Source organism: Martelella alba, from assembly GCF_006516955.1.
Taxonomy (GTDB): domain Bacteria; phylum Pseudomonadota; class Alphaproteobacteria; order Rhizobiales; family Rhizobiaceae; genus Martelella; species Martelella alba.
Genome location: NZ_VHLG01000016.1, coordinates 57,672 through 102,765, shown reverse-complemented (window position 1 = coordinate 102,765; position 45,094 = coordinate 57,672). Strand labels below are relative to the sequence as shown.

The 45,094-nt window shown below is 60.0% G+C and carries 32 protein-coding genes (1 of these 32 running past the window's edge); 19 read left to right on the top strand and 13 right to left on the bottom strand.

Features of this window, described 5'->3' with window-relative positions; all coding sequences use genetic code 11:
- The coding region (locus FJU08_RS19780) for a S8 family serine peptidase (protein WP_181409947.1) at nt 1-1,294 on the bottom strand (1,294 nt) is incomplete at its 3' end.
- A gap of 618 nt (nt 1,295-1,912) precedes the next feature.
- Complete coding sequence (locus tag FJU08_RS19775; RefSeq protein ID WP_181409946.1) at nt 1,913-3,652, bottom strand: ShlB/FhaC/HecB family hemolysin secretion/activation protein; 1,740 nt, start codon at nt 3,650-3,652, stop codon at nt 1,913-1,915.
- 412 nt (nt 3,653-4,064) lie between these two features.
- Here FJU08_RS19775 and FJU08_RS19770 point away from each other — a divergent pair, with 412 nt between their 5' ends.
- Complete coding sequence (locus tag FJU08_RS19770; RefSeq protein WP_181409945.1) at nt 4,065-7,586, top strand: two-partner secretion domain-containing protein; 3,522 nt, start codon at nt 4,065-4,067, stop codon at nt 7,584-7,586.
- Nucleotides 7,587-7,703: 117 nt separating this feature from the next.
- Here FJU08_RS19770 and FJU08_RS19765 read toward each other — a convergent pair whose 3' ends face one another.
- Together FJU08_RS19765 and FJU08_RS19760 are read right to left on the bottom strand one after the other, a co-directional pair.
- Nucleotides 7,704-10,397, bottom strand: coding sequence for a cation-transporting P-type ATPase (locus tag FJU08_RS19765; RefSeq protein ID WP_328592426.1), 2,694 nt, complete (start codon nt 10,395-10,397; stop codon nt 7,704-7,706).
- Between the two features lie 372 nt (nt 10,398-10,769).
- A complete protein-coding gene (locus tag FJU08_RS19760) occupies nt 10,770-11,483 on the bottom strand; it encodes a TetR/AcrR family transcriptional regulator (RefSeq protein WP_141150773.1) in 714 nt (237 codons plus the stop codon).
- 114 nt (nt 11,484-11,597) lie between these two features.
- On the opposite strand from FJU08_RS19760, the gene FJU08_RS19755 reads away from it, so the two are divergent.
- From FJU08_RS19755 to FJU08_RS19705, 11 genes are all read left to right on the top strand, one after another.
- The gene (locus tag FJU08_RS19755) at nt 11,598-12,800 is read left to right on the top strand and encodes an efflux RND transporter periplasmic adaptor subunit (protein WP_141150772.1); all 1,203 of its coding nucleotides are present in this window, start codon (nt 11,598-11,600) and stop codon (nt 12,798-12,800) included.
- Nucleotides 12,797-15,925 (top strand): efflux RND transporter permease subunit, encoded by a 3,129-nt coding sequence (locus FJU08_RS19750; RefSeq protein WP_328592425.1) that lies wholly within the window; start codon nt 12,797-12,799, stop codon nt 15,923-15,925. The genes FJU08_RS19755 and FJU08_RS19750 overlap by 4 nt, the downstream gene beginning before the upstream one ends.
- A gap of 376 nt (nt 15,926-16,301) precedes the next feature.
- Nucleotides 16,302-17,762, top strand: coding sequence for a glycosyltransferase (locus FJU08_RS19745; protein ID WP_181409944.1), 1,461 nt, complete (start codon nt 16,302-16,304; stop codon nt 17,760-17,762).
- A gap of 19 nt (nt 17,763-17,781) precedes the next feature.
- Nucleotides 17,782-18,939: a hypothetical protein gene (locus FJU08_RS19740; RefSeq protein WP_141150771.1), complete on the top strand. Its 1,158-nt coding sequence runs from the start codon at nt 17,782-17,784 to the stop codon at nt 18,937-18,939.
- Nucleotides 18,936-20,504, top strand: a complete 1,569-nt coding sequence (locus FJU08_RS19735; protein WP_141150770.1) for a right-handed parallel beta-helix repeat-containing protein — start codon at nt 18,936-18,938, stop codon at nt 20,502-20,504. The genes FJU08_RS19740 and FJU08_RS19735 overlap by 4 nt, the downstream gene beginning before the upstream one ends.
- 17 nt (nt 20,505-20,521) lie before the next feature.
- Entirely contained in the window at nt 20,522-21,232 is a 711-nt protein-coding gene (locus FJU08_RS19730; RefSeq protein WP_141150769.1) for a hypothetical protein, read from the top strand.
- Nucleotides 21,233-21,246: 14 nt separating this feature from the next.
- Nucleotides 21,247-22,572, top strand: a complete 1,326-nt coding sequence (locus FJU08_RS19725) for an alginate O-acetyltransferase AlgX-related protein (protein WP_141150768.1) — start codon at nt 21,247-21,249, stop codon at nt 22,570-22,572.
- A 16-nt stretch (nt 22,573-22,588) separates the two neighbouring features.
- Nucleotides 22,589-25,318 carry a tetratricopeptide repeat protein gene (locus FJU08_RS19720; RefSeq protein WP_181409943.1) on the top strand — a complete coding sequence of 910 codons (2,730 nt, stop codon included), beginning with the start codon at nt 22,589-22,591 and terminating at the stop codon, nt 25,316-25,318.
- 12 nt (nt 25,319-25,330) lie between these two features.
- Nucleotides 25,331-26,539, top strand: a complete 1,209-nt coding sequence (locus tag FJU08_RS19715) for an alginate lyase family protein (RefSeq protein ID WP_141150766.1) — start codon at nt 25,331-25,333, stop codon at nt 26,537-26,539.
- 112 nt (nt 26,540-26,651) lie between these two features.
- Nucleotides 26,652-26,960: a type II toxin-antitoxin system TacA family antitoxin gene (locus FJU08_RS19710; RefSeq protein ID WP_141150765.1), complete on the top strand. Its 309-nt coding sequence runs from the start codon at nt 26,652-26,654 to the stop codon at nt 26,958-26,960.
- Complete coding sequence (locus FJU08_RS19705) at nt 26,960-27,505, top strand: GNAT family N-acetyltransferase (protein WP_141150764.1); 546 nt, start codon at nt 26,960-26,962, stop codon at nt 27,503-27,505. The genes FJU08_RS19710 and FJU08_RS19705 overlap by 1 nt, the downstream gene beginning before the upstream one ends.
- A gap of 26 nt (nt 27,506-27,531) precedes the next feature.
- On the opposite strand, the gene FJU08_RS19700 is transcribed toward FJU08_RS19705, so the two are convergent.
- The 9 genes from FJU08_RS19700 to FJU08_RS19660 all read right to left on the bottom strand — a co-directional run bounded on the left by FJU08_RS19700 (nt 27,532) and on the right by FJU08_RS19660 (nt 37,946).
- On the bottom strand, nt 27,532-28,140 hold the full coding sequence (locus FJU08_RS19700; protein WP_141150763.1) for a TetR/AcrR family transcriptional regulator: 609 nt from the start codon (nt 28,138-28,140) through the stop codon (nt 27,532-27,534).
- A gap of 167 nt (nt 28,141-28,307) precedes the next feature.
- Nucleotides 28,308-29,039 (bottom strand): sulfite exporter TauE/SafE family protein, encoded by a 732-nt coding sequence (locus tag FJU08_RS19695; RefSeq protein WP_141150762.1) that lies wholly within the window; start codon nt 29,037-29,039, stop codon nt 28,308-28,310.
- A gap of 13 nt (nt 29,040-29,052) precedes the next feature.
- On the bottom strand, nt 29,053-30,330 hold the full coding sequence (locus FJU08_RS19690; protein WP_141150761.1) for an MFS transporter: 1,278 nt from the start codon (nt 30,328-30,330) through the stop codon (nt 29,053-29,055).
- 23 nt (nt 30,331-30,353) lie between these two features.
- Complete coding sequence (locus tag FJU08_RS19685) at nt 30,354-32,567, bottom strand: glycoside hydrolase family 3 protein (protein WP_210245279.1); 2,214 nt, start codon at nt 32,565-32,567, stop codon at nt 30,354-30,356.
- Nucleotides 32,568-33,207: 640 nt separating this feature from the next.
- The gene (locus FJU08_RS19680; protein WP_181409942.1) at nt 33,208-33,978 is read right to left on the bottom strand and encodes a DUF1868 domain-containing protein; all 771 of its coding nucleotides are present in this window, start codon (nt 33,976-33,978) and stop codon (nt 33,208-33,210) included.
- 91 nt (nt 33,979-34,069) lie between these two features.
- Nucleotides 34,070-35,176: an extracellular solute-binding protein gene (locus FJU08_RS19675; RefSeq protein ID WP_141150759.1), complete on the bottom strand. Its 1,107-nt coding sequence runs from the start codon at nt 35,174-35,176 to the stop codon at nt 34,070-34,072.
- Nucleotides 35,177-35,218: 42 nt separating this feature from the next.
- On the bottom strand, nt 35,219-36,046 hold the full coding sequence (locus tag FJU08_RS19670) for an ABC transporter permease (RefSeq protein WP_141150758.1): 828 nt from the start codon (nt 36,044-36,046) through the stop codon (nt 35,219-35,221).
- Nucleotides 36,043-36,897 carry an ABC transporter permease gene (locus FJU08_RS19665; protein WP_141150757.1) on the bottom strand — a complete coding sequence of 285 codons (855 nt, stop codon included), beginning with the start codon at nt 36,895-36,897 and terminating at the stop codon, nt 36,043-36,045. The genes FJU08_RS19670 and FJU08_RS19665 overlap by 4 nt, the downstream gene beginning before the upstream one ends.
- On the bottom strand, nt 36,894-37,946 hold the full coding sequence (locus tag FJU08_RS19660) for an ABC transporter ATP-binding protein (protein ID WP_141150756.1): 1,053 nt from the start codon (nt 37,944-37,946) through the stop codon (nt 36,894-36,896). The genes FJU08_RS19665 and FJU08_RS19660 overlap by 4 nt, the downstream gene beginning before the upstream one ends.
- Nucleotides 37,947-38,072: 126 nt before the next feature.
- On the opposite strand from FJU08_RS19660, the gene FJU08_RS19655 reads away from it, so the two are divergent.
- From FJU08_RS19655 to FJU08_RS19625, 7 genes are all read left to right on the top strand, one after another.
- Complete coding sequence (locus FJU08_RS19655; RefSeq protein ID WP_141150755.1) at nt 38,073-39,218, top strand: ROK family protein; 1,146 nt, start codon at nt 38,073-38,075, stop codon at nt 39,216-39,218.
- A gap of 194 nt (nt 39,219-39,412) precedes the next feature.
- The gene (locus FJU08_RS19650) at nt 39,413-40,501 is read left to right on the top strand and encodes an ABC transporter ATP-binding protein (protein WP_141150754.1); all 1,089 of its coding nucleotides are present in this window, start codon (nt 39,413-39,415) and stop codon (nt 40,499-40,501) included.
- A gap of 24 nt (nt 40,502-40,525) precedes the next feature.
- On the top strand, nt 40,526-41,500 hold the full coding sequence (locus FJU08_RS19645) for an ABC transporter substrate-binding protein (protein WP_141150753.1): 975 nt from the start codon (nt 40,526-40,528) through the stop codon (nt 41,498-41,500).
- Nucleotides 41,501-41,506: 6 nt separating this feature from the next.
- Entirely contained in the window at nt 41,507-43,249 is a 1,743-nt protein-coding gene (locus FJU08_RS19640; protein ID WP_235890853.1) for an ABC transporter permease, read from the top strand.
- Nucleotides 43,237-44,262 (top strand): MBL fold metallo-hydrolase, encoded by a 1,026-nt coding sequence (locus FJU08_RS19635; RefSeq protein WP_141150752.1) that lies wholly within the window; start codon nt 43,237-43,239, stop codon nt 44,260-44,262. Before FJU08_RS19640 ends, FJU08_RS19635 begins: the two co-directional genes overlap by 13 nt.
- 3 nt (nt 44,263-44,265) lie before the next feature.
- Nucleotides 44,266-44,883: a dual specificity protein phosphatase family protein gene (locus FJU08_RS19630; RefSeq protein WP_141150751.1), complete on the top strand. Its 618-nt coding sequence runs from the start codon at nt 44,266-44,268 to the stop codon at nt 44,881-44,883.
- Nucleotides 44,873-45,094 carry the 5' end (the start) of a LacI family DNA-binding transcriptional regulator gene (locus tag FJU08_RS19625; protein ID WP_141150750.1) on the top strand. 774 nt of this gene lie beyond the right edge of the window, so 222 of the gene's 996 nt are visible here — the first part of the coding sequence; it begins with the start codon at nt 44,873-44,875; its stop codon lies off the right edge, out of view. The genes FJU08_RS19630 and FJU08_RS19625 overlap by 11 nt, the downstream gene beginning before the upstream one ends.

The following is a 45,094-nucleotide window of genomic DNA, read 5'->3' as shown; positions in this document are numbered from 1 at the left end:
CGACGATCCGTCCGCGGGCAATGCCATCGGCCGCTTCTGCCTCCGCCAGGGCATCAGCGGAGAGAAAGCTGAAATCGAGCCCGGTGCCATAGTCGTTATAGATCAGGTTCCCGCTTGAATTGGTCGCATCTTCATTGGCCGGGCTGATGAAGGGATAAAGTCCGATACCCGTGGGGTTTTCGGCCGCAACTGGCGCCCATTTACCGTCATTTCCAGCCGAGACGACGAGAACCTGACCGGCATCCAGATTGGCCCGCAGCGCTTTTGCTTCCTCCTGATAATAAGGCTGCACCGTCGGTGCGATATCCCAGCTTTTGGCAAGGAGCCTGACGGAGGGGCCAAAACTCATATTGACCACGCTGACATCGGAAAACTGGGCGAGATAGCGCTCGGCGCTGATCGTCGGTTCAAAATATTGCGCCAGCGTACATCCCGCACCGGCCAGCGCATATAGTCCGCATGTTTGCAAATCCGAGAGCCGGACAGATGTTCTGCTGGTACTATCGAGCGTAACCCGGCCTGATGCACTGGCAATCGCCTGGACAGACAGGATCGTCGCATCCGGCGCCACGCCTTCCATACCGAAACCATTGTCTCCGGCGGCAATAATGCCGGTGACATGGGTTCCATGTTCGTCGACAGCCTGCGTGTCCGTCGGCCCCTGCTGGAGACCTTCTTCAATCTCCGCCGCACTGAGGGTCTGGTAACTCATGTTGATATCGACCCAGTTGAGGAAACTGGTCGAGCGGGAGTCGATCCGCCCGGTGAATTCGGGATGGACGGTCCCATCGGGGCTCATATCGAAGCCGCTGTCAATGACACCAACCACCACGCCTTTGCCGGTAAAGCCCAGTTCACGCGCGGTTGCAGCACCCATGGCTGACAGTGAATAGTTGCGCTCAAACTCGCTGAGCGTGCTCTCGTCAACGCCTTTGACACCGCCAGGATAGGGCAGTTGCGTATTGCTGGAAACCAACGGTGCGGACAGAACCGGCGCGATGGATGCAGCAGGATAAAGCGAGGACAGGAGCTGGGCGGAACGAATGGCATGCGTGATCTTGTCCGCCATTTCGGGACGGAGTGCTATCGCCTCGCTTTCAATCAGCTTTGTGCGCTTTGGTGTCAGACGGGTATTTTCAACCACGCTGGCGAGAAAGGACGTATCGCCGTAGGAAAGGGCCTTGCGCAGGGCCTGGCCAATGGCATCCGTTGCAGGATGAGATCCTGTCTTGACGGCGCCCGTCCCGTTCGCCGCCTCGCTCTGCGCCAAAGCCTGAACCGGAAGAGCCAGCAAAAGGGAGGTCAACAGTATTGATAAAGGCCAGTTGCCGCGACGTGCTTCTTTCCATCTTGACGAACGGGAAAAAGATCGGTGCATGGACAGGTCCAATCAGAGCCAAAGAGATGCCAATCGTGCAATTGCCTTCACCCGCCTGTGCAGATGAGACCGTCTCTTTGAACCTTTGGGGAGGACAATCGCGATCACGAGATATGAAATCGGCACCACCATGCCACACGATTATTTGATAAATATTTGGTTCCGCTAATTCTCGGAAATTACCTGAATAGTCATCGCTCTCAATCACGCGAGAGCAGAAATCACAGCATGGAAGGAGGGCTATAGCTGCAACGGACCACACTCAACACCGGGCAATATCACGCCCAACGAATTTTCCATGAAAATGGTTCGGGAAAATAGGCCGCATAAGGCGATGAAACAACCTTCGGATTCTCCTCGAGCGCCGTGCACCCATTCGGATGGACAAAGCACGATGCTGTAATGACTGGAGGGAAGACCGGTTTCAGGTCACAAGCTGGTCGGGATGTGAGTTGGAACGGGCTGTCTGCTTTCAGATCGGCGGTAGAACAGGGGCGTCGGAGCTCTTCCTTGGGGAAGGTCCGGGGCGCCGGCCTAAAACCGGGACAAGAAGGAGACGTTAATCCGGTTCTCGGGATTGCCGCTGCTCTTGCCGCCATGGGCATATTCGATCGTCAGATTGCCGGAATAAGGACTGTCATTTTCGGCGGCAACAAGTTTCAGTCCAATCCCGAATGCGCCGGCGCGGATAACCGGTTCCTCCAGGAGCGTCGCGTTTTCCAGCTGGCTTACGCTTCCAGCGACAAAAAGATATGGCGAGGCCGCAAAAGCAACGCCTGAAGTGCTGACAAAAGGCCGAAATGTTGTGGGTGATGCGACCTCGGCACGCAATCCGGCGCCGGTGTCGGCTTCCAGCTCTCCCGCGGCAAAAGCGGATACCCAACGCGCGCCGCCAAGGCTCAGTTGTTCGGAGGCGGGCAAAGGATCTCCGAAAGAGGTCTGTCCGATCAGCGAAAGCGAGAACACGAACAGATCATTGAAGGTCTGCGCATAATTGCCCTCAGCAACCAGTTTGCGAAAATCCGGCTGTGCGCCATCGCGCGACATCGGCAGGTCGTCACTGCTTTCGCGCGCGCCGAAGGCATTCAGCCCTGCGGACAGAGTCGCATTGCCGGAAAAACGCGCACCGTGTTCGGTCTGCGCATCAATTGTCTGGGTCAGACGCAGCACGCGCAAACGGTCGGAGCTGAGCGCGACATCGAAATCGGGCAGCTGAAAGCGTTGTGCCTCGTCGATGAGATCATAGCTGACGATGGTGGTGGCGTTGACGGAACGGCTGCGCAACCAGTCATAACCGTAATTGATCGAAAGCCGCTGAAAATGGTCGGGCGTATCGTAAGGCTGGTCATTGTCGGAAAGCGATTTGCTGTCGACACCCTCCACGTTCAGCCAGTTGCCTTCAATGCCGATCGGCAAGGTAAAGCCGGCGACGAACTGGCGGTTTTTCGGGTAATCGTCGAGGATGTTGTTGTCGGCAAAGCCGGGCCAGCCGCCCAAACGCAGATAGCCGACCTCACCGAGACCGAGGAGGTCATTGAAGTTGACACCGGCGCTGATGCTGTAGTCACCGAGCGCCTCAGTCATGTCATTGTTGACGCCAAAATAGCCCGTCACCGGATTGTAGCGCCCGGAAAGCGTCAGTGTTGTCGCGGCCGGCAACTTGCCCGGCGAAAGCGCGGATTTCATATCGAGGCCCGGCGTGTCGCCTGCCAGCAGAAGCCGGCGTTCAAGTTCTGCTTTCGTAAGGCTTTTCCGGCCGACAAGCGGCGCTGTGACCCGGCCTACCCGTTTTTGAACATTCGGTGGAAGCGACGCGTATGTCACCTGATCGACATAGCCATCGGTCACGACGAGCCGCAATTCCTGGCCATCCTCAATGGTCTGTGGGGGAAGGGATACGCGCACGAGAATGTAACCGGCGCGCGCATAGGCCGCCTCGAGCGCGTTGGCGGCGGCAAACAGGTCGGCTGCGCTTACTCTCTTGTCGGTGAATTGTGCTTCGATTTCCGCCGTTTCGGCGGCAAGAGCGGGCAGTCCACCCTCAATGTCGAGACCGGAAGGGGTAACGTAAAGATCCTCTGCACCCGCAGGCGCCTCAATACCGTTGGAGGCCGGAAGGTTCAGTCCGCCGCCCGGCGCCGGCGTGACGGATGGCGCATAGGTCGGGGCGACGAGCTGGCCGGCGGTCTGGGCCAGACCGGGGGCAGCGAAGGCGCCGGCGCAGAAGCTTGCCAGGGGAAGTGCGAGAAGCGTCCTCAAAGGATTCTTGGGCATCATTACTGTCATGATCGGCGTGAAACAGATGCAAGCCGTCCCTCGTTGGCGGCGATCCAGCCATGTGGGCGCCATCATTTGCTTTTTGCCAATTAAGCCAAATTTTACCAATGCAACAAGACCGAATATTGCGTTCAATGCCGTTTTTGCCCGTATGATTTCGTTCCGCCGCAGCAAGTTCTAGAATGAAAACCAAAAGTTCCCCTGAATAGTGAAGCCTAAAGGCGGCATCGTGCCCTTGCAGTCATTCCGTATACTGTAAGTTAAACTTGACGATTTTTAACTGGCAACGGCGCGTTGCACGGCCTAAATTGCCAAATATCAATCCGGTGGCAGAATGTAACCGAAATGGTGCCGCGACTGTCATGATATTCGACCGGCTGGACGCGGGGACGGCATGAGGGGAGTTTCAATGATGCGATCTTTTGGCTATTCGCCGGCTCACCGCCGTCCTTTGGCAGCGAAGGATACGCTCAGATCGCGATTGCCCTGGTTGCTTGTCTCCACCGCCCTGTTTTCCGTTCCGGCACTTGCCACAGACGATTTGCCCTCCGGCGCCGGGGTCGCTGCTGGCCAGGTCGGCATCGCTTCAAGCGGCAACAGCATGACAATCACGCAGACCTCTGACCGGGCGATCGTTAACTGGGGCAGTTTCAATATCGGCGCGGGCAACAGCGTCAACATTCATCAGCCCGGTTCCGGTTCAGCCATATTGAACCGAGTGACGGGCAGCACGCCGTCGAGCATAGCCGGGACCCTTTCGGCCAATGGACAGGTCTTTCTGGTCAACCCCAATGGCATTGCGATCACGCCGACAGGAACGGTGAGCACCGGCGGCGGGTTCGTTGCCTCCACGCTCGGCATCGCTGACAGCGATTTCATGAGCGGCAGTCTGAACTTTTCCGGCAGTGGTGCATCATCGACTGTTTCCAACAGCGGGGTGATTACGGTCGGCCACGGCGGTTATGCCGCGCTTCTCGGCGGCAAGGTCCGCAATGATGGACTGATCGCCGTTCCCTTTGGCAAGGCAGGCCTCGGCGCGGGCGAAGTGATCACGCTTGATCTGTCGGGAGACGGCTTCATGCAGGTCTCCGTGCCATCCTCGCTCGTCGACGACGGCGAAGCCCTGATCGAAAATTCCGGCACGGTCTCGACCGAAGGCGGCACGATCGTCATGCGGGCGGCGACCGCGCGGAACGCGGCGCGAAAGGCGATCAACATGTCCGGCGTTGCCGAGGCGCGTTCAGTATCCGGCCGCAATGGCAAGATCACGCTCGGAGGCGGAGAGGGCGGCAGCGTCCAAGTCAGCGGCAAGGTATCGGCGCGGGCGAAAAAGGCGACCTCGTCACCCTCCACGCAGGAAGGCGGTGTGATTGAAATCACCGGCGCGACGGTTGTCGCCGACCATGCTGTTCTTGATGCCTCCGGATTTGGCAATGGCGGAACCATTCGCCTTGGCGGTCACGAAAGCGATGCGAATGCCCTGCAGCGCGCAACCACACTGACGGTCTCCGATGGCACAATGATAGTGGCTGACGCGCTTGACGGCGGCAATGGCGGCACGGTGGTGTTCTGGTCAGACGATTATGCCGGGCTTTCCGGCACGGTCTCTGCCCGCGGTGCGGGCGATGGAAACGGCGGCCGTTTTTATGCCGCAGGCGCGCGCGGTCCGGTCTTTGCAAGCGAGGTTGATCTTGGTTCTTCCCAAGCTTCTTCGCTGATAAGTTTCACAATCGCACAGTCCGTTCTGCTCGACACCGTGCCCGAAGGCGCCTCCCGCCTGCTGACGACGGCAGTCGTCAACAGATATCTGAACCAGCTCGATAATCCCGGCAGCCTTGTTACGATCAGTAACTGGACCAAATCGCTAACCATTGCCGGAAATCTGAGCTGGGATACCGATGCCTCCCTTCAAATCTCCTCCGTGAATGCCGTGAATATCGCAGGCACGATCACGGCCACGGGGGAGTATGCGGGATTATTCCTGGATAATATGACGATGTCGCCCGGTGCAATGATCACCATGACGGGGACCGGCGCTACCGTCAACAAGCTCACTTCGAACAATCTGATCCGCACGGCTGCAGATCTGCAGGCCATCGATGCCGAACCCGCAGAGGACTATTATCTGGTCCAGGATATCGACCTGTCCGGAACCACCTATACAGCGCCGCTGATCGCGCAGTTGACCGGCAAGCTGAACGGTTTCGGTCATACGATTTCCAACTTTACACTGGCGGTTCCGTCCGGCGCGGACAGCAATTTCGGCCTCGTCGGGCAGAATTCCGGCACAATCTCCTATCTTTCCCTCGTCAATGCCAGCGTGTCGGCGCGATCAGACAGCAATACCGGATCTTACGCCGGACTGCTTGTCGGCACCAATGAAGATAGAGGCGATATAACAGGCGTCACGGTTTCCGGAACGGCATCCATCCATGGCGATGCCGTCTATTCCAATCTCGGCGGCCTGGCCGGAATGAACAATGGCACGATCAGCAATTCGATTGCCAATGTTGCGCTTGAGGCGAAAAGCAATTACGGCGCTTCACGCGTTGGCGGTCTTGTCGGGCTGAACACAGGAAATATCAGAACGTCCTCCGCCAGCGGAAACATAACGGGGCAGGCCGACCTGATCTATGCGGGCGGGCTGGTTGGCGCCCAGATCGACGGTACGCTCTCGGCATCCTATGCAACCGGTGACGTCGTGGTTATTGCCGGTGCGCAGACAATGGCAGGCGGTCTGATTGGATATACGAGCGGCGGTTCGGTTGCGGACGTCTATGCAACAGGCGATGTGACTGGAACAAACGGGACAGCAAGTGTTGCGCTCGGTGGGCTGATCGGCGCGAACAGTGTTTCCGTCAGCAGGGCGTTTTCAACCGGGAATGTGTCCTGGAGCGGCGACGCAACGCCGTCTGACGGGCTTGATCTTGGTGGCTTTGCCGGCACCAACACCAGCACCGGCACCATAACAGCCTCATTCTACAACACGGACACAAGCGGTCAGCCCAATTCAGGCACCGGCGTCAGCGGTGTTACGGGCATGACCAGCGCACAGTTTGCCGATCCTTATTATTTCACCGGGACTGCAATCAATGCCGGCTGGGATTTTACCGGCAGCGCAAGTCAGGGGCAGTCGGACCAGACAATGCCGGTCTGGGCTCAGCCGATCAACGGCGAGACCGCCACGCTCTACCGCCCTTATCAGAGGGCATGGATATTCGGTGAGAATGTGGTTACCACCTATGGCGACAGTTCCGTAACCCTCTCGCAGCCGCTGGTCTTTGCTGCAGCCGCAAATGTCACGAGCCCGGTCACGACCTTGTCGTTGAGCACGGCGCAGACGACTGTCCTTGGAAGCGCCAATTTCGGTCGCGTCGATATCGGTGGCCTGACCTATTTCGTGATGACGGATCAGATCGATTCCGGCGCAAGCTTTACGGTCAACCCCTATCCGCTCGGGCTCTATGGTTCCTTGTACCAGAAACCCTATGGCGTTGATTTGCCGCTTTCACAGCTTCCCTATTATTTTAAGTCGGGTTCGCTTTTCCCCGGTGATGTGCTTACAGGCACTCTGGCTTCCAACGGTGCGCCCGCATCGGCCCTGCTCGGACAATACGACATTACGCTCGGTACGCTTTCGAACCCGAATTACGACATTAGTTTCGATCCGGGCGAAATGACCGTTTACTGGGGGCGGCCAGGTTTTCCACCGCACTCGGCCGAATCCCAGGCTGTGCAGAGCGATCCTCGCGTGGCATCGGCTGTATCAACCGGTGAAAAGACGGAGACAAATGCGCTTTACAGCATTCAGCCCGGCGCTGTCGGTCCCGTCGTTTGCCAGGTGATCGAAGGCTGCTCGGATGGGGATATCGCGGAGCAGACCTTCATGGCGGCCGAGCCAAGCGGCGCTGCCGGACGCTCGCCGATTTGAAATGATCCCTTCTGGCGAATAGTCCGGTCTGACTGCGACTGACAAAAGCTTTGCGATGTCAGCCTGTCGTCCGTTTAGGCCGGGCCTTATATCACCGGCACTTTGGAGCCCGTGGCTTTATCCCGGACGAAGATCACGCAAACGCAGACGAAGCTGTTTTTCCGTTTCGACAATCGCGAAGAACACAACGCCGACACCGATGATAATCATACCGTCCCGCAAGGGTATTGCAGCGGTGGAAAACAGCGTCTGAAACGGCGGCAGATAGGTTATGGCGAGCTGGGCGAGCGTGACGGACACGACCGTCAGCCACACGACCCGGGTCCCGCGCACCGCTTTCCATGTCAGTGAGGTGCCATAGATGTTGCGGATGAAAAACAGATGGAACATTTCCATCACCACGAGCGTGTTCAGGGCGATGGTGCGGGCCAGTTCAATGGAATATCCCTGATCAATAGAATAGCTGTAGATCCCGAAGACGCCGCCGAGAAACAGGGTTGAGACGAGAAGGATATGCCAGCCCAGCTGGCCGGTCAGCAACGGTTCATTCCTGGGTCGCGGCGGCCGGCGCATGGTATCATCTTCGGTCGGCTCGAATGCCAGCGCCATGCCGAGCGTGATGGCTGTGATCAGATTGACCCAGAGAATCTGAACCGGGGTTATCGGCAGCGTCATGCCGAACAGGAGCGCCACGATAATGGTTGCGGCCTCGCCGGCATTGGTTGGCAAGGTCCAGCTGATGACTTTCTTGATATTGTCATAGACCGTCCGCCCTTTCCTGACGGCCGCCGCGATGGAGGCGAAATTGTCGTCCGCCAGTACGAATTCCGCGGCTTCCTTGGCGGCCTCGCTGCCTTTTTTGCCCATGGCGATCCCCGCGTCAGCGCGTTTGAGGGCCGGGGCATCATTCACGCCATCGCCCGTCATCGCAACCGTCATGCCATGGGACTGAAGGGCCATGACGAGGCGCAGCTTGTGCTCCGGGCTGGTGCGGGCGAATATATCGGTATCAAGAACCGCAGCGGTCAGGGCGGGGTCGTCCATCTGGTCGAGATCGGCGCCTGTCAGGACGTTTTCCGGGTTTTGCAGGCCGATCTGCCGGCCGATTGCAGCAGCCGTTCCGCTGTGGTCTCCCGTTATCATCTTGACCCGTATGCCGGCCGCATGGCATTCGGCGATGGCCGCAATGGCTTCGGGGCGGGGCGGATCGCTGAGACCGACAAGGCCGATCAGGATCAAGCCGTTTTTCACATCTGAATGTTCTAGAACCGTATGTTCCGGTGATACGGACCTGATCGCAAAGGCCAGTACGCGTTGCCCGCGCCCGGCAATGGTTTCGGCTTTCCCGTGCCAGTCATTCCGGTTGATGGGGGCCGTTCCGCCGGAAACCGTTCTCTGTTCGGCGCACATTGACAGGATATGCTCCGGCGCGCCCTTCACGAAAATGCAGGCATGGTTATCGTGATCATGGTTCAGCGTTGCCATGAAGCGATGCCGGGCATCGAATGGGATCATATCGGTCCGCCGCCAGCCGGAAAGTTCCTGGCGCGCATCGATGCCGACCTTGCCGGACAGAACCAGCAGCGCCCCTTCCATCGGGTCGCCTTCCACCGTCCAGACACCATCGCGTTCGCGCAGGCGGGCATCATTGCAAAGCGCCGCAGCACGCGCGATTTCATCCAGTATGGCATGTTCGCGCGCGCGCACGGCGACGTTGTTGAGTCTGATCTCTCCCCGCGGCTCATAGCCTGCGCCTTCGAGTGAGAAAGCATGTCCCTCTGTGACGATGGAGGCGACCATCATTTCATTCCGGGTCAGCGTGCCTGTCTTGTCGGTGCAGATCACCGATACCGAGCCCAGCGTTTCGATGGCAGGCAGGCGCCGGACAATGACATTGCGCCGCGCCATCGCCTGAACCCCGACGGCAAGCGTGATGGTCAGCACGGCCGGCAGGCCTTCGGGGAGGGCGGCTACCGAAAGGCCGACCACAGCCATGAACAGTTCGGCAAATGCGAAATGCCCGACGAAATAGCCGAAGACGAGCAGAACGGCAGCCATCAGCAGAATGAAGAAGGTAAGCCAGCGGGCAAATGCGTTCATCTGATGAAGCAGCGGCGTCGTCAGCGTTTCGACCGTGGACAGCATGCCGCTGATGCGGCCGATCTGAGTATCGGGTCCCGTCGCCACGATGACGCCGCGTCCGAGTCCGCTTGTCACGAGCGTGCCGCTATAGGCCATGCAGCCCCTGTCACCCAGCGCAGCGGCTGTGGCGACAGCGCGCCAATGCTTCTCGGCGGGGACGGATTCGCCGGTGAGAATGGCTTCCTGAATCTGCAGTCCGTTGGCCTGAAACAGCCGTATATCGGCGGGTACCTTGTCGCCGGGCTCCAGCAGCACGATGTCTCCGGGCACCAGCATCGCACCATCGACAGAACATCGCGTGCCATCACGCAGGACCGATGCTTTCAGCGCAAGCATCCCGCGGATGGCCTCCATCGCCCTTTCCGCCTTGCCTTCCTGAATAAAGCCGATGATTGCATTCACGACGACCACGGCCAGGATCACGAGCGTATCGGCGAGATGCCCGAGCGCTGCGGTGATGGCGGCGGAGCCGATGAGCACATAGATGAGGATGTTGTGGAAATGAAGCAGGAAGCGGATCAGCGGTCTGCGTCCGGCCGGCTGCGGCAGACGGTTTTCTCCATATTGTTCAAGGCGTCTTGCGGCTTCGTCGGAAGACAGGCCCTGTCTGTCGCTACGCAGGGCCCCGATGGCATGCTCGGCAGCCATAGAGTGCCAGACATTTTCCACCGCATCCTCCTCTCATTCCCGCATCGCCGTCAATCCGTTCCGGTCCGGGCCAGCCGGTTTGACAGAACATGCGCGTCATATGCGCCTCAAACCTCGCCCGCTTTCATGCTGCATATTGAATGCTGTACAACCCGTCGTAAAGGATACACCACCGGGCAGTGCCGGTCTTGAGGGCATATCGCCGCTTGCAATGGATGTATCGGACCGCAATTGCAGGCCGCAACACCCGGCGGCAAATGCCCTGAGCCCGTCCGGTAAAAGGTTCAGGGCTGCATATTGCAGCAGCATGAGGGGTTTCCCGTCGCGGATTTCACCTGTTTCAAGCCGCCGGAATGACCATAGAACAGGTTTGATTGCCGGCATGGGCCTGCATCAGTGGCGTCCATCCGGATCATTCGGAACCATTCCGTAAGCGACGACCGATAGGCATGTCCTGAGATAGGCGGCGCGGTCCTCCCCGCCCGGCCAGCCTGGTTCATGGCCTGATTTCAGGCTTGCCGCGCCAAAGACGATATCCATCAACATCTGCGCAAGGACGCTCACCGAAACAGGCCGGATCCGCCCCATTTTCTGCTGCCTTTCAAGCCAGTCGCATAAAAGCGCACGTGAATGTGTCGGGCCATGCCGGTCGAGCATGGCGCCAAGATCCGGGGATTGCTGGCTTTCCAGATGAAGCCGGGCCATCAGTCTCATGCTGTCTCGTTCTTCGCTTCGGCTGGCGTTGACGCGGAAGATTTCCTGCAGGGCCTGGTCTACCGGCAGGCCATCATAATCGCCCGGCAGCGCGATGATGGTTTCGCGATGACGGCCGACTATGGCGCCGAAGAGTTCGGATTTGCTAGGGAAAAGCCGATAGATTGTCGCAAGCGAAACATGGGCAGCGGCGGCGACACCTTTCATCGTCGTTTTCTGGTAGCCGGATTCAAGCATGAATTTTGCAGCCACATCAGCAATGGCCACGCGCTGCACCTCATCGGATGCGGGCTTCGGTCTGCCGCGCCCGCGCGCATCCGCTTTGCCCTGCCCATCCGGGCGCTGGCTTTTCTTTTCCGCTTCCTGATCCATGTAACACCATAAAAAGGCCATTAATGGCTTGCCTAAAGTGAGAGTAACGCTAATTACTGTAAATATAGCATAGCAACGATACCCGGCCAGAGCCTATGGGCGAAACCTGCCGAAACCAAGGAGCTTCTCGATCTCATGAAAACGGGATTTGGTTTGACACTGATCGCATGCCTCGTATTTCTGACGGCATGTAACCAGAAGGAAGAGCAGGCTGCAGCGCCTTCAGGCAACGGCACAGAGGTTGGCTATGTCTCGCTCCAGTCGACGTCCGTCCCCCTGACAGTCAGCCTTCACGGCCGTGTTGTTGCCTCGGCCGAGGCTGAGGTGCGTCCGCAAGTGGATGGCATCGTCCGCCAGATCCTGTTCACCGAGGGCGGGACGGTTGCCGAGGGCGATGCGCTTTACCAGATCGATGACCGCAAGTTCAAGGCCGCCTATGCCTCGGCCGAGGCCGCTCTGAAGAAGGCGCAGGCGGCGACGGCAAGCGCCCAGTCCACCTATGACCGCAATGAAAAGCTGTCGAAAACAGAAGCGGTCAGCACCCAGACGCTTGATGATGCCCGTGCCGATCTTTTGCAGGCCCAGGCCTCGGAAGCCGCCGCCCAGGCAGATCTGGATACCGCCCAGATTGACCTCGACAATACAACAATCCTGGCACCGCTTGGCGGTTCGATCGGGGCTTCGGAAGTCAGCGTCGGCGCCTTGATTACAAGTGAACAGACCGATGCGATGGCAACGATCCGCAAGATTGACACCGTCTATGTCGATCTGGTCGACAGCAGCACCAATTTCCTCAGGATCCGCGACCGGGTCGAGGCAGGCAAGCTGGAACAGCGGCCGGAGGGGCCCCTACCGATTACGCTGACGCTTGATGACGGCAAGACCTATGAGAAGAAAGGCGAGATCTCCTTTGCCGACATGGTTGTCTCCAAGACGACCGGCACCTTCACCATGCGGGCAAAATTCGTGAACCCCGACAATGTCCTGATCCCGGGCATGTTTGTCACGGCAAATGTCGATATGGGACTGATCCCCGGTGCGTTTCTTGTGCCCCAGCGCGCGGTGACCCGTGACGGCAGCGGTAATGCGACGGTCTATGTCGTCTCCGATGATGGCAAGGCAGAGCAGCGCATCATTACGACCAATGGCACCGAGGGCAATAGCTGGATCGTGGTCGATGGCGTTGAAAACGGCGACAGGCTGATTGTCGACGGTTTCCAGAAATTCTCCGCAGGCGCCGAGGTCGCGCCTGTCGCGGTAACGATCAATGATGACGGCGTCGTCGAACAGGATGGCGGCAGCGACGCTGCCGGACCGTCCGGGGAGAATGATAAGTGAACCCGTTGTCCCGCCGCAATGCTCTTGCAAGCTTCTTCATCGCGCGCCCCGTCTTCGCCATCGTGCTGGCCATCGCCACCATGCTGGCGGGCGTTATCGCCATCTATTCACTGTCGATCTCGCAATATCCGGATATCGCACCTGTAACAGTGCGCGTCAGCGCCACCTATTCCGGCGCCACCGCCGATGCTGTCGAAAATTCGGTCACCAAGAAGATCGAAAGCGCCATGACGGGGCTCGACGGCCTTCTCTATATGGAATCAACCTCCAGCACCGGTTCGGCTTCGATCACGCTCACCTTTGAAAACGGTGTTGATCCGGATCTGGCGCAGGTTCAGGTTCAAAACAAGGTGTCAGGGGTCGAAAGCCAGTTGCCGGATGCGGTGATTGATGCCGGGGTTTCCGTCAATCGTTCACCCTCCGGCATTTTGATGATTGGCAACATTATCTCGCGTGACGGCCGTTATACCTCCGATCAGCTGGCCGATATCATGTCGAGCCAGATCGAGGACCGGATCGAGCGGCTGGATGGCGTCGGCTCGGTGCAATCTTTCGGTTCCGGCTATGCCATGCGGATCTGGCTGGATCCCACGGCGCTGCAGAAATACCAGCTGGTACCGGGCGATGTGACATCGGCGATCAGCGCCCAGAACATTCAGGTCGCCGCCGGTTCTATCGGTGCGACACCTGTGGTCAAGGGGCAGCAGCTGAAAGCAAGCCTGATCGTCCGCACGCAGATGACGTCCGCCGATCAGTTCGAGCGCATCATTTTGAAAACGGAATCCGATGGTTCCATTGTCCGGCTTGCCGATGTGGCGCGCGTGGAGGTGGGGCTGGAAAGCTATGGTCAGAGCTCGACCTATAACGGCATGCCGTCCGCAGGTTTCGGTGTACAGCTCGCCTCAGGCGCCAATGCAATTACCACGGCGGGTCTTGTCCATGCCGAACTCGATAGCCTCGCCGGCTCCCTGCCGGATGGGGTCGAGATCGCCTATTCCTATGAGACCACACCTTTCGTAGAACTTTCGATCGAGAAGGTGGTGCATACGCTGATCGAGGCGATCATTCTCGTCTTCCTGGTTCTGCTGCTCTTCCTGCAGAATTTCAGGGCAACACTGATCCCGATGATTGCTGTTCCCGTGGTGTTGATGGGCACATTTGGTGTGCTCTCCATGCTCGGCTATTCGATCAACATGCTCACCATGTTCGCCATGGTACTGGCGATCGGCCTTCTGGTCGATGATGCCATAGTCGTGGTGGAAAATGTCGAGCGCATCATGCGTGATGAGAAGCTTCCGGTGCGTGAGGCCACGGAAAAATCCATGGCCGAGATCACCGGTGCGCTGATCGGCATCGCCCTGGTACTGACCGCCGTCTTCATCCCGATGGCGTTTTTCTCCGGTTCCGTCGGCGTGATCTATCGCCAGTTCTCGGTGACGATCGCCAGCGCCATGCTGCTTTCGGTGCTTGTCGCGATCATTCTGACACCGGCTCTGTGTGTTCTGCTGTTGCGGCCCGCTCATGATGGCTTTTTCGCGCGCTGGCTGGGCTGGTTTGACCGCGGTTTCACCCGGCTGACAGGGCGCTATGCCGATACGGTTTCGGCGCTCGTGCTGCGCCCGCTGCGCATGCTCTTGGTCTTTGCCGTGCTGCTGGTGGCCGCTTTCGGGCTTTACCGGACGCTGCCGACCTCGTTTTTCCCGGAAGAAGACCAGGGCGTGTTGATGACGCAGATCACATTGCCGGACGGTGCCAATGCCGCCCGCACCGAGGCAGTGATCAAGACCGTCGAAGACTATTTCCTGAATGACGAAAGCGACGCTGTCGAAAGCGTGTTCATGTCGCTCGGCTTCGGCTTTGGCGGCTCGGGTGAAAATCAGGCGCAGGCTTTTGTCCGGCTGAAGGATTTCGATCAGCGCAAGGACGCCAGCCTGTCTGCATCTTCCGTCATGCAGCGCGCCTCGGCAGCGTTTGCCGGCATCCGCGATGCCAATGTCTTTGTCGTGGCGCCGCCGGCAATTCAGGGGCTCGGTCAGACCAACGGATTCTCGATGTATCTGGAAGACAGCGGCAATCAGGGACGCGATGCGCTGCGTGCCGCCGGCAACAGGCTGGCAGACAATGCCAGCGGCAATTCTGTCATCGAAAATATCCGCGGTAATACGCGCACGCTGGAATCACAGCTCAAAATCAATGTCGATGAGGACAAGGCAACAGCGCTTGGCGTTGACCTGTCCGACATTGACAGTCTGGTGACGACGGTGTTTTCGGGCTCTGACGTCAACGATTTCGTCTATAATGGCGAGATCAAACCCGTCTATGTGCAGGGCGATGCCGCCTATCGTATGCAGCCGGACGATATCAATCTGTGGTGGGCCAAAAACAGTGACGGTGAAATGGTGCCCTTCTCCGCCTTTACCGCAACCGAATGGGTTCAGGGCTCGCCTTCGCTTGCCCGCTTCAATGGCACGGCAGCCATTGCGATCAACGGGTCGGCAGTTTCCGGCAGCAGTTCGGGCGATGCCATGGATGAGGCCGAACGGCTCGTCAGCGCGCTTGATGGCGGTTACACGGCTTCCTGGTCCGGCCTGTCCTATCAGGAGCGGCTGGCCGGATCACAGGAAGTGCTGCTTTACGCCGTGTCGCTGGTGGTCGTTTTCCTGTGCCTTGCAGCGCTTTATGAAAGCTGGTCCATCCCCTTCGCCGTCATTCTTGCCGTGCCGGTCGGTATTTTCGGCGCACTTCTCTTTGCGAAAGGCTTCGGTCAGGAAAATGACGTCTACTTCAAGGTGGGTCTGCTGATGACAATGGGGCTGACGGCGAAAAATGCTATTCTGATCGTCGAGTTTGCCCGCGACCTGGCTCAGCAGGGGCTCGGCATCGTGGAGGCGGTGACGCAGGCCGCGCGTATGCGGCTGCGGCCGATCGTCATGACCTCGCTTGCCTTCATCCTCGGCGTGCTGCCGCTGGCCATGGCCACGGGCGCCGGATCTGCGGCGCAGAACGCCATTGGCATCGGCGTTGTCGGCGGCATGCTGGCAGCGACCATTCTCGGCATCTTCTTCGTGCCGCTGTTCTTCGTGACGATAAGCCGCCTTGAGCGCCGCCGCCTTCCGAAGGATTGAAGGATGCTATGATCGGGAGCGGGGTGATGCTGCGTGACGCTGCCCCGTTCTCCGGGGCCGTACTCTGGCTCCCGGGCTCTGGCAGCGATAATCCGGCCCCGATACTCCGGCCCCGATACTCCGATTGCCAGCACAGGCACGATCCGTGCTGCCGTGCCTGTGCTGGCCGTCCGGCATTTCTTAAGCATGACAGGATTACAATTATAGCGGATCTTCCTTTGGGCCTTTCAATTGATGGGCAATGACTTTATAACTGCCATTGTTTAGTTCCAGTGAGCCGTAAGCGAGATCGACATTTTCCCGGCGTTATTTTTGGTGGGGGCTGTTAGCGCTGTCATTATTTTACAACGCTAATGTCGTGAATAGGGAAGTATCGTTGTTTCACGTTTTATATCTGCTCATATGTCTGTTGTTGACGATCGCGGTTTCGCGTCAGGCCCATGATGCGCCTTCCGGTCTGGTTCTGGCGATCGGAGCGATCGGCATCTGGCGCTACACATGGATGATGACAATCCTCATCCGATCCGCCCTTTATCTGCGGGTTGATTTTCCCAGGCTGCGCCGGATTTCGGAACGCCTCTATGACAGGAGCAAACACCGGGCGCACGCCTTCTTTCTCATTACCTCCTACAAGATCGATCCTGAGGTTAGCCTGCGCGCCTACAGGGCCATTTTCGCGGCCGCATCCCGGTCCGAGGGCGGTGCGACGATTGTCGCCGTGATTGTCGATCCGAGCGATATCCGGCTGATCAAGGCGATTTTTTCCGCCGCCCATATCGACAGGACCCGCGTTCAGCTGATCTTCGAACATGCCCATGGCACGGGCAAGCGCGATGCCCTGGCGGCGGGATTGCGCACGATCCGGCGGCAGGCGCCGACGCGTCACGACATGGTTTTTCTGGTTGATGGCGATACCTGCGTGCCGGTTGATGTCGTCGGCAAATGCGCGCCCTTCTTCACGGATGCGCGGATCGGTGCGCTGACGACCGACGAACGCTCTGAAGCAACCGGCAGTATCTGGTTTCGCCATTGGTTCGACCTTCGCTTCACGCAGCGCCAGGTCATGATGTCATCGCTGGCGCTTGGTGGCCGTGTGCTGACGCTGACCGGGCGGCTTTCGGCTTTCCGCGCCAATCTGGCGACCGATCCCTCCTTCATCGAAATGGTTGAGCATGACAGTATCGACCACTGGCGTTTCGGACGGCTCGCCTTTCTCACCGGCGATGACAAGTCCACCTGGTTCTGGCTTTTGAAGAACGGTTATAAAATGACCTATCTGCCGGATGTGGCGCCGATCTCGATTGAAACACAGCCGCGCGACACGTTTTTCGATTCCGCCATTACCCTTATGCGCCGCTGGTTCGGCAATACGATGCGTACGAATGGCCGCGCTTTGAAACTGCCGCCCTGGCGGATTGGCTGGTTCACCTGGTTTTCGATCCTGGATCAGCGCATTTCGATGTGGACAACGGTCGCCGGCCCAACGGGCATGCTGATAGCGGCATTGCTCATCAATCCGCTATTCCTGAGCTTTTACATCGCCTGGATCATGGCGACGCGCTACGTCTACTGCCTCCTTCTCTCTTTCTACCGGCGCGGGCCGTTCCCGGTCACCTATCCGCTGCTGCTCTATTTCGGGCAGATCGTCGGCGCATCGGTGAAGATTTACGTTCTCTTCCGCCTGGACCGTCAGAAATGGACCCGGCAGCAGTCAGCCGGCGCGTCCAAAGCTGGCGCAAAGTCCATCTGGGCGGGAGAGACCCTATCCATGTTTTTGAACGCGCTTGCCGTTGGCTGGATGGTCATGGGCGTGTTCTGGCTCGTTAAATTCGTCTAGGGCCGAGAGGAACGATCAAATGCTCGACAATACTGCAATACAGGAAACAGCATCCGAGATCGCCCCGGCGCGGGTCAGCAATAAATACGAGACGGAGCATCCGCCGATCTGGATGCCGTTTACGGTGACAGTGAACGGCCATGAGCTCAAGGGCGTCGGGCTGTCGCTCGTCAACGCTATTGTCAGCGGGCACCTGCCGCCGGACGCGGTGGACCGCAACATGATCGCCACCTTCACCTTCCTGTTTCAGGGCTATAGTTTCAATCTGCCCGCCGATGTCCTGATCGCCCGTGAATTCGACCGGCCGGGCTCCTACAGGATCACCTTTCTCAATCCTACCGGGCCGCATCTTCCGCATCTGCGCTATCTCATGAATTCCTATCTGGCCGGTGATCTGGTGGTGATCGATGAATTGCTCCGGGTCCGGAGTGAGAAAAACGGTTCACCGAACGCGGCAAAGGCGGCGCCGTCGCGCAATGCCGCCATGCTCATGCGCCGCGCATCGGGCGTTTTCCTTGTCTCTCTGGCCACGCTCGGCCTTGTCGCACTGGTCGGTTACACGCTGCAAAAGCGCGTTTTCGTTCACGAGGTGCCATCGCTGGCAACCATCGAACCGGTCGGTCTGCCACTCAGGGCGCCGGAAGCAGGGCAGATTGTCTATGTCAATGATCAGGCGGCACAGGGTGACGTCGTTTTCTCGCTGCAATCCGTGCGCGGTGAAGCGCTGAACTTCACCAATCCCTGCGACTGCTCGGTCTTCGTCACCCCCTATGGTGAAACCGGCGCGACGGTTCTGCCGGGTGAGGTCATCGCCTATGTCGAAAAAGGTGGAGACGAGCCGGTGCTCAAGGCAACCATGCCTTCTGATCTGACCAAAAAGTTGATGTTTGGCGGCCGTGCCGTTGCAATTCTGCCCGATGGCAGCAAGGTCGCGCTGAACCTCACGTCGGCCATGCCGATCGAAGGGTCCTCACAGGCTGAAAGTGCTGCAAGCTTCACTGCAGCGAAAGGGGTTCTGCGCGCAGCCGGCATGGGCAGCACATTGCCGGTCGAGGTGATCGACAGGACCTATGCGCGGTTCCTCGCTGCGGTTTCAAAGCTGTTTGGCGGCCAGGCGGATGTCTCTGCCGCCGGAGACGGCGCTTTGCAAAAGGATGGGGAGGCGACAGGATCTTGAGCCGCGTTCGATCCGGCTGGATGATTGTGGCCGTGCTGCTTTGCCAGGCGGTTGCGGTCCGGCACGTCCTCGCCTTTGACATGGAGACTGGCGAAACGCTGCAGGCCAAAGCCAGCGAAATTGCCCGGTATCTGGATCTCGGTTCCCCCGGTGGCGCTGAAGGCGCGATCGCGCTTGCGGCGGGGCTTTTGCCCGAAAGTGCGGCTGTTCCGGCGGTTATCACCGCAAAGGCTGAGGAGCGGAAGCCGCAGCCAGCGGGTGCTCCGGCGGCAACAGTCGGGCCGCTGGCACCGATATTATCCGATATTGCGCTCCAGACCGGCTATGACGAGAAAGACGCGCTTGTTGCTGTCACCGCTGAAAGCGGGGGCATGGCGATCATGCTGAAAAGCGGGGCCTTTTCGCTTCCCACGCTTGCAGAACAGCTTGCCTCGGCTGGTTACACGGGCCTTTTCGAGCAACCGGCCGGCCATTTCCACGCCATGATGCCAATCGTGATCACCGCCGATGCAGCCCTTGCGATCGCGCCGGGCGAAACGCTCGAAATGTCGACGAAAAACGGTGTATTTCTCGTCAATACCGGAACGCTGACGGTCCATCAGGCGGTCATTTCGGTCTCTGATGATCACAATGCGGAGGCGGAATTTCATCCGTTCATTCTGACGGTCAAGGGCGGGCGGACCTTTGCGACAGGCACCCGATTTTCAGGTCTCGGCTTTGGTGAACGCCCGTCGCTGCGCGGTGTCAGCTTTGTCTCGAACCGCTTCTATCCGGTCCGCAGCGAGGCCTATCTCCGTGACAACCGCTTTGACGGCCTGATCTCGCTGGAACTCAGGGGGCTTTCCCGGTTCGATATCAGCGGCAATGTGATCGAGAATGCGCGCGGGACCGGTCTGTTTGCGATCGGTCTTTCCAGCGGCGTCATCAGCGGCAATGTCATTGACCGCTCCACAAGCCATGGCCTGCGGCTGATCGAAGCTGCGAATATTCGTCTCAGCGGCAATCTGATCGCCCGCAACGGGCGTTCCGGCCTTGTGGCTGGCGACGATTTCATGCTGAGCGCGCTTGAGAACAATGTCTTCCTGTCCAATGGCAGCGACGGGCTTGTTGTAGAAGGTGCCGCCTGTGTCGATATCAAAGGCAATGCCAGCATCGCCAACCGCGACGGCGGTGCTCAGGTTTCGAAGAGTCTTGACGTCGCCATCACCGGTAATCTTCTGGCGGGCAATGGCGGCGATGGGCTTGCGATCTCAGCTGCCCTGCCTTCGCAACAGCCGACCCGGATCGCGGCCAACCGGATCTTTGCCAACGCATCGGGCATCCGCGCCGACCGGTTCGGCACGCTGCAATTGACCGGGAATGACTTTACCCATCAGTCTCCCATTCTGTTTTCCGGCGCGCTTTCAGCGGAATTGCCGCGCTTTCTTGCCGGGCGAAAATCCGGCGGGCCGTTCACGGTCTCCGCTCTTGACGAGGGCAGCATCAGCGCGGCCAATAGCCCGCAGCTTGACGGTTTTTCTCTGGTCAATCTCAGCCATTGCCGGCAGCAGGGGGATGGTCTGTGAAAGGAAACGCATTGCCGATGCCGATGCCGATGCCGATGATAGTGCTGGTTCTGTCGCTTGCCTGTTGCACATTTGCGCACCCCCGTAGCGCGGAAGCGGCCTCGGCGCATCTCATCGAAGTTGCAAATCCCTACAGCAATCCGACCCTGCGGGACATCCGCAAACGGCTTGGGGCGCATCAATCTGTGTCGTCCGGCGAACTGCGCCTGCTCGCCGGTCATGGCGACAGCCTTGCCGCCTTTACGCTTGCCGAAAAGCTCGTATCGTCGGGAAAACCTTCGGTGAAGGGCGAGGCGGCCTATTACTACGCTGTCGCGGCCCTGAATGGCCGGGCCTACGCCATCAAACCGCTGGTGGTGATCCTGAGGGCACCTGCGGTGACCTATGGGCCGGGGCAGCTGGATTATATCGAGACAGCGCTTCTCAGGCAGGCGCATGCCGGATCGCCGGACGCGATCCTCGCGCTTGTGTCACTTTATCAGCTCGGAAGGCCGTTTGGCGCCAAGCCGGATGAGGCGGAAGACCTGCTCAGATCGAACCGACTTAACCGTTTCGATGGTGGGGAGGCATTGCAGCTTGCCGTCAACATCGCTTCCAGCGGAACGCCAGATGCGGTCGAGCTTGGTCTTCTGCGTTACTATCTTCTGGTCGCATCGCGAAGCCAGGAACCGGGCACCAGGGCCGCCGCGCAAAATCTTCTGCGCGCCTATTCCGACCTCAGGCCTTAAGGGGAGACACGCGAATGGAAAATCGAACCATGCGGAAGCTTGCTCTTGCCGTCCTGCTGTTCGTTGCCGGCAATGCCGCCGCCCGGGCTGAAACGACCGTCCCCGAAACGGGGTTTGGCTGCACCGGTCTTCAAACACTTGCCAGTCCGAAAACCATCGAAGGCAAGGATGGCTTTTTCTTTTCGGTTGATGACGATATTCGTATGCCGATGACCGGTGATCCGCAGATGGTCGCCAGCATCGCCGCACTGTCGAAACAGCTGGCGGCCAGGGGCACGACGCTGGTCTATGTTCCGGTTCCCACCAAGGGACAGGTCATGTCTGACCTTTTGCCCGATGCAGCATTTGCGCTCGGTTTCGAGGCTGATATATCCGACAAGCTCTATGAGACGTTCGTCGCCCGGCTCCAGACCGCAGGTGTCGCCGCTGTCGATCTGCTGCAGCCGTTGCGTGCGGCGGGCACCGCGGACCCGGCCTTTTATCGCAGTGCGGAATATTGGAGCGACCACGGCGCGCGCATCGCCGCCAAGGCCGCCGCAAATGTGGTGATGGCGCGCCCCGCTTATGGCGGCATTGCGCACACGGCTTATGAAACAATGATGTATGGGCCGGTGCTGCGGCCTTCAGCGATGCGAAACAACCTGCAGGCCTTCTGCCGCGAAAACCTGCCGCCCGTGATCGGCCATGTTTTCGAAACCAAACCGGCCAATATGCCGGCTGATGGCGATGATACGGCCTCTCCGGCTGTGCTGGTCGGCACGCAATATTCCCTGCCGGAATTTTCCCACTTTGCGGGGTTTATCGAAGAATTCAGTGCCTTGCGGGTTGAGAACCGCGCGATAGCGGGCGCTGACGCGCTGGCCGCGATGATCGATTACGTGACTTCGGATGCTTTCATTACCGCGCCGCCGCCCTTCCTCATCTGGGAAGCCCCGGTTGCCGGCGCGCGATCCGGTGCGGGGCCAATCGGCTGGAACATTCTTCTGGCCGCTGCAGGGCGCGAATGCAGACCGCTCGCCGCCGCAAACCAGCCTTCCGGCGCGCCGGGCCTCAGCGTGGACATGCGCAAGGTCGCAGATCCCGGCGCATCCGTGTTGATGATCCGGACCGGCCAGGCGGCATTTGACCATGTCGATATCAGGACAACGGATGGCAGGGGAACGGAAAGACATCTCAGCATCAGCGCGGACGGCCAGCTTGCCGCCAATGGCAATGTCTTCGTGCCGCTGAGGCCCGTGGCCTCTGATGGCCTTCTTGATCTTTCGGTCGTGGTTGCGGGCGGGCCCGACGCACCGCCCGCACTTTATCTGTGCAACCCGCCCGTTGCGCAAACCCAGTGACTGTCGGGAGATCTTGATGCTGAAAGCCAAGCGCCACACCGCCATCGTAACGATCCTCTGGATGATCGCCTTCCCCCTGGTCGCACTGGCGCAAGAAACCGAACCTGCCAAGGCGTCACCGCCTGCCATCACCTTCCTGCCGCCCGACACGCTGCCGGGCAAGGTCTGTGCACCATGGCGATCCGATGATCTCATCCAGCGCCAATGGTCGTCCTTTGATGGCAAGCGGCTGCCATCCGGCGTGCGTGTCGAGGATATGGACCGCGATCTCGCACGCTTGCGTGCAATCGATGCGGCCGGTTTCTTCGAGACCATTCGTCAGGGTTCCGATCTGAGACTGCGTATCGATCGCAGCTACAGCGATGCCAGCTATCTCATGGATATGGTCAATCTGTATGTCGCTGCTGGCCGGATCGCCGATCTAGAAGCGAGCGATTTGCTGACGCAATTGCAATCGCCCGATCTGGCGGGCTCGCCGGGTGTTCAAAATCTTCTGGCGGATCTTTATCTGCAAGGCATTGCCGTTGCGCCGGATCAGGAGAGAGGGCTACAATACAAGCTGCAGGCCGCATATGGCGGCAATGGCAATGCCGTGCTGGACCTTGCCGCGCGTTCGGCTGCCGGGCTTGAAACACCCGGCTGGGCGCTTGAGCCGAAGGCCGCCTTTCCTCTTGGTTTCGGGGCCATACTGGGCAAGGCGGATCCGCAGATCTGTGATCGCGCCAAGCGAATTGCCAGGGCCTATGAACAGGGCGAAATCGTTCAGCAGGACTATCCCTATGCCGAGGTCTGGTACCGGTTCGCTGCGGAAATGGGCGATGGCGATGCCGCATGGCGCGTCGCCCGCTATCACCTTGAGAGTACGGCCATCAAAAAGGATAACAGCCTGCTGCTCAGATATCTTCAGCAGGCTGCCGATAGCGGTGTGGTCCAGGCCCGTCTCGCTCTGGCAGACGCCTATGTGGCTGGCGCGCTGCTGCCGGCCGACCCGGCCAAGGCGCTCAAGATCTATGACGGCCTTGCCGCTGAGGGAAATGTCGATGCCGCAATCGCGTCCATCAGGCTCAGGGAAGCCCAGGGGCTGGCGACCAGCGCAAGCAGCGCGCTCTTGCAAAACCAGCTTGTCGCATTGACGCAGTCTGAGAATGCGCCCGGCTGGGCCTTCCTCAGGCTTGGCCGGCTGGTTCTTGAAGAGCAGGGGCCGTTTGCCGGGCGCAAACAGGCCGCCGCGCTGTTTTCAAAGGCCCGTGATCTTGGCGATGATGACGGAACGCTTGAACTGGCCCGGCTCGATCTCACCACGCCGGAAGACAGGGGCTCTTACACCAGGGCGCTGGATCTTCTTTACCCGCTTGCCATGGACAAGGGCAAAAAGGCCGCCTTTGATGCGCTGTGGCGGGCGCAATTATGCCTTGCGCCGGATGACCCCGACATCGACCTTGCCCGCTTCTGGAGAGCCGAGGGCAGCCGTTACGGCATGGCTGATCCTGATGCGGACCAGCTGGCCGCATTCGGCAAAGACGGCGGACCACTGGAACTGGCACAGCTGCAATCGGCCGCCCTTGCCGGTGATGATGACGCCATCAAGGCCGAGATTGCCAGACAGATACGGCTCAGGCCGCAGGATGCAAAGCTGATCCGGTCAGCGTGGCAGCAGCAGGGCGGATTTGAGGATGGTGCGGAGATTGCCGATCTGACCGGGGACAGCAATGGCGAAGCGTTGGCGGCACTGCGCAATCAAGCCGCTGGCGGCAATGTCCGCGCCGCGCAGCAGTTGGCCCATTTCTATCTGCTCAATCCCGATACAGCCAGCCTGAGCGAGACGGAAGCGCTGGTCACAAATCTTGGCGCGCAGATTTCCGGCGATGATCTCTGGCGGCTTGATGCAGCATTGAAGGCGCAGGGCGGGGCGGGGTTTTCGCCATCTGAAGATGTGCTGAAGGCCTTTGCCAATTCCGGTGATTCCGCGGCCATTCTGTTTGCTGCAAGCCGGACTAAAGACAGGGAAAGAGCCCGCGCCCTTTTCCTCAGGGCCATCGGTACGATGCCATGCACCTATGCCGCCGTGGATCGTCTCGCCCATTTTGCGCTTGATCGCGGCTATCGCGACGAGGCCGCGCGCTTTGCCAAGGTGGCGGTGGAACTCAGTGCGGGCGATCCCTGGCAGGATCTGCATAATGGCGATATCCTGCTGGCGCTTGGATCTGAACAGTCCCGCGCCCAGGCCTTTGCGCTTTACAAGCGCGCTTACGATGCGGGCTATCAGCCGGCCGCCTACCGGCTTCTGGACTGGTTGTCGCAGGGCGATGATTTCTATGATGCCGGACTGGAGCAGACGATCTATCTCGATCTTTTGAACGGGGCCTCCGCTGACCGGCTCTACAGTGTTTCCAGCCGGCTGAAAAAGGCGCCAGCATCCGTTCAGGCGGCCGTTCTTGCCCGTTTTGATCTCAAGCGTGCCTATCAGAATGCTGCAGATGCCGGGAACCCGGATGCGATGCGCGAATTGGGGCTGATGCTGAGAACACCGGCGGCAACGCCCTATGAATTGTTTCAGTCAACCGCCTGGCTGAAGCGCGCCGCCGAAGCAAATGACCTCAAGGCCATGTCGCTTCTGGCTGACGCCTATGCCTTTGGCATCGGCACGGATGTTTCCAGAGACGAAGCGACAAAGTGGTTGCAGGCCGCAGCAGAAGCAGGCGATAAGGAGGCGCGCCAGCGCCTTCAGCTGATGAAACGCCAATGAGACGAAGGACCAATGGGTTTTAGAGCATTTGCGGCCTTTCTCCTGAAGATCGCGGCGATGATGGCACTGGGTGTCGCATCGTTCGCGCCTGCCCATGCCCAATGGCAGTCCGTTCCAGCTTCGGGCCCAGTCGCGGCCCCAGTCTCGCAAACGTCGCGCGAACCGGCCGTTGAACCAGTCGTAGAACAGGGCATGTCCGGCAGCCCGGCCTGCCCGGCCTTTCCAGAGCCGACGGTCATACTCGATTACGGAAGCCGCTATGCGGCGGACAGCGAAGATCGATCCGATCTGGATGCCAAGGCCGATGAAGCGGTGACGAAGGCGCTTGCCGATGCGGATAATTTCGTGCGTCAGCTTGCCGATCTGAGCAATGCCGCGATGATCAACCCTGCAATTGCGGCGGAAAATGCCGGCTGTGTGATCGACGGAATTTATGACTGGGCGACGGCCGGCGCATTTAGCCAGCTGGACACGGAAAATGCCGAACTGACCTATCCGTCCCGGCTCGCAGGCGTGGCCGCCGCCTACAGGCAGGTGAGGCCGCTTGTCACCGACCGGGCGGCTGAAAAATCAACGATCGAGACCTGGCTTCAGACCAATGCCGAGGCCATGATCCGCTATTGGAATGACGATGCGCCGCCGCGCGCCCGGGTTTCAAACCTGCGGGCCTGGGCCGCATTTGCCGTGACGGAAGCCGGGCTTCTCCTGGACGAGCCTGATTTTCTCGACTGGGCGTCGGACAGCCAGAGCTTGATACTCGATACACAGCTGGAGGATGGCAGCCTGCCGGTGGAGATGCGGCGCGGCAAATATGCGCTTCATTACCAGCTGCATGCCCTGGCACCGCTGACGGTGTCGCGATTGCTTCTGTGCCAGGCAGGCCACTTTGCCAGCGCCGACGATATTGCTAGGCTTCGCAAAGGGGTTGAATTTGCTCTGGACGGGATCAGCGATCCTGAACGCATCGCCCAGATCGCCGGAAAGCAACAGTCGCTGCCGAGCGGCCTTGTGAACCAGCAGAAATTCGAAATCGCCTTCCTGGAAGCCTATCTGAGCCTCATCGATGATGTTCCGCTGGATCTCAAACTCCGGCCCTTGAGGCCATTGTCGAATTCAAAACTCGGTGGTGATCTGACGATGCTCTATCGGTTCAGCGGCGTTTCAGCATCCAGCTGCATTGCCGCCGATGGACCGCCGCCAGCGGCGGCTGTGGACGAGTGAGCAGGCGCTGAACGGGGCCGGATGCGGTGAAGGCTGCGTTGTCGAAGCGGTCCTTCTCTCTTGAATTGTACGTCAATCTGACATACATAGAGGCAGATGACAGGAGGCGGCCATGCGTGGTTTCCATGATACGACACATAATATTGACGAGCGCAACGAAGCCCGGATGAATTTCAGGACCAAGCCGCGCATCAAGAGTGCAATTCAGCAGGCTGCGGCGCTTTCCGGTGTTGATGATTCCGTTTTCACCATGAACGCCGCCTATCAGGCCGCGCTGGAAACGATTGCAGCGCATGAGCGCACGGCGCTGGCGCCGGCCGATCACGAGGCTTTTTTTGCAGCACTTGACGCGCCGAAGGCGCCGACGGATGCCTTGCGGGCGGCGTTTCGCCGGCACAGTGAAACCGTTACCTCGAAATAATGGCGGCAGAAAAGCCTGCGGGCGTTATCATCGAGCCGTTCGATGCCTCCCGGCATGATCGAACGGGCTTTTCCTGCGGTATTGAGCAGGTCGACAACTACTTTCGCAAAACGGCGAACAAGCTTGCGCGTGCCGATAATGTCCGGCTGTTTGTCATGTCCACCGCCGAGGGCCAGGTCATCGGCTTCTATGCGCTCAATGCCCATGGCGTGCATTATGCCGATCTACCCGCGAAATTCGCCCGCAGCAGACCGTCGCATGGTTATATTCCGGCAGCCTATATTTCGATGATCGGGCGGGATGTGAAATTCAGGGGCGGCGGCTATGGCGGTGACCTGCTTGTCGACGCGCTTTGCCGGATTGCCGCTGCCGCCGATGCCATCGGCGTGGCGATCGTCATGCTTGATGTCCTTGATTGCGGCAATGCTGAACGGGTTGCAAAGCGCAAGGCGCTTTATGAAAGTTACGGGTTTCAGCCGCTGCCATCCAGTCCCCTGCGCATGTTCCTGCCGGTCAGTGTCATCCGCAGCCTGATCATGGAATAGGCGGGTGCGGCCTGCGGCACCATCACTCACTCATGACCCAGAACAATACCAGCGGCTGCGTTCCACTCGGCGATCAGATCGATATTGTCGAGATCGCGCAGCCAGCGCAGCTGCACGCCATCCATCAGTGACAGAAGCAGGCGGCCACGGGCCAGCGGATCCATCTTCAAATGGCAGCGCGCGGCGGCAAAAGTGTCGATGACGCGCTGTTCGCGTGCGACGAAATAGGCGTGGACGGGATGGTTCGGCTGCAACGCCTCGGCACTGAGCAGCGTATAAAGGCGGACGATTTCCGGCTGTGAGGCATTGCGGTGCACAAGCGCCTGGCAAATGGTTTCCACCGCAAAGCTCGGGATCTGCTCATAAAGCGCATCGCGTTTGACGCCGAGATAGGCGGCAAAGGCCAGCCGGTCATCCTCGTCACGCTTTTCGATGATGGCCAGCAGAAGGTTTTCCTTATTGCCGAAATGATGGAGAATGGCGGTGTCGGTAATCCCGCAGCGCAGCGCGATATCGCGGATCGAGATCCCCCAATAGCCGCGTTCGGAAATCAGCACGGAGGCTTCATCGATAATCTGATTGCGCCGGTCCTCCGCTTTCAGCCGCCGACCGGTCCCCTTGCCCAATGCACCCATGACATTTTTTCCAGACAGGCCGCGCCGGGCCTCTTTTTCCGTGAATCACGTGACGACAGTAAAGCGGGTCAGCCAGAAACGGAAGCCACGCAGAAAGTGCTGGCCTGATGGATCAGGTTCGGCACGCGCATTCATTGTTTTGTCGCCGGAACTGGCCGTTCCACGCTTTAGAGTTTGCTGATACCATCTGCCAGGGCAGCCAATGCACCGATCAGCGACAGGGCCAGCGTCAGCTGTGCGGCATGGCGCGCCTTCATCCAGCGCGATAGCTGCGCGCCGAACAGCATGCCGACCACCATGACGGCGACGATCCCGCCCCAAACGGTGGCCGAAAGCGCTGGCCATGCATCCGGCGCGGCGGCAAGACGGGCAATCACGGTTCCGGTCGACAGCGTGATCAGATAGGGTTGCAGCGTGGCAACAAAGGAGCGCTGGTCCCACCGGGTTGCCTCTTTCAGCGAGGTCAGTGCGACACCCCCGACGCCAGCCAGAACCGTCATGGCCCCGGCCAGCCCGCCCGCTGCCGTCAGCGTGCCGGCATTGCGCGGATATTCCTTGAGATAGCCAGCGGTCACAGACGCTGCCAGCATCAGCAGCATGACAAGCGCGCTGATGATTTCTGCCTCGGCGCCCGGAAAGCGGGAGACGAACACCGTGCCAAGGATGATGCCGACGGCACTGGCGGGCAGGAGCACGAGATAGATCTTCCAGTTCACGTCGCGAACCACCTGGGTCAGCACGATGATGGCGGAGGCGACCCCGCACATCTGCACGAGAACGACCCCTTGAGCCGGGCCGATTGCAATGATCGTGAACGGCGCCACGACCATTGCAAAGCCAATGCCTGACACACGCTGCAGGATCGCGCCGATGAAAACGGATGTCAGGAGAAGCGGCATTTTGATACGTCCTTCAGTGAACCCGGCGGATGGCCAGGAAAAGCAGCGCTCCGATCACGGCGGTGATGGCCGAAACGATGAAGAGCGCGTGATAACCGACATTGGTGATGGCCGCTGCGGCAAGCAGCGGACCGGCGATCTGGCCACCGGTGCTGGCGAAGTTGAGAATGCCGAGATCCTTGGCCGATGTTTCCGGATCGGGCAGGACGGCAATGTTCAGCGCCTGGTCGACGGCATTGAAAATGCCAAGGCCGAGGCCGCCAAAGACCGAATAGAGAATGATCATATGCGGCGTGGGCGACAGATAGGGCAGGAAGACGCCAATCGCGATCAGCAGCGAGGCAACAACAACCGGCAGCTTGATGCGGCCGAGCTTGTCGGCAACAGGCCCGGCAACAAAGGCCATGGCAATGCCCGCAATCATGATGATCGTTGCCGTCAGCGAGATATAGCGGCCGGCATCGGCACGGTCGAGCAGCATGTAGTCGGTGAGGATGTAGAGGATATAGCCCTGCACCGAGAATTTGGCGACCATGATGAAGAACTTGCCGAACAGCGCCAGATAATAGTCGCGGGCGTCATGCCGGGCGAAAACGAAGTGATCCAGCACCATCTCGCGGCTGAAGCTCTTCTTCGGCATCGGCAGGCTTGAAAGCTCGCGGAAGCAGAAGGACGCGGCCGGTGCTGCGATTGCCGTCAGTACGCCGAGGATCAGGAAACCCTGTGCGATATCGCCGAGGAACTGGGCACCGATCACCTGGCCGAGGCCGGCGCCGACGCCGATGCCAAGTGCATAGGACGAGGCGGCACTGCCGCGGAACCGTGGCGCGATACGATCGGCAATCGTTGCGATCAGCGGCGCGATGATGGCATTCAGAAAGACCTGGTAGATCGCCCATGTGACGATCAGGCCGGTCGCCGTCTTCACGTGGCCGAGATAGAGCAGGCTGACGAGCGAGCCGATGGCGCCGATCCAGATCCACGGCGTGCGGCGTCCGAGCTTGCTGCGGGTGAGATCGGAAAAAGCGCCGATCAGCAGGTTGGCAAGCGTTGCAACCACCATGGCGATGGTCGAGTTGAGGGCGATGATGGTGGCCTTGTTGCCGGGATCGATCTCGGCGACTCGGGCCGGCAGCAGCACGGCAACGGCGCCGAGATAGGCAACGATCCAGCAAAAGGCACCGATGGCAAGGCCGATGGCGATGCGTTTCGGGAAATGCGGTTGCTGAAGATTGGTGGTCTTTCCGGTCCATCCCGATGATGTTCCGGCCTCCCCGATCGGTTCTGACATGGTTTTCCTCCCATTCGTCAGTATCAGATTGATGTTTCGGCAGCCTCCGGGTCACCCCAGAAACGGGCTGCTTCAATGCGGATTTCCCCCGCCGGCTGATGGAAGCAGCCTTTGGCTGCATCAAAGCGCATAAGCGGTTGAAGGGTTGTGGTGACTGTGGTCAGTGCTTTCTGACCGGCATCGAGATCAAGGACGGTAAAGCCGATCAGTTCGCGCTCACCCGCCCGTTCGCCGTCAAGCCGCGTGCCATAGATCTGGATATTGGCCTGCCCGGCGCGATCACCGGTATTTTCGACCTCCACGGAAACGGTCGCGCTCGTCTCATCGCGCGCCGTCACGCTGAGGCTATCGATGGCGAAGGATGTGTAGGAAAGGCCGAAACCCAGCGGATAGAGCGCAGTCTTGCCTTCATGGGCGATGCGGCGCTGGCCATACCAGCGGTCATAGGTGATCGTGGTCGCCGCAGCGTCGAAGAAGGGCAGGTCCGCCTCGCTCCTGGCAATCGCATAGGGCAGGCGTCCGGCAAAATTCTCCCGTCCGAGCAGAAGGTCGGCCATGGCGTGGCCGCCTTCCATGCCGGCATACCAGCCAAGCACCAGGGCGGGTGCATCCTCATGCCAGTCCGCCATCATCACGGCACCTGCTGTCTGAACGATGACGACTGTGCGGGGATTGGCGGCGGCTACCTTGCGGATCAGCGCGATGGCTTCGGGCAGAAGGCCGAGCCTCTTGCGGTCACCGCCGATTTCCGGCTTGCCCTCGGCCGCTTCCAGCCGTTCCATCATTGTGTCGAGCACTGCGTGATCGGCATCGCTTTCAGGCGCGGGATAAAGCTTCATCAGGTCATCACGGCCGTAAATGCGCCCGTTTACCCATTCGCCTTCTTCCGCTGCGGTGTAACCGACCACGACCACGGCAGCGGATGCCTTTGCGGTAAGTGCGGCCGCCTGATCGGCATCGGAACCGTCAGCGTGATAGATCTTGGCCCCGGGCAATGCTGCCCTGATACCCTCAAGCGGGGTCACGACATGGGCGGCGTGGACGTTGGAAGATCCCTTGTCGCCGGTATTTTGCAGATCCGAGAGCCGGCCAACCACGGCAATGCTTGAAAGTTCTTCGGCCGCAAATGGCAGGACCGGCTTTCCTTCAACGATGTCGTTGCGCAAAAGGACCATGGATTTGACGGCCGCCCGGCGCGACAGCGCACGGTGGGCGGGGCTGGCGATAATCTCTGCACCCGGCTCGTCTGCGTCACGCTCGGCGAAATGGCGCAATTGCGTTGCGATCAGGCGCAGGGCAGAAGCCTCGACCATATCCCAGCCGGCAGCCCCACTTTCAAGCGCTGCCGGCAGACGGTCGGCGCGAAGCTGGGCAAAGGGGGCTTCAAGATCCAGCCCGGCCTTCAATGATTTTGCCGCATCGCGGATCGCCCAGACAAAATCGCTGATGACGAAGCCATCGAAACCCCATTGATCACGCAGAATTTCGGTCAGCAGGTTTTCACTGTCGCTCGCCCAGTCGCCGTTGACCCGGTTATAGGCGCACATGACAGAGGCAGCACCTGCCTCCATCGCCCGCCTGAAATGGGGAAGATAATCTTCCTGCATGGTTTCCGGGTCGCATTTCACATCCACATCGAAACGCGCATTTTCCATTGAGTTCAGCGCATAATGCTTGATGCAGGGCATAGCGTTCGGCTTGGTGCCGCGCACCAGCGCCGCACCCATTTCGCCGATCAGAACCGACTGATCCGAATAGGTTTCCTGAATCCGGCCCCAGGCCGGATGACGTGGCAGATTGATGCAGACACCGCCAAAGAAATTGCCCCCCGAAGCGCGGACCTCAAGACCGATGGCGCGGCCGATTTCCGCTTCAAGCGCAATATTCCACGATGCGCCACGCGCCATCGAGACCGGGAACGCCGTTGCCTTGCCGACCACGACACCGCGCGGCCCGTCAATGAAGCGGATGCCGGGAATACCGAGACGCGCATTGGAACCCATCACATAGGGCCGGTGGTTATAGCCGTGCTCCATGATTTCACCGCGCCCCTGCCAGAAGGGTGTGTCGCCATGCAGCAGGGCCAGTCTCTCATCCGGTTGCAGCTGGGCATAGATGCGCGATGCCAACGCCTCGGCATCGCCACCATCCTTTAGGGCTTCCACAGCCTCGGAAAATGACATGGCTTCGCCGGCGACAGATGCGGTGGCCCGCTCTGCCTGTTGATCTCTGCGCATTGGTATGCCTCCCTGACATTTAACTTAGTGGTCGCTAAGTTAAATCGGAAATTGATCCTCATTGGATCGGCCGTCAAGCGCTTTTTTTAAAAATTTCGGGCATCGCCTGTCGGCCGGAATATCGATACGTGCAGAGAAACCTCTTCGTTGCCCCCTCGATCATCATCGCTCTCGGCTAGCGAAAATCGGCCGAAAAACATATTTATAATCCGAAATTTAGATATGAGATGCCGGTCATGAAGAGGATCCGTCCATCCCATGAAAAACGGGGGCAGGTGACTGCGAATGCAGGCCGGCATCAGGACGCTTGGTCGCAGTTTATAACGACCGGCCGGTCCTGATTTTTCGGCTCCGCTTGCCGGTTTCGACGTGGCATGACACGCCATGGCTTCTGTCGGAAAAAGATGATTCCCGGACTGCGCAGTATAATTATCTGAGTGGATGAAATGCATAAACTAGATCGGATCGCCGCGATTGCGATGCTCTCATCCGCCATGGGCGCAGCACCAGGCGATCCGGCTGGGTTCAACAGCTGAAATCATGATTTGAGGCGATCTCCCGCGCAATTGCAGAAAGATCGCTTGCAACGTCCTCAGCCGCAGGCCGGCAAGACCTGCCCGGGGGCTGTTTTGGCCGATCTTCAGCGTTTGGGAAACAGACGGGCGATCGGTTCGAAATGGTGCATATTCTCAAACGTGCAGAATTCGACCGGGCCGAGACGGATCGCCTGAAGTTTCGGCGCTGCCGCTTCAAACAGCGCAGTCACGGCGGCGATATGCTCTTCAGCCTTCGGCATTGGCATACGCGCGATACGGTAGCCGAAGGAGATGTGGAACTGGTAGCTGTCATGGTCGGTGCGGGCAAGGCCGGTGACCGCACGCAGCGCATCGCGCATCTGCCAAAGGGCATCGAAGCTTTCCTGATCGGCCGGTTCGGCGTGGATCGAATAACCGGCCTTGAGGTGATCGGCGCGCACGGTAACCCCTTCAAAACCGTTCAGCGTCATGGCGGCTTTGTAGAAATAGTCGGTGATGTCGGTAAGCGAGACATCTTCCGCGACGTTTTCCGGCCAGCCATCGGTGGTCAGCGGATTGCCCGAGACACCGCAGAACACGGTCATATGCAGGCTTTCATGCGGCAGGAAGCTGAAATAATCAGCGGCGGGCAGTTTGCGGATGTCATCCTGCAGCTGGCAGAGAATATCGAATTCCGGTGCGCTCTTGTCGACATGGCAGATGAAGGTGTTGCCGGGATAGGGCAGGACCGTGCCGTCGGTCGAAAACTTGCCGCCCTTGTCGGCGGCGGTGATGCTCGGCGGCAGGGCCGCCGTCTTGCCTTCGGCGATGAGGCGGTTCAGCCACAGGTCGGCGGGTGGTTCGGTTCTTTCAGGATGAAACTGTCGGGAAGCCATGGCGAAATCTTTTGTTGTAGTTGTCCGGGGATCTTGATGCGGGGGCGGTCTCCGGCGGCAAGATTGTCGCCGCCGGAGGAGGCAGGCTGCCTCAGCGCTCGAGGATGACGTTGTCGACGAAGCCGTTTTCAACCGCCTTGCGGAAGGGCTGGGCACCATCGGCAACACGGTACTGGCGCTGGCTGTTGGGGATCAGCGCATGGCTGTCATCGGCATTGGCGTTCATCGGCGCCGTGCCGAAGGTGGTGTTGAACATGGTCTGGGTTTCCGGCGATGTCAGCCAGGCGATGAAGAGCGCGGCGGCGGCCGGATGCGGCGCATTGACCGGCAGGGCAACGCCGTTGCCGCCGCCATTCATGCCCATGGACGGGATGTAGAGCTTCAGATCCTTGCGCACTTCACCGGAATTCTGCAGGCTGGAAAGATGATCTTCCCAGGCCGGGGCCATGGCCAGTTCCCCATCGGAGATACGGATGATGCTGTCGGCATTCGAGGTGGTGATCACATAGTCATCGGCATATTTGTTGAAGAAATCATAGCCGGGCTCCAGCGCCGAAAGCTTTGCATCGGTGACGGTGCCATCGGCGAAATCATCGCCGGAGATGACGCGCAGCACGTTCTTGAAGAAGGACGGACCGGAGCCGCCATTTTCATAGTTGAAACCGAACTGGCCGGGATGGGCCTGCCAGAAGGCGGCGAAATCATCCGGCGTCTGCGGCAGTTCTGCCGCATCGACCTTGGCCGGGTCATAGGCGATACCGGTCTGGTTGCCCCAATAGGCGAGCACATAGCCGTCGCCATCAACGGCATTGACCTTGCCAACGCGGCCGGCATCTTCCGGCAGCATGGAAAGCTTCTGGAACATCTTGGCATAATCAAGCGTCGCCATGTCATCGAAGCCCCAGGCGAAAACGTCGATATCGCCCTTGTCGGCATTGCTAGCGGCCAGCAGCTTGTCGGCATTGCCGGATGCGGTACCACCGGCCGGAATATTGACCTTGATGCCGTATTTTTCCTCGAACGGCGCGACGGCCTTGCGGAAATCGTCCTGGAAATACCAGACATACCAGTTCAGTTCGCCTTCCTGTTTGGCCTGGGCGGTGATGTCGTCCCAGCTTTTGGCGGAAAGATCTTCGGCAAGGGCGGCCGTGGTGCCGATTGCAAGGGCGGCGGTGGCGAGAAGAAGGGATTTGAGCATTTCGGATAATCTCCGTTTCGGTGGTGCGGCGGGTACCCCGCATCATCCCTTGCCTGAGGCAAGCGTCGGATTGGCTGATTTCAGCAGTTTTTCCAGGATCAGCATCAAGACGACATTGGGGACGACGAGGATGAGGGACAGCACGGCGGCATTGGGGCGGACAAAGTCCTGGCCGAGGGCTGCATAGAGCAGGGTCGGGATCGTCACGATTTCTGGCGAGCCGACGATATAGGCGATGGCGAATTCCTCGATCGACTGGATGAAGACGATCAGCAGGGTGGCGAAGATGCCGGGCTTGAGCGCCGGCAGATAGGCGGCGGAAAACCGCGCCCAGCGGCTGGCGCCGAGATCACGCGCGGCATCGATATGGTCCTGGCGCACCTGTTCAAAGCTCACCGTCATGATCCGGATCGCATAGGGCAGGAACAGCACCGCATGGGCAAAGACGATTGCCGCGAAGCGGAAATTCTGCAGGCCCAGCGCAAACAGCAGCGCGGTGAAGAAGATCGAGGTGACGAAGCCCGGAACGACCAGCGGCAGGAGGCATAGGATCTTGGCGGCCTCGCGGCCGGGAAAGGAGAACCGGCCAAGCGCCAGCGCTGTCGGCAAGGCCAGAAGCAGGCAGGCGACCGCCGCTGTCGGAGCCAGCAAATAGGAGGTCAAAAGCGCCTGTTTGAGGCCGGAATGCGCCCACATATCGCTCCAGCGGGCGAGCGACATGGCCGGTGGCAGGAGCGTATCAGCGGTCCAGGGACTGGATGGATCGACCAGCGACCACAAGACGGCCATGCCGAAGGGGATCACCAGCCAGAGGGTAAAGCCGATCGTGAGCAGGATGATCAGGACGGTGTTGAGCGCCTTGCCGGTCATTTGAACCGCCCCTTGAGGATGAAGCGGGAAAGCGCGGCCAGAAGGGTCGAGCCGGCAAGCGCCAGCACCATCATCGACACACCGACCACGGCGGCCGAGTGCCAGTCGCCGCGTCCCTTGAAGAACACCATCAGCTGCGCCAGCGACTGGACATTGGTCGGGCCGACCACGGTCTGGAAGGAGAAATCGGCAAGCGCGCCGATGAAGATGATCACCAGGGCCGCCTGCATGGCCGAGACCGAAAGCGGCGCGATGACCCTTTGAAAGCGCGACCAGGCCCCGGCGCCCATATCGCGGGCGGCATCAAGCACGTCATCGGATATGCCCTGAACCGCGCCGGTCAGAAGCAGCAGCGCGAAGGGCAGGTTCTTCCACACTTCCAGTACCAAGACGGCAATGCCGTGACGATCATTTTGCAGCCGGTGCGGGCCGCTCCACAGGCCGGCCCATTGCATGAACTGGTTGAGCAGCCCGTGATAGGAGATGATGTTGAGCAGCAGGAAGGCGGCGACCAGTCCATGCACCAGCATTGGCGCTTTCAGCATCGCACCGATGGTCATCGAGCCGGGGAAGGGTTTTCTCAGCCAGATGGCCAGCGGATAGGCCAGTGCGACCGACAAAATGGCGCTGAATGTGCCGATATAGAGCGAATACTGGACCGAGCGGGCAAACAGCTTGCGGCCAAAGACATCACCCCAGTAGGCGGCTGAAATCTGGCTGGCGCCGGAGAAACTGAAATAGCCGAAGGACTGGGCGATGGCGATATAGATCACCGTGCCGATCAGCGCCAGGATCAGCCCGAGGCCGGGCAGGAGCAGCACGATGATGGTGAGAATACGGCGCGCCGTCATCGCCCGGCCTCCAGCAGGATCACGTCTTCCGCAGCCAGGGCGAAATGGATCATGTCGCCTTCGCCGATCCCGGTTTCACGGGTCTGGATGCGGTAGGAAATACCGGCCGTCTCGACCATGAGATCGGTGAAATGGCCCTGAAAGGCCCGGTTGACGACGCGGCCCGAAAGCGCGCCCTGACAGGGTTCCGGCAACAGGCGGGCATCTTCCGGACGCCAGCAAATCTCATAAGCACGCGCGTCTTCGCCCGGAACGGCTGACATTGGCAATGCCCCGATCGGCGTGTGGATGACGGCGCTTTCAGCACCGTTCTGCTCGATCTGGCCTTGCAGGATATTGGCACCGCCGATGAAATCGGCGACGAAACGGGTGCGGGGCGTGCGGTAAAGGCCTTCCGGCGTGTCAGCCTGTTCCACCCGGCCGGCATTCATCACGAAAATCCGGTCGGACATGGCCAGCGCTTCGGCCTGATCATGGGTTACATAAATGGCCGTCAGCGCCGATTCCCGCTGGATCCGGCGGATCTCGACGCGCACCTGATCGCGCAGCTTGGCATCGAGATTGGAAAGCGGCTCATCAAACAGGATGACGCCTGGACGCATGACCAGCGCCCGGCCAAGCGACACGCGCTGCTGCTGGCCGCCGGAAAGCTGGTTGGGAAGTTTGCCAAGCTGAGCCGTCAGCCCCAGTTTCTCGGCGATCTCGCCGATCCTGGCCTTTCTTTCACCTTGGGCGATCTTCTTCTGCTTCAGGCCGAATTCGAGATTTTCGGCAACGCTCAAATGCGGAAACAGGGCATAGGACTGGAAGCAGAGCGCGGTATCGCGCTGTTCCGGCGGCACGCGGGTGACATCTTCGCCGCCAAGATAGATCCGCCCCGCACTCGGCGTCAAAAATCCCGATATGATCTTCAAAAGCGTGGTCTTGCCGCAGCCCGAAGGGCCAAGCAGCGTGACGAATTCGCCAGGTTTCACGGAAAAACTGACGTCATCGACGGCGGTGAACCGGTCGAAGCGCATGGCGAGATTTTCGGCGGAAATGCCAGTCATAAGCCTTGCCTCTGTTGAATGAGGCTTTATTACTCACCTTAAGTAAAATTAATGTGACAATGGATTTTGATTTCGCTTCATGCTCAAAAATAACGGCGAAGCAGGCGGGAAAGGACAGATTCGGGCATGGTTTCCGGTAGCGGCAATGACGGGCATGATGCGACGTCGATCTTTTCGATCGGGCGCAGCGGTGCGCTTGTTCTTGATGCCGTGCGGCGCCAGGGCGCCGTGGCCCGTTCGGAGCTGACCGAGGCCACAGCCCTGTCGCAGCAAAGCGTGCACCGGCTGGCGGAAGATCTGCTCGAGCGCGGCCTGCTGCGGCTTGAAGCGCCGCAGATCAACGGCCGCGGCAAGCCGAGCCCGATGCTGGCGCTTGAGCCGAATGGCGCCTTCGGCATCGGCCTTGCCATCGATACCGAAGACGTGCGTATCGCAGTGACCAATCTTCTCGGCGATATCCTGCATCTGGACGTGCTGGATGCTGATCCCGGCGCGCCGGAGGCGGTGCGTGACAGGGCTCGCGCCGCCGTGCCGGAGATGATTGCCACGCTCGGCCTCGCACCGGCGCGCATAGCAGGCATCGGCGTTTCGATGCAGGGATACCGCCGCCGGCCGGGATCTGTCTTTGTGACGCCGCACCGGCTGAATGCATGGCACGAACGCGATGTGGCCGCGTTTTTTGATGGCGTATTTTCCTTTCCGCTGATGGCGGAAAACAATGCGACACTGGGTGGTGAGGCGGAAAACTGGGTCGGGGCCGGACGCCGCTTCGACAATTTTGCCTATCTGTCGATCAATCTCGGTTTTGGCGGCGGGCTTGTTTTGAACGGCGCACCCTTTACCGGCTATCATATGAACGCAGCCGAAGTCTCCTCCATCTATACCGATGAGGAATCCGCCCGGCGTCCAGCGCTGAAAACCCTGATCACCATGCTGCAGGCGGAAGGTTATGACATTGCAACGGTCAGCGCGCTCAAGGCGCAATATGACCCGTCCTGGCCGGTGATCGGCCGCTGGATCACCCGTGTCACACCGGCGCTTGATCAGATCCTCAGGGCGCTTTCCGGCATTGTCGATCCGGCAGCCGTGGTCTTTGGCGGTGAGGCGCCCTTCGATCTGCGCCAGCGGCTGGCCGCTTCCGCAAGCCCGCGCGGGCTGGATGATTATGGTGTGCCGCTGCCCGGCCCCGAGCTTATGATCAGTGCCATCGGAACGGACCCCAACGTGCTGGGAGCGGCCCTTCTGCCAATCCGCACCCGCCTGTTTCGCTGATCCGGCAGCGGCGGTTACCTGCGCCCCGGCGCAGGCAGCCGGGTCCATGACAAGTTTCACAGAAACGCAAAATCTCTGAAATCGAACTGTCACATCGCTGGCGCATTGATGGCGCCGACGAATTGCACAGCTGTGCAAAACCGGGTCCTGCTTCGGTCATGATGACCATGCGGATCGATAATTCGGGTTAAGAGATGAGCGCTATAGAAATCGAAAATGTCGAAAAGGCCTTCGCAGCGACAAGGGTTCTGCGCGGCATTTCGCTTTCGATCCCCGCGGGTTCCTTTGTTGCCGTGCTGGGGCCCTCGGGCTGCGGCAAAACCACGCTTCTGCGCGCGCTTGCCGGTTTCGAACCGATTGACAATGGCGCGATCCGGCTTGGTGACCGGCTGGTCTCGGGCAGGGGGCGGCACGCCGCCCCGGAAGAACGCGGCATTGGCGTCGTCTTCCAGAATTACGCGCTCTGGCCGCATATGAGCGTTGCCGGAAATGTTTCCTATGGCCTGAAGATCAAGGGTTTTTCCCGCAAGGATCGTGACCAGCGCACCGCGCGGGTGCTGGAGACCGTGGGTCTTTCCGATTTTGCCGAGCGTCGGCCGGCAGCCCTTTCCGGCGGCCAGCGGCAAAGGGTGGCGCTGGCGCGCTGCCTTGCCATGGAGGCGGGCATCGTGCTTCTGGATGAGCCGCTCGCCAATCTTGATGTGCATCTGCGCGGCGAAATGGAGGCGGAATTTTCCCGCTTTCACCGCGAGAGCGGCGCCACCATGTTCTACATCACCCATGATCAGGCCGAAGCGCTGGCGCTCGCCGATCGCGTTGCGGTGATGGACAGGGGGCAGATTGCCCAGTTCGCCACGCCGTCGCAGCTCTATCGCGAACCGGCCAATGAAATGGTGGCCGGTTTTATCGGTGATGGCCAGATTGCCGATATCGAACAGCTTCAACCCGATGGCCACGGCCATGCACGGGCGATGTTTTTCGGGCGGGCCGTCATGGCGCGCTGCCGCGCCAGCCGGAGGGGCGCGGCGCAGGCGCGCATTGCCTTTCACCCGGCAGATCTGAGGCTCTGCCCGGAGACCGAAGGCATTGATGCGGTGATCCGCCGTCTGACCTATCGCGGCGAGACGCTGCGGGTCGAACTCGCCGCCGGTCCCGACCTTGATACCACGCTCTTCATGAACGTTCCTGCCCCGGCTTCGCTTTCGCCCGGGCAGCGCGTAGCCGTCACGCTGACCGACGGCTGGGTCCTTGAGGACCCGCAACCCGCCAAAGTCCTGCTCTAGTTCATTTCACTCGAGGATTTCCCCATGCAGATCCGCATGCTTGCCCTTGCCGCCGTCTCCACGCTCGCCTTTTCGGCGGCCCATGCAGAAGAGACCATCACGCTTTACACCAGCCAGCCGCCGGAAGTGGCGCAGCAGACCGTTGATGCTTTTGAAGCGCTGAACCCCGAAATCAAGGTCAACTGGACCCGCAATGGCACGTCGGCGCTGATGAATGTCATGCGCGCGGAACAGGAAGCCGGCCAGGTTCAGGCCGATGTTCTGCTCGTCGCCGATCCGATCAATCTCGGCACGCTGAAGGCTGAAGGCATGCTGATGGCCTATCCGGACGCGCCGGTCGGCGATTATGATCCGGCAACCTACGACAAGGACATGACCTTTTTCGGCACCAAGGCGATCACCACCGGCATTGCCTATAACACCGAAAATGCCGAACCGGTGGAAAGCTGGAACGACCTGCTGAAGGAAGACAATCGCGGCCAGATCGCCGTTCCGAGCCCGCTTTATTCCGGTGCAGCACTCAATCACCTCCATGCCCTGATCAATGATCCGGCGATCGGCTGGGCCTTTTATGAGGGGCTGAACAATCTTGATATCGTGCCTGAAGGCGGCAATGGCCCGGCGACCAAGGCGGTTGCCTCCGGCATGGCGAAATATGCCATCATCGTCGATGCCAATGCGTTGAAGGCAAAGGCGGATGGTTCACCGGTCGATTACATCGCGCCGAAGGATGGCGTCTCCTTCATCGGCGAGCCGGTGGCCATCATGAAGACCACCGAACATGCAGAGGCCGCCAAGAAATTTGTCGATTTTCTGCTGTCGGAAAAGGGCCAGGAACTGGTTGCCGAACAGGGTTACATTCCGCTGATGCCCGGCGTTGCCGGTCCTGAAGGCTATCCCGACCTCTCCTCGATGAAGCTGCTTGGCTATGATGTCGACGCGGCGGTGAAGAACAACGAGGCGGTCACGGCCAAGTTCTCCGAGATCTTCGGGCTCTGAGATCGAATGGACCTCACCACATCCATCAACGGCGAGCGTCCTTTCGGGACGCTTGCCAGCTTGAAAGCCTTCGTGAAGCATGAACGAACGCTGATGCTGGCGCTTGTCGCCTTTGTCGGCATATTGTCGATCCTGCCGCTTGGCCGTCTGGTCTATGCTGCGCTGGTCACCGATACCGGCCTTGATCTCACCCGCATAGCGGATGTGCTTGGCGGTCGCCGTGTGATGACGGCGACCATCAACACGGTCACCATTGCCATTGCCGCAACGGCGCTGGCGACCCTTGCCGGCACGCTTGCCGCGCTTGTCGTCGGCATCAGTGATATGCCGGGCCGGGTGGCCTGGGTTTTCGGTTTCGTTCTGCCGCTTATGATCCCGCCCCAGGTGATCGCGCTTGCCTGGATCCAGGCCTTTTCGCCATCAAGCCCGGTACTGGGCGCGCTTGGTCTTTCGCTTGCTCCCGGCATGCGCCATCCGCTTTATTCTCAAGGCGGCATCATTCTGCTGCTCGGCCTTTACAATGCGCCACTGGTATTTCTATCGGTACGTGCCAATCTGCGCCGTGTGCCGGGAAATCTGATCGAGGCCGCCCGCGCCGTCGGCGCCTCGCCGCTGATGGCGACGATGACCGTGGTTCTGCCGCTGATCCGTGGCGGTATCTTTGCCGGTGCGGCGCTCGCCTTCGTCTCCTCGATCGGCAATTTCGGCATTCAGGCCATGCTTGGCATTCCCGCCCGCGTTTCGACGCTGATCACGCTGATCTACCAGCGACTGAATTCCTATGGTCCCTCGGCGCTCAACGATATGGCGCTGCTGGCCCTGCTTCTGGCCGGGCTGACCATTGCCGGCATGGCCATTGCCGCCTTTCTCGGCCGCGCCGGTGACCAGCGCGTTGATGGTGCGGCACGGTGTATCCGTTTTCCGCTCGGGCGCTTTCGCCTGCCGGTCACCGCGCTGGCCTGGGCCTATCTGTTCTTCACGCTGGCGCTGCCGCTTTCAGCCCTTGCAGGCTCCGCTCTGGTGCGCGGCTATGGCCAGCCGCTCAATGCCGATACGCTGACCTTTGAGAACTTCGCCAATGCGCTGTTTCATCATCAGGGTATCCGCAAGGCCTTTTTCACCAGCCTGTGGCTGACTGCCATTTCGGTTGCCATCCTGATTCCGGTATCGGTGGCGCTCGGCTATTTTCTCGCCTGGCGCAAGGGGCCGGCGCCGCGGCTCTTGCATCTTGCCTCCAGGCTGGCCTATGCGCTGCCGGGCATCATCATCGGCGTGGCGATGATCCTGTTCTTCCTGAAGCCGCTGCCGTTCATTGGCATCAGCCTTTACGGCACGGTCTGGGTCATTCTCGCCGCCTATCTGTCCAATTATCTGGCGCTGTCGCTGCAGCCCATTCTCGGCGGCTTCGCCCAGGTCGAACGCGCACTGGATGAGGCGGCGCAAGTGGTCGGGGCCAGCATTTTCGCCCGGTTGAAGGATATCATCCTGCCCGTTCTGGCACCGGCCGCCGCCGCTTCGGCCATTTTGGTGTTCATGACGGCGATCAACGAAATCCAGACCTCGGTGTTGCTGGTCTCCTCACGGGCGCAGACCATCGGGCCGATGATCATCTTTCTGGAGGAGGCCGGATCCTCGACGCTTGCCGCCGCCGTCGGCTGCCTGATGGTACTCGTGATTCTGGCGCTGATGCTTCTCAGCCTCACATTTGCGCGGCGTCTGCCGCAGGGTGTTCTGCCTTGGCACGACTGACAGTGATCAGCGGTTTGAACCGCAAGAGTGCCGCCGTCTTTCTGGTGGAAAGTGACGGCCAGCGCATTCTCCTGGATTGCGGCGACGGGCTGGAGCCCGGCGAGCATCCCGATCTTGCAGGCCTTGGCCGGATTGATGCGGTGCTGCTAAGCCATGCCCATATCGATCATGCCGGCTCGCTTTTGCGGCTTGGCGAGATCGGCAATCCGCCGGTTTTCGCCACGCAACGTACTTTCGGCTTCCTGCCGGAGGCTTTCAGGCCTGCGCGGATGATCGAAATCCCGGAGGCCGGGACCTTCCGTCTCGGCGATCTTCACCTTGCCACCGGAGCCTGTGGCCATGCGCCGGGCGGCGTCTGGTTCCATCTGCCAACGGAAAGTGGTGGCTTTGTCTACAGCGGCGATATCAGCCTTGAATCGCCCGGCATGCCTTTCGACATGCCGCCACCGGCTGCAACGCTGTTGATCGATGCCTCCTATGGCGATCGTGACACATCGCTCAGCGAGCAGATTGATGACATTGCCGCTGCTGCCCGATCAGGTGCGGTCTTGTGCTGCCCGGCGGCCGGGCGCGGCGCCGATATGGCGCTGGCGATGGAAAGATGCGGGCTTGATGTCGTGCTGGATGCCGTCGTTGCGGACGAATTTCTTGCCGCCACCGGCCGCAATCTACCATCCACCGATGCGAAACGGGCACGGCCCGATCAGGTGATCATCGCCACCGCCTCCAATGCGGAGAGCGGCCTTTCGGGGCAATTGCTTGCGCGCGGCGGCTTTCATTTCATATTCTCAAGCCATGTGCCAAAGGCCTCTCCGGCCTTTGCGCTGATCGCTGACAAGGCGGCACGATGGATGGCGTGGAATGTTCATCCGCGCAGGCGCGATATCCTGAAGCTGGCCGATCATTGCGGTGCGAAAACCGTGCTGCCAGCCTTTGTCGATATGAGAGAGGCGCCGGTGTTGAGTGCGGCCCTCGGCCCCCGCCTCAAGCTTGAACGCGAAACGGAGATCTGAAACATGGTGCAAAAGCGGCTCGGAATGCCGGATCAGGTGCCCGATAGCGAGGCCCGCGAGGATGCGCGACCACTGCTGTTTCCCGTGGTCGAAAATGTCGGCCCGCATGGCAAGACACTCTATCTCGGCAATCTTGCCGCCGCAGAGAATGCCGCTTGCCTGTTTGCCGCCGGGATCACCGAGACGCTGAATGTCTCGATCAACATGTTTCCGGGGCCATTGATGCTTCAAGACGGCGTTCATATCCGCCGCCATCAGATCGGCATGATCGACGGGGCGGGTAATGATGTGCACCTGATGGCGGCGGCGGTTTATCTGATCGAAGGGCTGATGCGAGGCTATGTGCCGGCAAAGCCGCATTATCCGAAGCATCGGCCGGGTCATATTCTGGTTCATTGCCGGGGCGGGCGCTCGCGCTCCGTTGCGCTGATCGCACTCTGGCTGTCCCGTTTCATGGCTGAGGATTTTGCCGGTTTCGATGCAGCGCTGAAGCATCTGCGTCGCCTGCGCGGGCTGGGTGACAGCTATCCGCTGCCGCCGATGCTGGCGCTCGCCGATGAGGTGCAGCGTCTCCGCCTGATTGGCAATGATCCGCGCGGGGTGCCCGATCATGGCGGGTAAGTTCGTCTCGGCTCTGGATGTGGCCCGCAGGGCCGGTGTGTCACGCTCGGCGGTGTCACGCGCTTTCACCGATGGCGCCAGCGTTTCCGCCAAAACCCGCGCACGGGTGATGCAGGCGGCCGAAGAGCTTGGTTATCGCGTCAATCAGCTGGCGCGCACGCTGCACAAGGACCGTTCCGATCTGGTCGGCCTTGTCGGCGCCAATCTTTCC

Bases quoted from the DNA above. Each gene is read 5' to 3' on its own strand.
- FJU08_RS19725 (WP_141150768.1), top strand. From the start codon at position 21,247: ATGGAAAATCGAACCATGCGGAAGCTTGCTCTTGCCGTCCTGCTGTTC.
- FJU08_RS19665 (WP_141150757.1), bottom strand. From the start codon at position 36,897: ATGACGGCGCGCCGTATTCTCACCATCATCGTGCTGCTCCTGCCCGGC.
- FJU08_RS19680 (WP_181409942.1), bottom strand. From the start codon at position 33,978: ATGGCTTCCCGACAGTTTCATCCTGAAAGAACCGAACCACCCGCCGAC.
- FJU08_RS19705 (WP_141150764.1), top strand. From the start codon at position 26,960: ATGGCGGCAGAAAAGCCTGCGGGCGTTATCATCGAGCCGTTCGATGCC.
- FJU08_RS19640 (WP_235890853.1), top strand. From the start codon at position 41,507: ATGGACCTCACCACATCCATCAACGGCGAGCGTCCTTTCGGGACGCTT.
- FJU08_RS19760 (WP_141150773.1), bottom strand. From the start codon at position 11,483: ATGGCCTTTTTATGGTGTTACATGGATCAGGAAGCGGAAAAGAAAAGC.
- FJU08_RS19645 (WP_141150753.1), top strand. From the start codon at position 40,526: ATGCAGATCCGCATGCTTGCCCTTGCCGCCGTCTCCACGCTCGCCTTT.
- FJU08_RS19690 (WP_141150761.1), bottom strand. From the start codon at position 30,330: ATGTCAGAACCGATCGGGGAGGCCGGAACATCATCGGGATGGACCGGA.
- FJU08_RS19650 (WP_141150754.1), top strand. From the start codon at position 39,413: ATGAGCGCTATAGAAATCGAAAATGTCGAAAAGGCCTTCGCAGCGACA.
- FJU08_RS19770 (WP_181409945.1), top strand. From the start codon at position 4,065: ATGATGCGATCTTTTGGCTATTCGCCGGCTCACCGCCGTCCTTTGGCA.
- FJU08_RS19660 (WP_141150756.1), bottom strand. From the start codon at position 37,946: ATGACTGGCATTTCCGCCGAAAATCTCGCCATGCGCTTCGACCGGTTC.
- FJU08_RS19700 (WP_141150763.1), bottom strand. From the start codon at position 28,140: ATGGGTGCATTGGGCAAGGGGACCGGTCGGCGGCTGAAAGCGGAGGAC.
- FJU08_RS19670 (WP_141150758.1), bottom strand. From the start codon at position 36,046: ATGACCGGCAAGGCGCTCAACACCGTCCTGATCATCCTGCTCACGATC.
- FJU08_RS19695 (WP_141150762.1), bottom strand. From the start codon at position 29,039: ATGCCGCTTCTCCTGACATCCGTTTTCATCGGCGCGATCCTGCAGCGT.
- FJU08_RS19730 (WP_141150769.1), top strand. From the start codon at position 20,522: ATGCCGATGCCGATGCCGATGATAGTGCTGGTTCTGTCGCTTGCCTGT.
- FJU08_RS19715 (WP_141150766.1), top strand. From the start codon at position 25,331: ATGGGTTTTAGAGCATTTGCGGCCTTTCTCCTGAAGATCGCGGCGATG.
- FJU08_RS19740 (WP_141150771.1), top strand. From the start codon at position 17,782: ATGCTCGACAATACTGCAATACAGGAAACAGCATCCGAGATCGCCCCG.
- FJU08_RS19720 (WP_181409943.1), top strand. From the start codon at position 22,589: ATGCTGAAAGCCAAGCGCCACACCGCCATCGTAACGATCCTCTGGATG.
- FJU08_RS19655 (WP_141150755.1), top strand. From the start codon at position 38,073: ATGGTTTCCGGTAGCGGCAATGACGGGCATGATGCGACGTCGATCTTT.
- FJU08_RS19710 (WP_141150765.1), top strand. From the start codon at position 26,652: ATGCGTGGTTTCCATGATACGACACATAATATTGACGAGCGCAACGAA.
- FJU08_RS19685 (WP_210245279.1), bottom strand. From the start codon at position 32,567: ATGCGCAGAGATCAACAGGCAGAGCGGGCCACCGCATCTGTCGCCGGC.
- FJU08_RS19775 (WP_181409946.1), bottom strand. From the start codon at position 3,652: ATGCCCAAGAATCCTTTGAGGACGCTTCTCGCACTTCCCCTGGCAAGC.
- FJU08_RS19675 (WP_141150759.1), bottom strand. From the start codon at position 35,176: ATGCTCAAATCCCTTCTTCTCGCCACCGCCGCCCTTGCAATCGGCACC.
- FJU08_RS19630 (WP_141150751.1), top strand. From the start codon at position 44,266: ATGGTGCAAAAGCGGCTCGGAATGCCGGATCAGGTGCCCGATAGCGAG.
- FJU08_RS19755 (WP_141150772.1), top strand. From the start codon at position 11,598: ATGAAAACGGGATTTGGTTTGACACTGATCGCATGCCTCGTATTTCTG.